Source organism: Gelidibacter algens, assembly GCF_001678675.1.
GTDB lineage: Bacteria > Bacteroidota > Bacteroidia > Flavobacteriales > Flavobacteriaceae > Gelidibacter > Gelidibacter algens.
Genome location: NZ_LZRN01000024.1, coordinates 1 through 57,671 on the forward strand (window position 1 = coordinate 1; position 57,671 = coordinate 57,671).

General features: G+C 38.0%; 38 protein-coding genes, 1 tRNA gene and 1 pseudogene. 19 read left to right on the top strand and 21 right to left on the bottom strand.

What is annotated here, in order from left to right:
- Nucleotides 1–413: 413 nt before the first annotated feature.
- The 10 genes from A9996_RS11755 (at nt 414) to A9996_RS11800 (ending at nt 12,780) form a co-directional block, all read left to right on the top strand.
- Entirely contained in the window at nt 414–641 is a 228-nt protein-coding gene (locus A9996_RS11755; protein ID WP_066435135.1) for a hypothetical protein, read from the top strand.
- On the top strand, nt 622–1,035 hold the full coding sequence (locus A9996_RS11760) for a putative toxin-antitoxin system toxin component, PIN family (RefSeq protein WP_066435029.1): 414 nt from the start codon (nt 622–624) through the stop codon (nt 1,033–1,035). The genes A9996_RS11755 and A9996_RS11760 overlap by 20 nt, the downstream gene beginning before the upstream one ends.
- 72 nt (nt 1,036–1,107) lie before the next feature.
- Nucleotides 1,108–2,262 carry a homogentisate 1,2-dioxygenase gene (locus A9996_RS11765; RefSeq protein ID WP_066435032.1) on the top strand — a complete coding sequence of 385 codons (1,155 nt, stop codon included), beginning with the start codon at nt 1,108–1,110 and terminating at the stop codon, nt 2,260–2,262.
- Nucleotides 2,263–2,420: 158 nt separating this feature from the next.
- Entirely contained in the window at nt 2,421–3,569 is a 1,149-nt protein-coding gene (gene hppD, locus A9996_RS11770; RefSeq protein ID WP_066435035.1) for a 4-hydroxyphenylpyruvate dioxygenase, read from the top strand.
- A gap of 160 nt (nt 3,570–3,729) precedes the next feature.
- Complete coding sequence (locus A9996_RS11775; RefSeq protein ID WP_066435037.1) at nt 3,730–4,506, top strand: DUF3108 domain-containing protein; 777 nt, start codon at nt 3,730–3,732, stop codon at nt 4,504–4,506.
- A 5-nt stretch (nt 4,507–4,511) separates the two neighbouring features.
- Nucleotides 4,512–5,444 carry a tryptophan 2,3-dioxygenase family protein gene (locus A9996_RS11780; RefSeq protein ID WP_066435040.1) on the top strand — a complete coding sequence of 311 codons (933 nt, stop codon included), beginning with the start codon at nt 4,512–4,514 and terminating at the stop codon, nt 5,442–5,444.
- Nucleotides 5,445–5,458: 14 nt separating this feature from the next.
- Nucleotides 5,459–6,742: a peptidoglycan DD-metalloendopeptidase family protein gene (locus A9996_RS11785; protein ID WP_066435042.1), complete on the top strand. Its 1,284-nt coding sequence runs from the start codon at nt 5,459–5,461 to the stop codon at nt 6,740–6,742.
- A 3-nt stretch (nt 6,743–6,745) separates the two neighbouring features.
- Nucleotides 6,746–8,392: a glucose-6-phosphate isomerase gene (gene pgi, locus A9996_RS11790; protein ID WP_066435045.1), complete on the top strand. Its 1,647-nt coding sequence runs from the start codon at nt 6,746–6,748 to the stop codon at nt 8,390–8,392.
- 162 nt (nt 8,393–8,554) lie between these two features.
- The gene (locus A9996_RS11795) at nt 8,555–11,098 is read left to right on the top strand and encodes a TonB-dependent receptor (protein WP_066435048.1); all 2,544 of its coding nucleotides are present in this window, start codon (nt 8,555–8,557) and stop codon (nt 11,096–11,098) included.
- Between the two features lie 44 nt (nt 11,099–11,142).
- Complete coding sequence (locus A9996_RS11800; RefSeq protein ID WP_248912345.1) at nt 11,143–12,780, top strand: choice-of-anchor J domain-containing protein; 1,638 nt, start codon at nt 11,143–11,145, stop codon at nt 12,778–12,780.
- 387 nt (nt 12,781–13,167) lie between these two features.
- On the opposite strand, the gene tsf is transcribed toward A9996_RS11800, so the two are convergent.
- From tsf to rplM, 4 genes are all read right to left on the bottom strand, one after another.
- On the bottom strand, nt 13,168–14,133 hold the full coding sequence (gene tsf, locus A9996_RS11805; protein WP_066435054.1) for a translation elongation factor Ts: 966 nt from the start codon (nt 14,131–14,133) through the stop codon (nt 13,168–13,170).
- Between the two features lie 92 nt (nt 14,134–14,225).
- Nucleotides 14,226–15,068, bottom strand: coding sequence for a 30S ribosomal protein S2 (gene rpsB, locus A9996_RS11810; RefSeq protein ID WP_066435058.1), 843 nt, complete (start codon nt 15,066–15,068; stop codon nt 14,226–14,228).
- 219 nt (nt 15,069–15,287) lie between these two features.
- Nucleotides 15,288–15,674, bottom strand: coding sequence for a 30S ribosomal protein S9 (rpsI, locus tag A9996_RS11815; RefSeq protein ID WP_066435060.1), 387 nt, complete (start codon nt 15,672–15,674; stop codon nt 15,288–15,290).
- Nucleotides 15,675–16,130 carry a 50S ribosomal protein L13 gene (gene rplM / locus A9996_RS11820; RefSeq protein ID WP_066435062.1) on the bottom strand — a complete coding sequence of 152 codons (456 nt, stop codon included), beginning with the start codon at nt 16,128–16,130 and terminating at the stop codon, nt 15,675–15,677.
- A gap of 800 nt (nt 16,131–16,930) precedes the next feature.
- Between rplM and A9996_RS11825 the strand changes: the two genes are divergently transcribed.
- Together A9996_RS11825 and A9996_RS11830 are read left to right on the top strand one after the other, a co-directional pair.
- Nucleotides 16,931–18,112, top strand: coding sequence for a tetratricopeptide repeat protein (locus tag A9996_RS11825; protein WP_066435063.1), 1,182 nt, complete (start codon nt 16,931–16,933; stop codon nt 18,110–18,112).
- 1 nt (nt 18,113) lies between these two features.
- Complete coding sequence (locus tag A9996_RS11830; RefSeq protein ID WP_066435065.1) at nt 18,114–19,703, top strand: toll/interleukin-1 receptor domain-containing protein; 1,590 nt, start codon at nt 18,114–18,116, stop codon at nt 19,701–19,703.
- A 204-nt stretch (nt 19,704–19,907) separates the two neighbouring features.
- Here A9996_RS11830 and A9996_RS11835 read toward each other — a convergent pair whose 3' ends face one another.
- Together A9996_RS11835 and A9996_RS11840 are read right to left on the bottom strand one after the other, a co-directional pair.
- Nucleotides 19,908–20,735: a ferritin-like domain-containing protein gene (locus A9996_RS11835; protein ID WP_066435068.1), complete on the bottom strand. Its 828-nt coding sequence runs from the start codon at nt 20,733–20,735 to the stop codon at nt 19,908–19,910.
- A gap of 29 nt (nt 20,736–20,764) precedes the next feature.
- Nucleotides 20,765–21,511, bottom strand: a complete 747-nt coding sequence (locus A9996_RS11840) for a ferritin-like domain-containing protein (RefSeq protein WP_066435070.1) — start codon at nt 21,509–21,511, stop codon at nt 20,765–20,767.
- A gap of 612 nt (nt 21,512–22,123) precedes the next feature.
- On the opposite strand from A9996_RS11840, the gene A9996_RS11845 reads away from it, so the two are divergent.
- Complete coding sequence (locus A9996_RS11845) at nt 22,124–22,306, top strand: hypothetical protein (RefSeq protein ID WP_146608939.1); 183 nt, start codon at nt 22,124–22,126, stop codon at nt 22,304–22,306.
- Between the two features lie 33 nt (nt 22,307–22,339).
- On the opposite strand, the gene A9996_RS11850 is transcribed toward A9996_RS11845, so the two are convergent.
- From A9996_RS11850 to polA, 3 genes are all read right to left on the bottom strand, one after another.
- Nucleotides 22,340–25,480, bottom strand: a complete 3,141-nt coding sequence (locus A9996_RS11850; protein ID WP_066435080.1) for a DUF3427 domain-containing protein — start codon at nt 25,478–25,480, stop codon at nt 22,340–22,342.
- Nucleotides 25,477–25,863, bottom strand: coding sequence for a (deoxy)nucleoside triphosphate pyrophosphohydrolase (locus tag A9996_RS11855; protein WP_083993940.1), 387 nt, complete (start codon nt 25,861–25,863; stop codon nt 25,477–25,479). Before A9996_RS11855 ends, A9996_RS11850 begins: the two co-directional genes overlap by 4 nt.
- A 226-nt stretch (nt 25,864–26,089) precedes the next feature.
- On the bottom strand, nt 26,090–28,942 hold the full coding sequence (gene polA / locus A9996_RS11860) for a DNA polymerase I (RefSeq protein ID WP_066435082.1): 2,853 nt from the start codon (nt 28,940–28,942) through the stop codon (nt 26,090–26,092).
- Nucleotides 28,943–29,214: 272 nt separating this feature from the next.
- On the opposite strand from polA, the gene A9996_RS11865 reads away from it, so the two are divergent.
- Nucleotides 29,215–30,150, top strand: coding sequence for an isoaspartyl peptidase/L-asparaginase family protein (locus tag A9996_RS11865; protein ID WP_066435085.1), 936 nt, complete (start codon nt 29,215–29,217; stop codon nt 30,148–30,150).
- 173 nt (nt 30,151–30,323) lie between these two features.
- Here the strand turns inward: A9996_RS11865 and A9996_RS11870 are convergent, their stop codons facing one another.
- Complete coding sequence (locus A9996_RS11870; RefSeq protein WP_066435091.1) at nt 30,324–31,181, bottom strand: cyanophycinase; 858 nt, start codon at nt 31,179–31,181, stop codon at nt 30,324–30,326.
- Between the two features lie 209 nt (nt 31,182–31,390).
- Here A9996_RS11870 and cphA point away from each other — a divergent pair, with 209 nt between their 5' ends.
- On the top strand, nt 31,391–34,048 hold the full coding sequence (gene cphA / locus A9996_RS11875; RefSeq protein WP_066435094.1) for a cyanophycin synthetase: 2,658 nt from the start codon (nt 31,391–31,393) through the stop codon (nt 34,046–34,048).
- 68 nt (nt 34,049–34,116) lie between these two features.
- Here cphA and A9996_RS11880 read toward each other — a convergent pair whose 3' ends face one another.
- The gene (locus tag A9996_RS11880) at nt 34,117–34,386 is read right to left on the bottom strand and encodes a hypothetical protein (RefSeq protein WP_066435096.1); all 270 of its coding nucleotides are present in this window, start codon (nt 34,384–34,386) and stop codon (nt 34,117–34,119) included.
- A 170-nt stretch (nt 34,387–34,556) separates the two neighbouring features.
- Here A9996_RS11880 and A9996_RS11885 point away from each other — a divergent pair, with 170 nt between their 5' ends.
- Entirely contained in the window at nt 34,557–35,969 is a 1,413-nt protein-coding gene (locus A9996_RS11885) for an aldehyde dehydrogenase family protein (protein ID WP_066435157.1), read from the top strand.
- Between the two features lie 78 nt (nt 35,970–36,047).
- On the opposite strand, the gene A9996_RS11890 is transcribed toward A9996_RS11885, so the two are convergent.
- From A9996_RS11890 to A9996_RS11930, 8 genes and pseudogenes are all read right to left on the bottom strand, one after another.
- Nucleotides 36,048–37,094 carry a T9SS type A sorting domain-containing protein gene (locus A9996_RS11890; protein ID WP_066435098.1) on the bottom strand — a complete coding sequence of 349 codons (1,047 nt, stop codon included), beginning with the start codon at nt 37,092–37,094 and terminating at the stop codon, nt 36,048–36,050.
- A gap of 100 nt (nt 37,095–37,194) precedes the next feature.
- Nucleotides 37,195–38,208 (bottom strand): T9SS type A sorting domain-containing protein, encoded by a 1,014-nt coding sequence (locus A9996_RS11895; protein ID WP_169817255.1) that lies wholly within the window; start codon nt 38,206–38,208, stop codon nt 37,195–37,197.
- 149 nt (nt 38,209–38,357) lie between these two features.
- Nucleotides 38,358–40,154, bottom strand: a complete 1,797-nt coding sequence (locus A9996_RS11900; protein ID WP_066435102.1) for a T9SS type A sorting domain-containing protein — start codon at nt 40,152–40,154, stop codon at nt 38,358–38,360.
- A 261-nt stretch (nt 40,155–40,415) separates the two neighbouring features.
- Nucleotides 40,416–42,548, bottom strand: coding sequence for a hybrid sensor histidine kinase/response regulator transcription factor (locus tag A9996_RS11905; protein ID WP_066435104.1), 2,133 nt, complete (start codon nt 42,546–42,548; stop codon nt 40,416–40,418).
- Nucleotides 42,466–44,448, bottom strand: a complete 1,983-nt coding sequence (locus A9996_RS11910) for a ligand-binding sensor domain-containing protein (protein WP_066435115.1) — start codon at nt 44,446–44,448, stop codon at nt 42,466–42,468. The genes A9996_RS11905 and A9996_RS11910 overlap by 83 nt, the downstream gene beginning before the upstream one ends.
- A gap of 412 nt (nt 44,449–44,860) precedes the next feature.
- Nucleotides 44,861–47,160 (bottom strand): annotated as a pseudogene (locus A9996_RS11915) (GH92 family glycosyl hydrolase).
- Nucleotides 47,160–48,470 carry a sugar MFS transporter gene (locus A9996_RS11920; RefSeq protein ID WP_066435117.1) on the bottom strand — a complete coding sequence of 437 codons (1,311 nt, stop codon included), beginning with the start codon at nt 48,468–48,470 and terminating at the stop codon, nt 47,160–47,162. Before A9996_RS11920 ends, A9996_RS11915 begins: the two are co-directional and overlap by 1 nt.
- A 182-nt stretch (nt 48,471–48,652) precedes the next feature.
- Complete coding sequence (locus A9996_RS11930; protein WP_066435120.1) at nt 48,653–51,577, bottom strand: GH92 family glycosyl hydrolase; 2,925 nt, start codon at nt 51,575–51,577, stop codon at nt 48,653–48,655.
- A 115-nt stretch (nt 51,578–51,692) separates the two neighbouring features.
- On the opposite strand from A9996_RS11930, the gene A9996_RS11935 reads away from it, so the two are divergent.
- Both A9996_RS11935 and A9996_RS11940 read left to right on the top strand, forming a co-directional pair.
- Nucleotides 51,693–52,928: a metallophosphoesterase gene (locus A9996_RS11935; RefSeq protein ID WP_066435122.1), complete on the top strand. Its 1,236-nt coding sequence runs from the start codon at nt 51,693–51,695 to the stop codon at nt 52,926–52,928.
- A gap of 102 nt (nt 52,929–53,030) precedes the next feature.
- Nucleotides 53,031–53,327: a thioredoxin family protein gene (locus A9996_RS11940; protein WP_066435124.1), complete on the top strand. Its 297-nt coding sequence runs from the start codon at nt 53,031–53,033 to the stop codon at nt 53,325–53,327.
- 55 nt (nt 53,328–53,382) lie between these two features.
- Here A9996_RS11940 and A9996_RS11945 read toward each other — a convergent pair whose 3' ends face one another.
- Together A9996_RS11945 and A9996_RS11950 are read right to left on the bottom strand one after the other, a co-directional pair.
- Nucleotides 53,383–54,054, bottom strand: coding sequence for a polysaccharide deacetylase family protein (locus A9996_RS11945; protein ID WP_066435125.1), 672 nt, complete (start codon nt 54,052–54,054; stop codon nt 53,383–53,385).
- Between the two features lie 6 nt (nt 54,055–54,060).
- Nucleotides 54,061–57,372, bottom strand: a complete 3,312-nt coding sequence (locus tag A9996_RS11950; RefSeq protein WP_066435126.1) for a glycosyltransferase family 117 protein — start codon at nt 57,370–57,372, stop codon at nt 54,061–54,063.
- Between the two features lie 226 nt (nt 57,373–57,598).
- Between A9996_RS11950 and A9996_RS11955 the strand changes: the two genes are divergently transcribed.
- A tRNA-Gln gene (locus A9996_RS11955) sits at nt 57,599–57,671 on the top strand.

Here is a 57,671-nt window from a genome sequence, read left to right on the forward strand (position 1 = left end):
AACTAAATTTTTTTTACGTTTATTTTAGACCTAATCCACTGTTGGTAAGGGTTAGCTGTTTTTTATACCCCACAACATAAGGCCATTGTTGAAAACTACGGTAAAACCGTAATCGAAATTTTTTTACCTTTTTTAACGATGCGTTGAGGGATGTTGAGAGAGCATACATTGATATAATGATCCCAATCTTTTTTCTATATTTGTAACATGACCACACTTTTCTGGACAGGTTTATTGCTGCATCTTCAATTTCTTATCAAAAGGAATCCAGAATAAACACGCATTGTTGTCATTTCTTTTAAAGCAGGAAACCCTAAGGTTGAGCGAGGCTAGTCGCATTAATTTTAGTATCTTTATATTTGGTTTTATGGAAAGGCTAAATATTCGTAAATTCAAACTAAATGGAATTTATTATGAAATCTGTAAATGTCGAAATATCTGATTTTGAATTCAACCAATTGGGTTTGAATAAAACGACGCTGTCATTTTCTGAACTTATGGAAATCATCGGTAAGAAAATAACCAAACAGACGCTGGAAAAAAGTGTTCAATTAGCAAATAAGTATGGCCTTTCTAAAATGACAATGGAAGAAATCGATGACGAAATAAAGGCGCACAAGAATGCAGAGAATAATTCTTGACAGCAACATAATCGTTTCTGCCTTAATTCAAAAGAATTATCCCTATTTAATTGTTGACCATTGCATTGAAGGAAACGCGATACTTTGCCTTTCCAATCCAATCCTTCAAGAATATATTGAAGTTCTTAGACGACCAAAATTTGCTCAGTTTTCTGATTTTAAAACAAATGCAGATTTCCTAATTGCAAGATTGAGCGAAATGTCAGAAATCTATGAACCAACAACCAAATTGCAAATTATCACGGACGAACCAGACAACCGACTTTTGGAGTTAGCGCATATTTCAAATGCAGATTTCATAATAACGGGAAACTCCAATGATTTTAAAATGGAGCACTATGGAAAAACCAAAATAGTAATGCCTAAAGAATATTGGGAAGAATTTAAATTCTAGCACTCTTAAATGATGCGATCTATTGACAAATAGAATGAACTTGTTCTTACTCTTAACTCAAAACTTTAAAATATGCCATTGTATCATAAACTCGGGAACATACCTCCCAAAAGACACACGCAATTCCGCAAGCCGGATGGATCGCTCTACTCAGAACAATTGTTCGGTACCATCGGTTTTGATGGGATGTACACCAATTCGTATCACGAACAACGCCCAACCCAGGTCAAAGAAATTAAGAAACAGTATAACTTGGCGCCTAAAATTGCCAAGGCCAACCATATTCAATCCTATCGCTTCCGCGGATTTGAGGTCACCCCAGAAAATGATTATTTGGAGAGCCGAAAGACCGTGCTTACCAATAGTGACTGCAGCATTATTTTAGCAGCGCCAAAACAGTCAACCAAAGATTATTTCTATAAAAACACCGATGCTGATGAATTGATTTTCGTCCATAAAGGCAGCGGAAAATTGAGAACCCACCTCGGCAATCTCGATTTTAAATATGGCGATTATCTGTTGGTGCCAAGAGGGATCATCTATAAAATGGATTTTGATACCGAAGACAACCGCTTGTTTATTGTAGAATCGCGACGACCAATTTACACCCCAAAACGGTACAGAAACTGGTTTGGACAATTATTGGAACATGCACCCTATTGCGAACGCGATTTGCGGCGCCCAGAAGAATTGGAGACCCATAATGAAACTGGCGACTTTTTGATCAAGGTCAAAAAACAAGATGATATTTTTGAAATGGTCTACGCCTCACATCCGTTTGATGTGGTGGGCTATGACGGGTACAATTACCCGTATGCTTTTTCAATTCACGATTTTGAACCGATCACAGGCCGTATTCATCAACCGCCACCAGTCCATCAAACGTTTGAAACCGATGCTTTTGTGGTGTGCAGTTTTGTACCGCGTTTGTATGATTACCATCCGTTGAGCATTCCAGCACCTTATAACCACAGCAATATTGACAGTGATGAGGTGTTGTATTATGTGGATGGCGATTTTATGAGTCGCAATGATGTGGATGCTGGTCATATCTCCTTGCATCCTGCCGGTATTCCGCATGGACCACATCCGGGAGCAGCTGAGCGCAGTATCGGAAAGACAAAAACGGATGAACTTGCTGTCATGGTAGATACGTTTAAGCCTTTACAAATAACAGAGGAGGCCTTGAAAATAGCCGATGAAGATTATTTTAAATCTTGGCTGTAAAAGCCCACCCAACCCTCCCGAAGGGAGGGCTTCAGAAGCCCTAAATTCCCGAAGGAGACTTTTAGCGAGTTAAAAAATTAAAAAGTTGAACAAAAACTCAAAGATCTTACCCGGTTTGAGTTTCTCCCCTTTGGGGAGATTAAGAGGGGCTTATTAATATGAAATCAGTAGAATACGGACTAGAGAAAATTTTTGAAGGCGCACAAGATTTTTTGCCCCTTCTCGGAACAGACTACGTAGAGTTTTACGTTGGTAACGCCAAACAGGCCGCACACTTTTATAAAACGGCTTTCGGCTTTCAATCTTATGCCTACAAAGGCTTGGAAACTGGATCAAGAGATCAGGTGAGTTATGTGCTCAAACAGGATAAGATTCGTTTGGTATTGACCACGCCTTTAAACAGTAAATCGCCAATTAATGAGCATCTCGTCAAACATGGCGATGGTGTGAAAGTGGTTGCCCTTTGGGTGGACGATGCTAGAAGTGCGTATGAAGAAACTACCAATCGCGGCGCCAAATCATATATGGAACCCAAAGTGGAGACTGACGAGCATGGCGAAGTCGTAACCGCAGGGATTTACACCTATGGCGAAACCGTCCACATGTTTGTAGAGCGTAAAAATTACAAGGGCACATTTATGCCAGGTTTTAAGGAGTGGAAATCTGATTACAATCCGGAGCCTACAGGCTTAAAATTCATTGACCATATGGTTGGCAATGTTGGCTGGGGAGAGATGAACACTTGGGTCAAATGGTACGAAGATGTGATGGGCTTTGTCAACTTTTTGTCTTTTGATGACAAACAAATTCACACCGAATATTCCGCTTTGATGAGTAAGGTGATGAGCAATGGCAACGGCCGCATTAAATTTCCGATCAATGAACCTGCTGAAGGTAAAAAGCGTTCGCAAATTGAAGAATATCTTGATTTTTATGAAAGCCCCGGCGTGCAGCATATTGCAGTAGCCACAGATGATATCATTACTACAGTATCGCAACTGCGATCTCGAGGCATCGAGTTTCTATCCACACCGCCAGAAGAATATTACAGTGCTGTTCCTGGCCGTTTGGAAACTTACAGTCATGAATTACGGGAAGACATTGAAACCCTAAAAAGTTTGGGGATTATGATTGATGCAGATGAGGAGGGCTATCTCTTGCAAATTTTCACAAAACCCTTGGAAGATAGACCAACCTTATTCTTTGAAATTATCCAGCGTATGGGCGCTAAAGGCTTTGGAGCTGGTAACTTTAAAGCGCTTTTTGAATCTATTGAGAGAGAACAAGCATTGAGAGGGACCTTATAACTAAAACGCTAACAAATATTTAACTTTTAAAACTTTTAAAAACTCCGCATTAATTTGACGGAGTTTCTTTGTTTTAATACTTTTGGAACAGTAATTGTAAATCTCGGGGATACGTACAAAAACTTAGTAGAAGAAGTTATAATTACAATTATTCAAAATTATGAAACAAACTAAATTGATCATTGCGCTATTCTTCGTTGTCCTCAGCGTTTCTGCTCAACAAAAAAATGCATTTCAAGAAGGCGAGTGGTTCAAGTTTAAAATGAGCTATAGCGGATTTCTGAAAGCGGGCAATGCTACTTTAGAAGTCAAGGAGTCGCGATTGAATGGCAAAGAAGTTTTTCATGTGATAGGAAAAGGCTGGACCTCTGGAGCGATTAAATGGTTTTTTAAGGTCAAGGACCGTTATGAAAGCTATATTGACAAGCATACCGGAATGCCCTACAAATTTATCAGACAGATTGATGAAGGGGGCCATACCAAAGATATTGAAATTGAATTTGACCATGCGGCTTCCATGGCACATGTCAAAAATAAAAAAGATAAAACAAACGCGTCATTTTCTATTGAAGAAAATGTTCAGGATATGGTCTCAGCGTTTTATTATTTGAGAAACAATTATAAAACAGAAAGTATAAAAGAGGGGGATGTGGTCAGTTTAAATATGTTTTTTGATGAGGAAAATTATAATTTTAGACTTAAGTTTTTAGGAAGGGAAGACCTCAGCACCTCTTTTGGTACCATAAAAACCTTAAAATTCAGACCCTATGTGATGGCAGGGCGGGTTTTTAAGGAAAAAGAAAGTTTGACGTTATGGGTCAGTGCTGACGACAATAAGATACCGTTACGTATTCAAGCCGATTTAGCGGTAGGTTCGTTAAGGGCTGATTTGGAAGCTTTTAAAGGCTTAAAACATTCATTTAAAGTACAATTTTAAAACAAATGCCCCAACCAAAAGATTTCGATCCAATATTAAATGCACTTCAGCATAAATATAATGCTATAGGCCAGAACACACATACCTATCTGGAAGGTCTCCTTTACAGTAAGCCTCTGGAATATTGGGACTATATACAAACGGATGCCTTATTGAACCTTCAAATACAGCGCACAACACTTCCTGATGAAATGGTCTTTATCGGCTATCATCAAATCAATGAATTGCTTTTTAAAATGATTCTTTGGGAAATATCACAAGTTTCAGAAAACACAATGTTAACGGCTGCCTTTTTTGAATCTAAATTGATGCGTATCAGTAGATATTTCGACATGCTGACCACTTCGTTCAATATCATGAGAGAGGGCATGGACGTTGAACAGTATATGAAATTTAGAAGCACTTTAACACCAGCAAGTGGTTTCCAAAGTGCGCAATACAGACGGATTGAATTTGCATCTACTGAACTGATCAATCTTATTGATTATCGCTTCCGTAAAGACATTGATCGCAATACTTCTTATACTCATGCGTTTGAACACTTGTATTGGCAAGCGGCAGGAAAAGATTATCACACCGGTAAAAAATCGATTTTGTTGATTAATTTTGAAAAGCGTTATAAAGATGAGTTTTTGAGATTTATGGAAAGCCACAATACCAAAAACTTGTGGACCAGATTTAAAGAACTTCCTGAGGCAGATCAAATGGATGAAGATTTGGTAAAAGCCATGCGGCATTATGATTATACCGTAAATGTGACCTGGGTAATGGCGCATTACAATGCCGCCAAACATTATATAGAGAGCGGTTCTGGAGACGCTGAAGCGACAGGAGGAAGCGATTGGAAAAAATACATGCATCCAAAATACCAAAGACGCATATTTTTTCCTGAACTTTGGACCGAAAAAGAATTGAAAAACTGGGGAACGGACCTATAAAATTGAAGGAGTTAATGTATCAAAAAACTATAGTAGTAGCATTTTTATTAGGATTGGTGATGTTATCGTGTAAAAACGAAGTCAAGGAAATTGATAAGACACCTTTCCAAGCCTATATAGCACCGGTTGAACTGAGAGAATTCGGATTCAACCTGAATGATTATATTGTAAAACGTGATACGATCAGGTCTGGTGATAGTTTTGGAACCATTTTGCAACGAAATAATTTAGCCTATCCAAAAATTTATCAGATTGCGGAAAGCGCGAAAGATTCTTATGACATCCGTAAACTGCAAATTGGAAAGCCATACACTTTGTTATTTTCAAAAGACAGTTTGCAAACACCACAATGTTTTATCTATCAAGAAAGCAATATTGATTATGTAGTCATCCATTTTGCGGACTCTATAGTTACCTACAAGGAGAAAAAACCAGTCACTATTGTGACCAAGGAAGCCTCTGGAGAGATTGACGGGAGTTTGTCAGTCACTATGGATGCTCAGGGATTACCACAAGCGCTGATTGGGGAAATGGCTGATATTTATGCATGGACCATCAACTTCTGGAAACTTCAAAAAGGCGACAAATTCAAAATCATCTATAAACAACGGTATATCGAAGATTCTATCTATGCGGGCTTGGATGGTATTGAGGCGGCTTATTTTCAGCACAAAGGTGAAGATTTTTACGCCTTTAAATATTCGATAGATTCCACTTCTAAAAAGGCTGACTTTTTTGATGAAAAGGCCAAAAGTCTAAAGCGTGCGTTTTTGAAAGCACCTGTGAATTTTGGTCGTATTTCATCGCGTTATAACCTCAATAGAAGGATCGCCTATTACGGTTATGCCTTAAGACCTCATAAGGGGACTGATTTTGCAGCGCCAATTGGCACTGAGATTTTAGCAACTGCCAACGGAACTGTGGTAGAATCTACCCAAAGAGGTGGTAATGGGAAATATGTTAAAATAAAGCATAGTGATACCTATAGTACGCAATACCTGCATATGAAAGCCCAAAAAGTAAAAAAGGGACAATTTGTAAAACAGGGCGATGTGATTGGATGGGTAGGTATGACCGGAAATACCGGTGGCCCGCATGTATGTTATCGTTTTTGGAAAAATGGACAGCAAGTGGATCCATTTAAGGAAAAACTCCCAACATCAGAGTCCGTTCCAAATCATCTTGTTGTTGATTATAAAGAATTCATAATACCATTGAGAGCCCGTTTGGATAGTATTCCTTATAAATTCCTAAATGAAACGACCATAGAGCAAGGGTACTCAATCACTCAAAAATAAGTCATGGCACTACCAAAAATCAACCCTACGCATACCAAAGCTTGGACAAAACTCCAGAAACATTTTGACAGTATCAAGGACGTGCACATGACGCAATGGTTCTCTGAAAATAAGAATCGTGCAACGGACATGACCATTAAGTGGCGTGACTTTTATGTGGATTATTCCAAGAATAGAATGGACGCCAAAACGATGGATCTGTTGCTGGAGCTTGCTGAAGAAACACAGCTCAAGGCGGCCATTGAAAAACAATTTCAAGGTGATGTCATCAATGAAACAGAGGGCAGAGAAGTGTTACATACCGCTTTGAGAAGTCCGATAACTTCAAAAATAATGGTGGATGGTGAGGATATTATCCCTGAAATCCATGAGGCAAAAGCTAAAATCAAAGCATTTACTGATGACGTTGTGGAAGGCAAAAGAAAAGGATTTACCAATAAAGCCTTTACAGATATTGTAAACATTGGTATTGGTGGTTCTGATTTAGGTCCTGCCATGGTAGTAGAGGCCCTTCAATACTACAAAAATCAGTTGACCACGCATTTTGTGAGCAATGTAGATGGCGATCATGTGAATGAGGTTTTGAAAAAACTAAACCCTGAAACCACACTTTTTGTGATTGTTTCTAAAACGTTTACCACGCAAGAAACCTTGTCCAATGCAAATACCATCAAAGACTGGTTCTTAAAATCGGCTTCAAAAGGAGATATTGCCAAGCATTTTGTAGCAGTTTCTACAAATATTGAGAATGTAAAAGGCTTTGGCATTGATGAAAGCAATATTTTCCCAATGTGGAATTGGGTGGGCGGTCGCTTTTCATTGTGGAGCGCTGTAGGCTTGTCAATAAGTTTAGCCGTAGGCTATGACAATTTTGATAAGTTGCTGGCAGGAGCGCATGAGATGGATGAACATTTCAAAATCGAAGATTTCAAAACAAACATTCCGGTAGTGTTAGCATTGATCGGTATTTGGTACACCAATTTTTTCGAATCTGAAAGTGAAGCGGTTATCGGTTACTCGCAATATCTAAACCAGTTTGCCACCTATTTGCAACAGGCCAATATGGAAAGTAACGGTAAAAGTGTAGACAGAAATGGCGACAAGGTCACTTATCAAACGGGGAATATTGTTTGGGGAGAACCAGGCACCAATTCGCAACACGCCTTTTTTCAGTTGATCCATCAAGGCACTAAACTTATTCCGGCCGATTTTATAGGCTTTGCAAAATCGCTTCATGGCAATAAAGACCATCAAGATAAATTGATGTCTAATTTTATAGCCCAGACGGAAGCGCTTTTAAACGGCAAGTCAAGAGAAGAGGTTATCAGTGAATTTAAAGCCCAAGATACTTCCGAAGCAGCCATTCAACAACTCACGCCTTTCAAAATATTTAAAGGCAACAAACCTACCAATACGTTATTAATTGATCAACTCACGCCTGAAAGTTTGGGCAAACTGGTTGCCCTATATGAGCATAAAATCTTCGTGCAAGGGGTCATCTGGAATGTGTATAGTTATGACCAATTTGGGGTTGAGCTCGGAAAACAGCTCGCAACCAAAATATTAAAAGAATTAAACACTACTGATCAACTAGCAGATCATGATAGTTCTACTCTAAACTTGTTGGCATATTATAAACAGTTGACTTAAAGTTTGTTAAAAACTTTTTTATAGCTTCACCTTTAAAAACGTCATACCCTACTAAATTCGATTATTTTTACTTTGTTAAATTTCTTAACGTTTAAGTAATATTAAATCATAATAATGCTTTAATTTTGCGCAAAATTTAAAATCTAATTTTAAACATTAAAAATGAAAAAAATTACTCAATTCTTAATGATGTCTGTGGCAATGTTATGTGCTACAGCGTCTTTTTCTCAAAGCACATTAAAAGGTAAGGTAATTGGTTCAGATATGAACGCACCACTACCAGGAGCAAATGTCATTGAAAAAGGAACCACCAACGGTACAACCACTGATTTTGATGGTAACTTTACTTTAAAAACAAAAACCAGTTCTGGTGAAATTATCGTAACTTATGTAGGTTACACCTCAATGACAGTGTCTTTTTCTGGTGATAAAGATTTTGGTTCATTAAGCTTGCAAACAAGTGAAGTAGGTTTGCAGGAAGTTCAGATTATTGCTTCTGTAGCAGTGGACAGAAAAACACCCGTAGCAGTATCAACAATTAAATCTTCTGAGATTGAATTGAAATTAGGAACTCAGGAATTTCCAGAGATTTTGAAATCAACACCTGGTGTTTACGCTACAAAAACTGGCGGTGGCTATGGTGATGGTGAAATTAGACTTCGTGGTTTTAACTCTGAAAACGTTGCCGTAATGATCAACGGTGTGCCAGTAAATGACATGGAAAATGGTCGTGTATATTGGAGTAACTGGGCAGGTTTAGGAGATGTAACGAGCTCTATGCAAGTACAAAGAGGATTGGGAGCTTCTAAAGTTGCTGTACCTTCTGTTGGTGGAACCATCAACATTATTTCAAAAACAACAGATGTTGAAGCTGGTGGAAGTATCGATTATACCTTAGGAAATGATAATTACAAGAAATTCGGATTATCGTATTCTACTGGTTTAATGGAAAACGGACTTGCTGCTACTGTTTCTGCCTCTAAAACAGAAGGAGACAATTTTGTAGATGGAACTCCTTTTACGGGTGTCTCATACTTTGTTAACATTTCTAAAGAAATAAATAACAATCATAGATTGTCTTTGACAGCTTTTGGTAACAAGCAAAGACATGGTCAAAGACAAAATAGTCATTTGATTGAAACCTACAGAAAAAGTGAGCGTGGTATAAAATACAATTCTGACTGGGGTTACAAACAAGGGCAATTGACCAACACTGAAGATAACTTCTACCACAAACCACAAATTTCATTGAACCATTATTGGGATCTTAGTGATGCAACATCTATCTCTACTGCGTTATATGCATCCTTTGGATCAGGCGGTGGCGGTGGATTTAGTGGGACCAACAAATTCGGTTTTGATAATGACGAATACAGAATTGGCGAATTAGGAACTATTGATTTTGATAAGATTGTGGCTGAAAATGAAGCTGCTGGCGTAAATGGTTCTGAATCTATCTTAAGAGCTTCTCGAAATGACCATATTTGGTACGGTGCCATTTCAACGCTTAAAACAGACTTGACCGATGACTTAGTATTTTTGGGCGGTATCGATTTAAGAGGTTATAAAGGACTTCACTTTACTGAATTGACTGATTTACTGGGAGGTCAATATTACTTAGATAATTCTAATGAGAATAGTCCTGGTAACAGAGCGCAAGTAGGTGACAAGATATTATATGATAACGACGGTAAAGTTGGTTGGCTTGGTGCGTTTGCCCAAGTAGAATATGATATCCGTGAAGACTTAAATGCCTTTGTATCGGTTTCAGCATCAAATACCTCTTACCAAAGAGTTGACCGTTTTCTATATTTAGATTCTGATCCATTGCAAACATCCGAAACATACAACTTCTTCGGTTATGGTGTAAAAGGTGGCGCTAACTATAGAATTGATGATGTCCATAACGTTTTTGCTAACTTAGGCTATTTTGAAAAGGCACCATATTTCAACTCTGTATTTGCCAACAGAAATAATACAGATGTCAATGGCGATGCTGAAAATCAAAAAATTACAAGTTTTGAGTTAGGTTATGGTTATAGAGGTGATAAATTCAATGCGAATGTAAACGTTTACCATACTACTTGGAAAGATAGAACAGAGTTTGCAAGTTTCCGCGCGCAAGACGGTACTCGTAATTATGCAAATATTTTGGGTGTAAATGCAGTTCACCAAGGTGTTGAAATTGACTTTAGCTTTAAAGCAACAAACAACTTAACCGTAACAGGGATGGCTTCCATAGGAGATTGGAGATGGCAGAATAACGTAGAAAATGTACAAATTTTCGATGAAGAAAATAATCCAGTTGGAGATCCAATCAACATCTTTATTGAAGACTTACACGTTGGTAACGCTGCACAAACAACGTTTGCATTAGGAACCAATTATAAAATTTCTCCTGATACAAGGTTTACCATTGATTATAATTATTTTGATAACTTATATGCAGAGTTCGATCCGAGTGATCGTAATACTGTAAAACCAGATGCTTGGGAAGTGCCCGCTTATGGAATTTTTGATACCGCTTTGCAACACGAACTTCAATTTGGAGAATTTAGAGTAACTTTAACAGGAAGAGTCAACAACGTTTTTGATACTGAGTATATAGCTGACGCTCAAGATGGTTCTAATTCTGACGCATTTACTTCTCGTGTGTTTTATGGTTTTGGAAGAACCTTTAGTGTTGGTGCAAAACTTAAATTTTAAATAAAAAAAATTAGAAAATAGAAAAAGTAATTTATTTATTGGTAATGGTGGTGCTCGTATTTACGGGATGTAATCCGCTAGATGACATTAATGAACAAGTTGACGCTATTCCTGATGCTCCTAATGTTGGTGCTTTTGAATACACATTAACTGCTGATGATTACGCAGCCTTAGAGTTAAATTTCGGAAGTTTTAACTCCGAAGACCAGGCTAAAGAATTAGTTCCAAGTTTATTGACCGACTTGTATCCTTTATATGGACAAGGTTCTTCAGTTTTGGTTAACTACGACTTGTTTGTAGGTGCTGCTGAAGGTGTTAGTGATTATACAAGTGCACAAGTGTATCAATTGTCAAATTCTGACTATGCGGCCGCTGGAAGTGATGCCTTTGGATTCTATCCTAATGTGGATGCTTCAGACAAGTTAGCTGATGTTTTGGACGCTCAAATTGCGACACCAACTGAAGGTAAAGTTGTTTTGGCTAAATACAAACAATACACTGAAAATCCAGTAGTAGGTTTAGCTCCTATTGTAGAGTATAACTTTGCAGGAAGTTTGGAAGGTTGGGCAGTTACTGATCTTCTAGGAACTGATTTAGGTTGGAGTTCACAAGCTGCTTACGCACAAGGTAACGGTTATTCAGGTGGTCAAGTTGCCAATATTGATTGGTTAATATCTCCTGATATTGATTTGACAGGTCAGAGTAACTTGAAATTCCAGATCAAACAGGCTATTAACTTTGCAAAAGATTTGTCATTGTTAAAAATATTAGTATCGACAAATTATGATGGTGATGTGACTACAGCAACTTGGAGTGAGATCAACTTAGCTACTGCACCTGCTGGTAACAGTAACGACATGATTGCTTCTGAAAATTATGATTTTTCAGCTTACGATGGTCAAATGATTAACGTAGCATTTAAATATGAGTCAACTGATGCAGACGCCGCAAGATGGAGAATTGAAAGTATGGCTATCAAAACTTTGGGAGCTACAGGTACAACAGTATCTAAAGGGGAGCATTTAGTCTATACTAGCGGAAACTGGGATATTGCAGAAGACGTTTACTACTTAAGTTCATCTGATTATGATTCTATGGGAACAGGTTCAGGGCAACCAGGAAGGTACAATAACTTCAGCAGCTCTATTGCTCCTGATGCTTTTTTACCAACGTTCTTGAATATAAAATATCCTTACGCTATGGAAGACGATGTCTTATTTGTAATCTATGATTATTTCTCAAGTTCGTCAGGTGCACAAATAAGAGGTAATGAATATACTGTTGTTGATGGTGTATGGACAGCTCATAAATCAGTGCAGTCAACCTCATTGCAATTTGGATATGATAGTGGTACTTGGGTTCCAGATAACACGATAAGATACACTTTACAAGGAACAGATTACACCTATATTGGAACAAATTATGCATCTGTTGATGGTTTTTCTGCTGCTGCTTCCAGCGCAGGAAACTATGGTAATTTTGATAGAAGATCTAGTAACCCTGCATTTTGGAGTGATACCATGTTAGAAACCGTGTTTGCTGATTTGTTGAGCAATGTCATAGCGCCAGGTGCTGCAAATGATCAGAAGTATGTGATCATATTCGATATTTATAATGGTGCCAGTGGTACGGAACAATTCAAGTTCATCAAAACTGATGGTGCTTGGGTTAGAAATGAATAATAATTCATCATATTTTAAGTAATTAAAGCCCAACAAAATAATTTTTGTTGGGCTTTTTTATTTGTATAAAGTTCCAGCCAGGAATATCTGATAGATAAGAAAAAGACAATGTGCACGTCATCTGTATTGTCTAAACGTGTTTAGAGATGCTACTCACGCGATCATGGGCGTTTTCCACCAACAATTTAAGACATATCTCTTTTATAGGACAACCACCAACTCATAAAATAAAAAAAGCCACTACGTCTTTTAAAAAGAGTAGTGGCTTTAGTAGTATAAAATTAGCTTCGTTGAATCTAAAGGTTTCCTACGTTCGCTATAATTTAAAAAGAGATCCCTGCCTTCGCAGGGATTTAAGAGGAGATTCCTGCCTCCGCAGGAATTTGGCTATCCTAAAGATACACGTTTAAAGTCAGTGACTTTAACGTCGCCGTAAGACGCCACATATTTTGCAACATTCAACTTTTCATCTTTGATAAAGGTTTGGTCCAACAAACATTTTTCTTGGTCTAAGGTCGTGTTATCAGAAATAAAACGCTCCATTTTACCAGGAAGGATTCTGTCCCAAATTTGTTCTGGTTTCCCTTCAGCTTTCAATTCTGCTTTTGCATCTGCTTCAGCTTTAGCCAATACTTCCGGCGTCAGTTGAGACATAGAGATGTATTGTGGTACATTTTTTAAGGTTTTGCCCAAACGTACCGCTTCTTCATTGTCCTTTTCAATTACCGCAATTCTTGCGTCTGTTTCTGAGGCCACAAATGCAGGATCAAAATCTTTGTAAGACAATGTTGAAGCTCCCATAGAAGCAATTTGCATCGCCACATCTTTCGCTAATTCATCAGCCTTGTCAACTTTAGCAGAAAAACCAACAATGGCAGCAATCTTGTTAATATGGACGTAAGACCCAACATAAGGTGCTTCCAATCTTTCAAAAGCGTTCAATTCAATTTTTTCACCAATCACACCTGTTTGCTCAACCATTTTCTCAGCAACCGTCATGCCTTCAAAATCAGCCGCTAACAACTCTTCTTTAGAGTTACAGTTAATAGCAATATCACCAATAGCGTTTGCCAAGGCTACAAAGGAGTCATTTTTACCAACAAAGTCAGTTTCACATCCAACAACAATGGCAACACCTACAGTATTGTCAGCGTTTATTTTAGCAACGGCAGCACCTTCAGAAGATTCTCTGTCTGCTCTTTTCTCAGCAACTTTCTGGCCTTTTTTACGCAATACATCAATTGCATTATCAAAATCACCTTCGGCTTCAACCAAAGCTTTTTTACAGTCCATCATTCCGGCACCTGTTGCTTGTCTTAGTTTGTTAACTTCTGCAGCTGTTATTTTTGTCATAATTTCTAAGTGTATTTATTAAAAAAAGTCGTTCGATTAATTTTCAGCAAAGAAAAAAAACAAACGACTTTATGATGTTGTATAATTGTTATTTATTCTTCTTCGTCAGCGTCTACTTTCTTTGTAGCTGCTTTCTTTTCTGTTTTGTCAGACTTCTCAGTTTTCTCAGACTTGTCAGTTTTCTCTACTTTCTCTGCTTTGTCGTCGTTGCTTTCTTTGTCTTCTTTACCTTCTTTTTCAGTTTTGTCTGATTTGCGTTCAGTCAAACCATCAGCAACTGCAGCAGTTACAAGAGATAAAACCTTCTCGATAGATTTTGAAGCATCGTCGTTTGCAGGAATAACGTAGTCTACCTGACGTGGATCAGAATTCGTATCCACCATTGCAAAGATTGGAATGTTTAATTTCTGGGCTTCTCTAATAGCAATGTGTTCACGTTTAATATCCACTACAAATAAAGCACCTGGCAAACGGGTCATGTCAGAAATAGAACCTAAGTTTTTCTCTAACTTGGCTCTCAAACGATCAACTTGTAAACGTTCTTTTTTAGACAATGTCAAGAATGTACCATCTTTTTTCATTCTATCAATAGAAGCCATTTTCTTAACAGCTTTTCTGATAGTAATAAAGTTGGTCAACATTCCGCCTGGCCATCTTTCAGTAATGTAAGGCATTGAAACAGCGCCTGCTTTCTCAGCAACGATGTCTTTAGCCTGTTTTTTTGTAGCTACAAATAAAATCTTCTTTCCAGAAGCTGCAATCTTTTTCAGAGCTTCAGAAGTCTCTTCAATTTTGGCAGCTGTTTTGTAAAGATTGATAATATGAATGCCGTTACGCTCCATATAAATGTAAGGGGCCATGTTTGGATCCCATTTTCTTGTCAAGTGACCAAAGTGTACACCTGCGTCAAGTAATTCTTTTACTTCTACTTTCATTTTGTAATAGTTTACGTTCTGTTGAATTAGCAATGATAAAGTGGTTGCTTTTGCGCGCCTTTACCATTTAGATGCTAAACTAAATCCTCACGGGGTAACGTGATGGACAACATTAACTGGGTTAAATTTTGTGTTGGAGGTATTCCAACAGATTTTAAAAGTTTCAAAAACAACAAGATTGAGATGCCCATTATGAGATCTTCAATCAAGTTGAGGATTTTAACGTTTAGAGAACTGGAATTTCTTACGTGCTTTCTTCTGACCGAATTTCTTACGTTCAACCATTCTTGGGTCTCTTGTCAACAATCCTTCTGGTTTCAGGATCAATCTGTTTTCAGCATCAAGCTCACACATAGCGCGAGATAATGCCAAACGGATTGCTTCTGCTTGACCAGTAATACCACCTCCATATACATTTACTGTAATATCAAAGTTGCCTTCATTGTTAGTCATGACCAAAGGTTGATTTACTTTATACTGCAAGGTTGCAGAAGGAAAATAAATCGGCATGTCTTTTTTATTAATTGTGATGTTCCCTTTTCCTGTGGCAACATACGCACGAGCAACAGCCGTTTTTCTACGGCCAATTTTGTGAATTACTTCCATTTACTTGAATTCGTTTAAGTTGATTGTTTTTGGTTTTTGAGCAGCATGAGTGTGCTCAGCACCTACAACAACGTTTAGGTTACGGAATAAATCTGCACCTAATTTGTTTTTAGGGAGCATTCCTTTTACTGATTTTTCTACTACTCTAGCCGGATCCTTTCCGAATAGCTCTGTAGCAGTTAAACTTTTTTGACCACCTGGATATCCTGTGTGACGAATGTAAGTTTTATCGTTCCACTTGTTTCCTGTTAAGTTGATTTTTTCAGAGTTGATAACAATAACGTTATCTCCGCAATCAACGTGTGGTGTGAAGTTAGGTTTGTGTTTGCCTCTTAAAAGTTTTGCAACTTTAGAAGCTAAACGACCTAGTGTTTGTCCATCGGCGTCAACCAAAACCCACTGCTTATCAACAGTAGCTTTGTTAGCCGATATCGTTTTGTAGCTTAATGTATTCACACTAATTAATTTTTATATACCACGCGGTAAGCGTGACGAGTTAAACATTCCTCTCTTAAAAAGAGTTTGCAAATTTACGATAATCTATGTGATTACCAAATAGTATCTTACGAATTTTGTTCATAAAATTACTGGGTATCAGTTTATTTGGAATTTTGGTTTGGTTTTGATGGGTTTTCCATGGGATAATTGTAAGGTCACTGCTCATAAAGGGTTCTAAATGATGAGGTTGATGATTTTTTGTCAAAAGAGAACTGTGGCGCTATTTGTATTGTGCTTTTCGAGAGTGACTGGAGTCTTTTGCTGAATTTATTAACATAAAAAATTAAGTATATGGAAGGTTTGAGGGGTTTGAATTTGGGTGTCTTGACAGTGGTGGTCATAATTATTTAGGCGCCGGCAGGCAGGTCTTTTTGCTTGTGCCTCACAAAAAGAATTTCCCTCGACGCTTCGGGGGGAAACCCCTAACGAAGGAGATGGCGTGACATGAAAAAATCGGTTTTGCTTCTACTCAATATAAAATACTCAATTGCAATTAATAAATAGCTTCTGAACTATAGATGACTGCTCATCTATCAGCCTCATACATACTCATGTTCCCCAAAACCTTAAAGCCTTTAGTAACGAATTTTCAGTAAACAAATTAGTGGCCCCATATTTAGTGGGTTTTATATTGTCCATTAGTGCATCCAGTTATTCTGTTTTCTTTGATCTTATGATCTGCTTGCCATTATTTTATTACAAACATCTGAATTTTTTAAATCAATTTTTTACTATCTTTAGTTTCTAATCCATTCAAAATGAAACTCTTGAATATATCATTGCAGCAGTTAATCAAGCCCCTTTCAAAATTCCTACTTTTTAATAGCGTTACATTTTTTGCGCTATCTGCCAACGCCCAATTTCAAATTGTAGGGATGCAATTTAATGGGAATTCTGCAGATGCCGTCAATTTAACAATCATTGCCCCAAATGGGACACCCTTTACGGGCATTGTTCCTTATGATCAAAGTAAAGCTTACAATTCAGGAACAACATTCAAAACTCCAGCTAGCACTTCAATCGCCATTCTTTATAAAGGGCAGACGCAAGTCATGGATCCCAATTCTGTGCTAAAAGTAAGTATTGTCAAAAACGGTGTGGTGGCGCAGACGTTGACAGGCCGGGTGAAGCACGTGCTTAAAGATGTCAAGTCAAAACTTGGTTTTTATAAAGCGGGCAACGGCTATACTTGGGCGCATGCTGAAGGCACTGAGTTTTATGTAGAAGCTTTTCAAAAGAGTAAAAAAGCAAAATTCACGACAGAAGAAGGTACAATTGCCATCATGCAAGAAGTTCCTATTAATATCAACGAGGCTGCAAAAAATGAAAAGACACGGGGGAACAGAGGTGAAGGTCGTGAACTCACAACCACCAAAAAAATCTACAGCAGTGCAGGAGAAGAATATATTGCTGGCAACGTTCAGCCTATAAGTTACAGAACCTACGAAGAGGCATTACAGGCTTTTGAACAAGAAATCAATCAAAAGGAGGGACAAGGTAATTTCTATATGGAAGAATTGGCGGACGATTTCACCCTCTTGGGCGAATTATACCTTGATAATGGACAGGCTGATGAGGCTATAGAACCACTTCGTAAAGCGGCTTACTACAATTCTGAAGCCAATCCTGATGATTTAATGGTTCTGGAATCTTATTTATATCTCGCGGAAGCGCTGATAGATTCTTCAAACGAAGAGAATTTTAATGAAGGTGTCAATTTTGCGCAGGAAATGATTCGACCCTTAACTGAAGTGTTAGATGAATATACTGAAGAATATAACTACGCTTTAGAACTTGAAGATTATGATTACGCTTGGGACTTGTGCTATGAACTTGTGGACATCAACGAATATTTAGGCTGGTCTTATGACCTTTTAGACCAAACCTCACAAGCCGATCAGTATTACCAAGCATCAGATGCTTACCATAGCCACCTCTAACATGAAATTTATTACGTTTAAACGTCTCGCTATTTATTTGATCACTTTTTTTGTCCTTCTCGGTCTGTCCTTGACGCTTACCAGTTTTTGGAAACAGTGGGATGCTTCGTTGTATGGAACATTGTACATTGATGCTGATGCTTATGAGAGGAATCTTTCAGATCAAATTGTGGTGGTCAATATTGAAAAGTCCGACCTCGATAGTAAAGATGCTTCCTTAAAACAATTTAGAGATAAGATCATTGCGTTTCTAAATACAGTAAATACCCACCGTGGCAATAATGAAAATCCAAAGGCCATTCTTTTGGATATTTCCTTTTCCAAAGATACCGTTCAACTGCAGGCTCTAAAAGAAGCTGTGCAACAATTAACAAGCAAGAATGAAAAGGTCTATGCGGTCTATAGTCTAAAGGATTATTTTGATAAATTACCGATATTTCAATCCAATGATGCTGGGCAGGCCAGAGTGTTGTATGACAGTGTCTTTACAGGAGGGCGCTTACACTCCGGATTTATAGCTCACGATAATTTGATTACCTATCCCTCTGATATTTATTTGCAAACCGGATTTAGAGACTCTGTCCAAATTGAATCCATCATCAAACGCGTCAGCTTAGATCGACAAGGGTCCAAAATAAACCCAGAATTTGAACAATTGGTCTCGCCCTTGGGTCCTATAGAAGCGATGCAGAAGCAAACCTACAACTTTGAGATTCCTGAAGGGAATTCTATGGAGGGTAGTTTTAGCCCTAAGCTGAATATCGATGATAAATTTATTTTATTGGGCGATCTCAAAAATGATTACCAAGAAGATATTGAAACCCCTCGAACCTATTTTATGGCCTGGGCACTCAATGAGAAACTGGTGGATCAAAAAATGGTGAAACAACCCATGAACAATCTGGCAATTATTATTGGACAGACCTTGTTCTTTAGTTTCTTTACTGTCCTTGTTTTTTCATTGCTGTTCAAATATATTACGCCGTTAAAAACCAAACCCAAAACATTGGCAGTGCTCGCCTTTGTCATAAGTCTGATCTTTTTTGTGCTGTATGGCATGCTCATTTATACATTTGATAGGATCATTCCCATTGGCTTAACCTTATTAGGGATGTTGATTGCGGTATTATTGACATGGCGTTTTGCCTATAAATTTCTGGTAACGGGCGTAGCAGAAGGTGCTGAAAAATACGATGTGTTTATCAGCTATTCCCATGGCAACAGTGCATGGGTCAAACAAAATGTATATGAACCCTTAAAAACCTTCAAAAAAGAAAATGGCGAAAGCCTCGACATTTTTTTTGATGAAAAAAGCATTGGTGTGGGTGAAGCGTTTACCTCCAAATACATGTGGGGCATTGTGGACTCCAAAGTGTTCATCCCGGTAATTTCTGAAGAATACTATGGAAAAAACCACTGCAAGAACGAAATGGATCTGGCCTATAAACGTTCCGTTGAAAAACTGCTAAAAATTTTACCGATTGCCTTCTCCTATAATTGTGTGCCACAAATCTACACGCACATCAATTTCCTGGATATTACGGTAAATCCTAAATTTATGGAAGCTATTAAGGAGAGTTTATTGAAATAGGAGGGGATGGTTAGGCCTGGAGACTTTTCCGCAATCATTTATAAGAGTCTAGTAATTAATACTTTTTATTGGAGTAAGGATATAAGATAACCCCATTTTTTTAATCCCTAAGTGTCTTATTGTAAATGACTTAAAGGTTTCTATTCCAATGTGTTCCAAAAAAAAACCGCCATTAAAAGGCGGTTTTTGTACAAAAAATATTTTTTAACTTACAATAAAGACATCGCCTATGGCAAGTACCTCGTCCATAGTTAATGGTTCGTCAAATGCTTCTGTAAGCGCATCGTCTCCGCCAAAATTACCAAACATTCCTGCTAAGTTAACGCCACCCTGAACTTTATTTGATTCTGGTGTCGCGCCTCCATAAATACCTGCAAAAGCTGCTGGTAATGTATTTTCAGATTGCGTTATCCATCCTTTTTCATCACGCATCCGTCTCACCTGAGCCGCATGTCTTGCCTCTACGGAATGAATTTGCAAAGCATACTGCAATAAGGTATTGTCATTGGCTAAAGCACCTGCTTGTCCTTTATAAGCTCTCACCCCTGTGTCTTCAAATCCTTGTGCTAAGGCTAGGAAAGTTGGATAATCGTTAAATGGATCTAGGTTTAAGCCTCCTGGAGCTCCAGAAAAATCGAACATTGGTTCTGCTATAGCATCAGCTCCCAAAGCTGTTTCTAAAAACGCGACGTGTACATCTTCGTGTTTTGATATGGTAGCAAAAACAGTCTTGTCAGCATCCGGGATTAAACCCATTGCGTCCAAACCTTGTCTATAATAACTGCGCTCTAAATATTCAAGAGTAAGGGCAAAATTAAGAACGTCTGTATTGCTGGCCATACCTAATCCACCGAACATTCTACTGTTGGCGGCTTTCGATTTTGAGCTCGTAGCGGCCAATCCAAACGGAATGGATGCCAAGGCAACACTAGTACCTAGTTTTTTAAATTGATCAAAAGAGGCTCTTCTTGTACCTGCTTTGTTTAAGAGGTCCTTATCGGAGAGCATATCTAAAATTTTTATGAAATTCATAATTGTATATTTTTAAGTTAATAAATTGATTAGGCAGTAGGCAAGTTATTCGCCGTAAATGGGGTCACAACAAATCCTGTTGCTCCTACTTCAGCCAAAACCTCTGCTGGTTCTGCAGCTTTATCGAAAGCTTTATCTGTTCCTGATATTCCTACTAAGATATCATCTCCTGCAAAATCTTGAGATCCTGGATTTAACAAGTCCCTAATAACGGAAGCGTGACGTGCTTCCACAGAAACTATTTTGCCAGCCAATAATAGATACGCCATACCAGCAGCATCACTGACGTCAATCAATTTTCCAGCGCCATTATAAGCTTTTACACCTGTGTCTTCTAAAACTTTTGACGTCCCCAGAACCGAAGCTCTGCTACCAAAGTCTACGCTTGAGAAATCAAACTCCAATGGTGGTACAATATCATTTGGTGCTACTGCGGTGATGGCAGTTTTAAAAAACTCTCTGTGTATCACCTCATGGTTATAAAGATCTTCAAGGATTCTTTTTTCATTTGCTGGTGCACCAGCCCAATATGCGCCATCCAATACTTTAGCATAGAAGGCTGCTTCTAATTGCTCTAAAGCATAAGCATAATTTAAAATTCCTAGGTTTCCCGATCCAAGATCAAAAATTTCTGGATCTACAAATCCATCGTCATCATTGTTACATGCCATCATTAAGCCAGAACCTATAACAACCATGCCACTCAATTTCAAAAATTGACGACGTTTGTTAAAACCGTTCTGCTCATCTTGCTCTTTTAAAAGTTCGTTTTTCATATTTAAAGTATTTAAGTTAATAAAATATGCTCTTGCTGTGTTTAGAAGTACTTACGGAAAAAAAGTGAAGATGGTTTTAAAAAAAATTAAAGTGAATTCAATTTGAGACCAACATCACTAAAAAAGTGACTAAAACACAAGGCTAAATGTAAGACGTTGATAATGAAAATCTTAGTCGGTATACGATTTGTTTTAACGTTGATGCGCAATAGCCTTTTAAATTATTTGCAGTAAATGAGCTTTAAAAACCAAGCCGACATTTAAAAGCAGCGACAATTATAATTGTTTTCAATTCTGGTTTTTGTCCCTTTTTTTGAGGTGCTTCAAATGATGGGGCATCTGTATGAAATCGCAAAAATTATACATTTGAAACCGCATGTTGGTTTTCAAACAACTTGTTTTTTTGAGGATTTCCAGTCAAACTAGTTGTGGGAGTCTGTCAGCAATATTTTTAAGGAAGAACTGCCATCCCTAAGGAGAAAAGTAGCGGATTAACCATAAATGGAGGAGAAATTTTATAGTCACATTTTCAAACTATCGTTATCCTGTAAATACTTTAAAGCCGTACATAAGGGGAAATTAAGGTCCTCAAGAAGCTTGAAAACTGTGCTTGTGCCAAAAGGAAGATTAAGTCAAGTCTTTTTTATTTATAACTATGAAGGCAACTCCTTTAGGGTTTTCAAAAATCATTTGGATTTGATCAACTTCTTTCAGAGTAAGGCTGAGTGTGATTTTACGTTTGGTACGGATGAGGAGCTCGATGGGTTTTTGGCTAACGTGAAAATTGCAGGATAAATTCGTACTCATACCAGAGTATTAAATCAAAAGTTACCCAACAGATAGTTTAGCAGCGTCTTTCCAAAGATAATGAGGCATAGGCTCATTAAGTGCCCAATTTATGCTCATTGGTTTAGAGCCATAATGATCTTTTAATTCTCCTTCACCAACAAATACATATCCCAAGGTGTTTCCAAATTCATTTTTAGCTTTTTCGCGAACAAAAAGAAGAATTCGTTTATCTTGCTTTTTATGGTTAACATAAGATAAACCTTTTCCAGTATCAGGACGTGCCGAGTTTTGCGTTTGCCAATGAAATAACAAGTCATTTACGGCATAGTCATCATACATAGTTGTGGGTGAAAAGTCTTCCTCTGATTTAATGAGATTTATAAATAACAGCTCGGTATTTAAGTCTTTGTTCTCAGCGGCTCCTTCTCTGTTTGACGATCTTTTTTCAAAACTACTAATTCTGAAAGCAGCTAGAATTTGGTCTCTAGTATAGCGACTATGTAATTTTAAAGGTTGTTCGTATGGTAGGTCAATAGCTAGTTCTTTAAAGTCTATTTTTTCGATTAACAACTCTAATACTTCTCTAATTTCTTTAACTAGTATGAGATTGTTTCCAATTTGATTTATACTTTTTTCTAATGAATCAAAGCCTCCTTCATTTTGCCACACATCATAATGTAACATCAAAAGCATGGTTTTTTCATTTTCATTAAATTGAGAAATATCGATGTTGAAATTCTGCTTGGCAATTTTTAAAATGAAACTAAAATAACTTAAAGAATTGGTGGAGAGCCATTTTTTTGCAATTGCAGATACAATTGCTTTTTCGTTTTTAGAATCAAAATCATCTATTTTTCCTGCAAGTTGACACAAACGTTTCCAGCTTTCTCTTTTATAAATGGACTCTAATGGAATATTATAGAATTTACTAAAATTTCCAATGGTTAAGGGCAATGTGGTGTCATGTTGAAACTGCTGAATTCTTTGAATGAGCTTATTTTTATTTAAAGAGGTAGCAGAAGTAATATTATTGAGAATGGTTTCTTTTGCTCTTTTTTCTAGAATTATAGAACATCCTAATGGTAGATGTGGAAAGTTATCTTCCAACTCTTTAACAACTGTTGTATTAGTTTTTCCTATAAGTGCTCTAAATTTACTTTCAAAATTATATTCAGAATGCGAATTTCCAACAAAATCTAAAACAGTTAAACAATCTTTGTCTTCATACAATCGTAACCCTCTTCCTAATTGTTGTAAAAATATAGTCAGACTTTCGGTCGGTCTTAAAAAGAGTAAGGTATCAATTTGTGGGATGTCGATTCCTTCATTAAAAATATCAACAACGAATAGGTAATTGATTTCTTTTTTTTCTAATTTCTGACGGATTTGAGCGCGATCTTTACTGTTGTCAGTTGTTAAGTAGTCTGCTTTTAATTCTGCCAGTGTGAATTTTTCGGCCATATACTTAGCATGTTCCATAGAAACACAGTATCCTAAAGCTCTAACATCATTAATATCTCTAGTGTATTTTTCTAAAGCGTCAATAATTTCTCTAACTCTTCTATCATTTTCCGTATAAATATTGGTTAATTCACTAGCTACATATCTTCCTCTTACCCATTTTACGAGAGATAAATCAATACTATCAGTAATTCCGAAGTATTGGAAAGGACAAAGCAGTTTTCTATTCATTGCTTCTGGCAATCTGATTTCTGCCGCGATTTTGTTATTAAAATCCTCTAAGATATCTCCACCATCCATTCTTTCTGGCGTTGCAGTAAGACCAAGAAGTACTTTTGGTTTAAAATAATTGATTATTTGTCTGTAGCTTTTTGCTTTTTGGTGATGGCATTCATCAATAATTATATAATCATAGTAATCAGGTGATAAATTCACACTTTGAAGTTGATTATTTACGGATTGAACGGAAGCAAAAACCACTTCAAAATTATCAGGAACCATTCCGTCAACCCATAGCTCTCCGATATTATTGTCGCGTAAAACACCTTGAAAAGTGGAAAGAGATTGCTGTATTATTTCTTTTCTATGTGCTAGAAATAGCAGTTTTGAAGACTTGTTATTTTGTTTGAAACGTTTATAATCAAATGCTGAAATAACCGTTTTTCCTGTTCCTGTTGCTGCAACTATAAGATTTCTGTATCTGTTATGAACTGTTCTTTCTACTTCCAGTTTTTCTAATACCTCATTTTGATAAGGAAATGGTTTTATATCGAAAAAAGCAGTATTGTTTTCATAAGCCTTACCAATTTTACTTTGCTTTAAAGCATCGATTAATTTTTCTTTATGAATAGATTCATCAAATAATTCGAAATCATCACTTTGCCAATAAGCATCAAATGTTTTCTGGAATTTACTAATAATATGGCTGACCTCTTTAGTTGTAACTTTTAAATTCCATTCTAAACCATCCGTTAATGCAGATCTAGAAAAGTTTGACGAGCCTATATAAGCCGTGTGAAATCCAGTGTTCCTATAAAACAAATAGGCCTTAGCGTGAAGTCTTTCATTACTCGTATTATAAGAAATTTTCACTTCCGTATTTTCAAGACATGCTAACAATTGGATGGCTTTGTAATCTGAAGCACCCATATAAGTGGTGGTTATTACTTTTAGTTTGCCACCACGTTCTGTAAACTCTTTTAATTCTTTTTCGAGAATTATTATTCCTTTAAATTTTATAAAAGAAACTAATAAGTTAATTTGATTTGAAGAGAGGATTTCTTTTTTGAGTTCACTTTCTAATGAGAGCCCACTATTTCCTCCAGTAAATAATTCGCTATGAGTAAGTCTTGTATAAGGTGTGATTTCTTTAAGATGCAAGTCTAAATTTGAAAAGTGAGCATCAGTTTTAGAAAACACAGCACTCAATATTTCGCCTTCCACAGTTATTAAATCGTCATTAAAATCTTGTTTATTAAGTTCTTCTTTTAAAAGTCTAATGACTTTGTTTGCGATTTCAATTTGCTGCGCTACTTTGTTTTTACCGGAGATGGTTTCAAAGGCGTATTTCAAGGTGCGCGATAAATGTTTGGAAAGAAAACTTGAAGCCTCTTCTTTGTCAATTGCCTTTTTTTTAACGAAGAATTTATCTTTATTGAGTTCTTTTAGTTTTTCGGAAATAAGTTGTGTTACTAACTCCTCATAAATACCTTGGTTCATAATGCAGTAAATTCTTTTAAAATAGGCAGGTCAGCTTCCGCCCAATTCAATTTGTATAATTCATTCTTATCCAATAAGACATGGGCAGAATGCTCTTTTAATTTTAACTCGCCAGAAATATATTCAGCAATAAAAGGTATCAAATTAATTCTGAAATCAGAATATTGATGATTTACTGAGGTAAGTTTTTGCTTTATTTTAATGTGAATGTTTAATTCTTCTAGTATTTCACGTTTTACACAGTCAATCTCAGACTCTCCCATTTCAATTTTACCACCTGGAAATTCCCATTTCAAAGGAAGTTTCATTGTCTCACTTCTTTGAACTGCCAAGATTTTATTTTCAAAGTAAATAATTGCACACGTGACAGAAATGGTCTTCAATGTTGTTTATATTATTTTATAGATACAATGTACTTCTTCAAACTTCTCAATTTCATCACTATGTTGCGTTAGGGATAGCCCCGAAGCGTCGGGGGGAAAGCCCACAGCGAGGCACGAGCGAGGACTTGTAACGGATAGCCCGACCCTTTTCGGGTAACCTGCCTGCCGGCAGGCAGGCGCCCAAATTCCAAATCTTAATCTTCTAACACTCCAATTTATTCTATCCTCAATGCGCCTCCAGCCAATCCGCTCCAACCCCCAAATCCACATCCAAAGGTACGGTCAGCGTATACGCACTTTCCATTTCTGTCTTTACCATTTTTTTGATGTCCTCCAATTCTGGTTTGTACACATCAAACACCAACTCATCATGCACCTGAAGCAGCATTTTGGTTTTGAATTGTCCGTCCTCCAGCTTTTTGTGGATGTTGATCATGGCCACTTTAATAATATCGGCCGCACTCCCTTGGATTGGGGCGTTGACGGCATTACGCTCAGCGGCACCTCTAACCACAGCGTTTCGGGAGTTGATGTCTTTTAAATAACGACGACGCCCTAAAACGGTTTGCACATAACCGTGCTCTCTGGCAAAATCCACTTGTTCCGCAATATAATCGCGCAGTTTAGGATAGGTGGCGTAATAGGTGTCAATTAATTCTTTGGCTTCACTTCGGGATAAATCGGTTTGATTGCTCAACCCAAATGCCGAGACGCCATAAATAATTCCGAAATTGACCGTTTTGGCATTGCTACGTTGCTCTCGGGTGACTTCTTCAAGCGGCACTCCAAACACTTTTGAGGCGGTTGAAGCGTGAATATCCTCACCATTCTTAAAGGCGTTGATCATGTTTTCTTCTTCGCTTAATGCGGCGATAATCCGGAGTTCGATTTGTGAATAATCGGCCGCCAATAAGGTGTAATTGTCGTCTCTTGGGATAAAAGCCTTTCGCACTTGACGGCCACGTTCTGTACGAATGGGAATGTTTTGGAGATTAGGGTTATTGCTGCTCAATCGACCGGTAGCAGCAACGGTTTGCATATAATCAGTATGGACACGGCCCGTTGAAGGTTCCACCTGATTTGGTAAGGCATCTACATAGGTGCTTTTCAGTTTGGCGAGCCCGCGGTACTCCAAAATATGCTGAATGATGTCATGGTCTTTTGCCAAGTAGGACAAAATATCTTCACCCGTGGCATATTGGCCCGTTTTGGTCTTTTTGGGTTTGGCCACCAATTTGAGTTTGTCAAAGAGAATTTCTCCCAACTGTTTTGGGGAGGCAATGTTGAATTCTTCGCCCGCTTCCTTATAAATATTGGCTTCTAAGGTCTTGATGTCATTGTCTAACTTTTCAGAAAGCGAATTCAGGAATTGTTCATCCAAATTAATGCCTTCCAATTCCATGTCAGCAAGTACGCGCAGCAACGGAATTTCAATCTCATCAAATAACTTTTGGGTATTGGCTTCTCCCAATTCCTTTTCAAAATGTTCTTTGAGTTGTAGGGTGATGTCAGCATCTTCAACGGCATATTCGGTCTGCTTATCTAAAGGCACATCGCGCATGGACAATTGGTTTTTGCCTTTTTTGCCAATCAATGTTTCTATAGAAATGGGGGTGTAATTCAGATAGGTTTCGGCCAGCACCTCCATATTATGGCGCATATCTGCATTGATCAGGTAATGTGCCAACATGGTGTCAAACAATTTACCCTTAACCTGAATGTTGTATTTATGAAGGACTTTGATGTCATATTTTAAGTTCTGACCTACTTTTTCAATCGTCTCACTTTCAAAAAACGGGCGCAGTTGCTCTATTAGTTCTTGTGCCTCATTTTTATCTTCTGGAAACGGGAGATAAAAGCCTTTGCCGACTTCCCATGAAAATGCAATGCCAACCAGTTCAGCAATGATGGGGTCTAGGCCAGTCGTTTCAGTGTCAAAACATACGCTGGATTGTTTCATCAAGTTTTGAAGGAACAGTTTTGTGGCCATGCCACTTGCGACACTTTGATAAAAATGAGAGGATGATGCTGAGGTGTGACGTGTAAATTCTGAAACCGTGGCGTTTTGGTCACTAGCTGCCGTGGCGTCTCCTCCAAACAATGAAAACTGACCTGAACCCGCTGAATTACTAGCTGTGTTGGACGCCACTGAAGCCGTTGTTGCAGCCGCAGGTGTTGTACCGTTGCTGGCTTCTGGGGCGAAAGTTTTTAGAAAATTATCGGTGAGGCGCCTAAATTCCAATTCCTGAAAAATATTTTTGACGGCTTCAATATCAGGCTCAGACATTTCAAAGTCCTTTTCGCAAAACGTGACCGGCACATCCAACATGATGGTGGCTAAGGTTTTGGAAAGCAAACCGAGTTCTTTATTGGCTTCAATATTTTCTTTCATCTTGCCTTTCAGCTCATGGGTATTTGCCAAAAGGTTTTCCATGCTGCCGTATTGTTTGATAAACTTTTTGGCTGTTTTTTCGCCTACGCCAGGCAACCCGGGAATGTTATCTGAAGAATCGCCCATCATGCCTAAAAAATCGATGACCTGTAGTGGCGTTTCGACCTCAAACCTTTTCTGAACTTCAGCAATGCCCCAAGTTTCATAACCGCCACCAAAAGATTTAGGTCGGTACATAAATGTATTTTCAGTTACCAATTGGGCAAAATCCTTATCGGGCGTCACCATATAGGTTTTATAACCTTGGGCTTCTGCCTGTCTTGAAAGCGTGCCGATCACATCATCAGCCTCAAAACCTTCTTTGACCATGATGGGGATTTGCATCGCTTCAAGGATCTTACAGATGTGCGGAATTGCGGTTCGGATGCCCTCAGGGGTTTCATCTCTATTGGCTTTGTAGGCTTCATACATTTCTACCCTATCAGCACTGCCGCCCTTATCAAAGCATACGGCCAAATGGTCAGGGCGTTCTCTTTTGATCACATCCAGTAACGAGTTCATAAACCCCATAATGGCTGAGGTATCTTCTCCTTTTGAATTGATTCTTGGGTTCTTTATAAAAGCGTAATACCCTCTGAAAATGAGGGCGTAGGCATCCACTAGAAATAGGCGTTTTTGTTCGGACATTGTTCGTTTTTTTGAAGTCTATAAAACTACGAAAAACTTATCAGACCTTTCAGAATTTTAAAACCCGAAAGCTTTCTATGTCGTGTTTTTTTGAAGTCAGTTTTAGAGAATGTTATTACAGATTTTACAAGGTCTAGAGTCCTGTATCCGTGCCAATCTGTGAAATCTGTGTCTGAAAATGGATTATGACGTATTATGTCTTCGCTCTGACGCCATAAATAAAAAATGTAGCCGTATTTTTGAAGCTTGACGATCTACAATAGAACATATAAATGAAGAATAAAAAATATAGTATTGCCATTCATGGCGGCGCAGGTACTCTGGTAAAAGGATTGATGACTCAAGAACTGGAGGCCAGCTATAAAGCAGCTTTAGAAACTGCGCTGACCGCAGGTTATAAAATTTTAGAGAATGGCGGAACTGCGATGGATGCCGTTGAAACAGCAGTAAGACTGTTGGAAGATACACCTTTGTTCAACGCTGGGAAAGGTTCCGTTTTTACCAATGAAGGTACCCACGAAATGGACGCTGCCATTATGGACGGGAAAACCCTGAAGGCGGGAGCCGTGACTTTAGTGACAGGAATCAAAAATCCGGTGGCTTTGGCACGAGACGTTATGGACAAAAGTTACCATGTGTTTTTGGCGGGAGACGGCGCCATGGCGTTTGCAAAAAGTAACGGACACGAGATTTTAAATCCTGAATATTTTTACGATGAGGTGCGTTACCAACAGTGGCAAGGCATTAAGGATACGGAAGGGTTTCAGTTAGACCATAGTGTCAAAAAAGAAGGCAAGTTTGGGACTGTGGGTGCCGTGGCTTGTGATCAAAATGGCAACACCGCAGCAGCCACATCAACCGGCGGGATGACCAATAAAAAATGGGGTCGCGTTGGCGATAGTCCCATGATTGGTGCAGGAACCTATGCCAATGACAACACCTGTGCGATAAGTTGTACCGGCAGTGGCGAATACTTTATCAGGGGAGTGGTAGCTTATGATGTGTCTTGTTTGATGGAATTTAAGGGACTTTCAGTAGCAGAGGCAGCCAATGAAGTCATTTATAAACGAATTCTCAAAATTGGTGGTGATGGCGGCTTGATTGCTGTTGATGCTCAAGGGAATATTGCCATGCCTTTTAATACGGAAGGGATGTATCGGGCTTTTAGGACTTCGGATGGAGAGGGAGAGATTTCTATCTATAAGTAGCCTATAGTATTAAGCACAACGAATTGAGAAAAAAGTATGGGGAAAGTTCGATTAAGAGTAAGCGCTTGAGAAGCTTGGCGTTTAGCTGTGTGTTGTATAGATGAAACTCTTTACAAAAGTATTCTCAGCGCATCTCCGTGAAACCTCTGCGTATCTCTGTGCAACAACAACTTTTAAACAAAAGGCGCCTCAATAGGGAGCACTTTCACTTCCCGTGTTTCAATATCAAATCGGTCGCCATTAGCCAAAATGTGCACAATCAGGTTGGTCATAGTCATTGGGGTGCCTTCTCTCAATACTTTTTCATTATTATGCCCAATATGTTGAGGATCAAAAACAATCGCCATTCCAGAACCAATCACTTTAATGTCCTTTCCGTTTTTGATTATTAGTCCGGTGTCTTCGGCCAAACCAATACCCAACAGCTTTGGGAATTTTGCCACAGCCTCGCTCTGACGACCAAAGCGTCCCCTTTGTATAAAATGGGTGTCAATAATCAACTCTGGTATCAACTCCAATCCTTGCGACATTTGAACGGCGCCTTTAATAAATGCCTCCTTACTGCTTCCGCCAGAAATCATTTCTTTGGCCATCGCCATCGCTCCAGCACTGGTACCCGCAATAACAAAAGCTTCATGTTGATATTTTTCCGTGAGAAGTTTATGAAATTCAGAACCATAGATCTTGGCGCTAATTTTCCGTTGGTCGCCACCAGAAAACATCACACAATCAGCTTGCTTCAGCGCCTCTAAAAACTCAGGCTTATCAGCATGCTTTCTTTTTTTAATGTGGAGCACTTTAACATTGTTGCAGCCTAACGTTTTAAACGCCTGTATATAGTTGTCTCCCACTTCTTCTGGAATGCTTGACGCTGCCGGAAGGACTAAAATATTAGCCTTGGTGCCGCCACTTTCTTTTACTACATGTGATAAGATCCCATCTGAAATAAAATCCATTTTATAAGATGGTTTAGCTACCAAACCCTTGTCTTCATTTCCACCGATGGGAATCAATATTCCTTTTACTGTCATTATCAATACGTATGATTATCAATTTGCAAAATTAAACTTATTTAATAAAAATTAATTCTATATTTATGAAATGTCGAAAAAAGGGAAATTTAGAAACCTCTAAAAGTCCAATTGGATCAGTGGTACCGAATGAAGCGAAGGTCAGACAGTTTAGCCTATTGTGAGCCCTACATCCATTGAGACAGTTTAATCATCAAACCAAAGATTTTATGAAAATACGCGAGATTAATGCAATGAGAGGTCCTAATTATTGGTCGGTACGCCGTCATAAATTGATAGTTATGGTATTGGATCTTGAAGAAATGGAAGAACGGCCATCTGATAAAATTGAAGGTTTTAAAGACCGTCTCGAAGCATTATTTCCAACAATGTATGAACACCGCTGCTCAGTTGGAACTGCGGGAGGATTTTTTGAACGTGTGGAAGAAGGCACCTGGATGGGGCACATTGTTGAGCATATTGCTTTAGAAATTCAAACCTTGGCAGGCATGGATGTTGGTTTTGGGCGCACGCGTGGTTATGGTGAAAAAGGCGTTTATAATGTGGTTTTTGCCTATATGGAAGAATCTGTTGGCAGATATGCCGCACAATTAGCCGTAGAGATTTGTGAAGCGCTCATTATAGGAAAAACATATGATTTGACTGACGCAATCCAAAAAATGCGTGAGCTTCGTGAAGTAGAACGTTTGGGCCCAAGTACTGGATCTATTGTGGAAGAAGCGGCGTCTAGAGGGATTCCTTGGATTCGTCTAAACAAATATTCCTTGTGCCAATTGGGTTATGGCGCCAATCAAAAACGTATTCAGGCCACGGTTACCAGTGAAACGAGTAGTATAGGTGTAGAATTGGCATGTGATAAGGAAGATACGAAATACCTTTTGGAGCAAGCCGAAGTTCAAACGCCACGTGGCACAATTATTAGAAAAGAAAGTAGCCTTGAAGAAGCTTGCCAGTACGTGGGTTTTCCCTTGGTTGTCAAACCGGTTGATGGCAATCATGGGCGCGGTATTACGGTCAATATATTAAATTATACTGACGCTTTGGTGGCGTTTAATAGCGCCAAGGAAAGTTCTAAAAGTGGGGCGATCATCATCGAAAAACACGTTGTTGGTCACGATTATCGTATACTGGTTATCAATAATGTGATGGTGGCGGCAGCCAAACGAACTCCCGCAAATGTGGTGGGCAATGGAAATTCTACCATACAAGAACTTATCAATGAGGTCAATAAAGATCCTCGTCGCGGTTATGGTCATGAAAATGTACTGACTCAAATTACAGTAAATGAGTTGACCCTAGGTATCATTAAGGCGAGTGGCTATACATTGGATTCCGTTCTAATTGAAAATGAGCGTCTCTTGTTGAAGGATACCGCTAATTTGAGCACTGGAGGTACTGCTGAAGATGTAACGGATATGGTGCATCCCGCAAATGTGTTTATGGCAGAGCGGATTTCTAAAATTATTGATTTGGATATTTGTGGTATTGATGTGATGACCACAGATATAAGCAAACCTCTTGAAGAAACTGGAGGTGCAGTTTTAGAAGTTAATGCAGGCCCTGGGTTCAGAATGCATTTAGCGCCTACCTCAGGACTGCCCCGCAATGTGGCTGCACATGTCATAGATAAATTATTCCCTAGTGGTGCGACTAGCAGAATTCCGATAGTGGCTGTAACGGGGACCAATGGCAAAACGACCACCACACGGCTTATTGCCCACATGGCAAAAATGAAAGGTCTGAAAGTAGGATATACCACTAGTGACGGCGTGTACATTCAAAATAGATTGCTGATGAAAGGCGATTGTACAGGACCTGCAAGTGCCGAGTTTGTATTGAAAGACCCGACCATCAATTTTGCCGTTCTGGAAAGCGCAAGAGGCGGACTCTTGAGAGCTGGATTGGGCTACCATAATTGTGATATTGGCATCGTAACCAATGTGGCTTCAGATCATTTGGGTCTCAAAGGGATCCATACCATCGAGCAATTGGCCAAAGTTAAAGGCGTCATTCCTGAAACCGTGGCACCCGATGGTTATGCTATTTTAAATGCAGATGATGATTTGGTCTATGAGATGCGACGCAGTTTAAAATGTAACGTGGCGCTTTTCTCGATGGATGAAAATAATCCACGGATCAGAGCCATGCAAAAATTGGGAGGCCTTACCGCAGTTTATGAGCACGGTTTCATTACGGTGTGCAGGGGCGAATGGAAAATGCGGATTATTAAAGCCGTCAACGTGCCGTTAACCTTTGGCGGACGGGCAAGTTTTATGATCCAAAACGTGTTGCCTGCAGTCCTGACAGCATACATCCAAAAGTTTACCATCGATGAGATGAAAGTGTCTTTGGAGACGTTTATTCCGTCTCCGGCACAAACACCTGGGCGATTAAATCTGTTCCAATTTAAAGATTTCCAAGTGTTGTTGGATTATGCTCACAACCCGGCAGGAATGCGTGCATTGCAAAAATTTATTGAAAACATTGATGCGAGTATCAAAGTGGGAATTATCGCAGGAGTAGGGGATAGACGTGAGCAAGACACCAATGAGATAGGCAGTATTGCTGCAGATATGTTTGATGAAATCATCATCCGCCAAGATAAAAATCTAAGGGGACGGACAGAATTTGAACTTATTAATATGCTGGAAGCAGGTATAAAAATGAGGGATCCCCATAAAAAAACAACCATCATTCCCAATGAAAAAGAGGCAGCCACATTCGCTATAAAAAACGCCCAAAAAGATGCCTTGATTGTGATTTGTAGTGATGTTGTTCCTGATGTTTTGCAACTTGTGCAACAGTTGAAGGAGGAAGAAGCCAATAGACTCTATGAATTTTCAACCCGGGACATTCCAAATAAGTAAAAAAAAAGAGACACTTCTTTTCAAAAGTGTCTCTTTGATTATATGGTATGAACCTTTGGAATTTCCTACTAACAGTTTATAACTTCTTTCACTCTAATTTGAAGACTTTTTCTGTAAGCTTTGATGCTGATCAATTCAATGCTTTTTTTATAGCTCAAATGGGTCACATCAGTTTTTGAATAGGTGCCAACCGCAATTTGGTTTTCTGTTTCTTGCGCCACTTTGAAAGCTTCAACAGTAATAACATCAGTTTGTTTTGGTGTATTCTGAGGCGCATCCTGACCAAAAGTTAAGATTGGAAAGGCGATAAATGATAGTATGATCAGTATATTTTTCATAGTTCAGGGAGGGATTCGGATTAATTATTAGTTAAAGAAACGAAACAAGCGTTTTCAAAAAGAATATATTAGACAAATAACATCGATAAACGGATAAGGTGAATTCCTTCTCAAAAAATACCGATGAACTACATAAAAGTGGGCTCAGCCCAATAAATACAAATGGCAAAATGGAAGAATTAGAAGACAATCCGTTTTACGGAATTTTCAATCGGCAAAAAGCGAACCAGTTAAACATAGGCAACACCACTTATAAAGAACGCCTCAAAAAACTGGAGGCTCTTAAAAACGCTTTGGAAGTTGATTACAAACAAAAGCTGCGGGAAGCCCTATATGCCGATTTTAAAAAGCCTTTTTTGGAGACAGATCTGACTGAAATTTATCCGGTGCTGACCGAAATAAAATTTGCCAAAAGCAATTTAAAATCGTGGATGAAGGATCAGAAGGTCGATACGCCGTTGGCATTACTCGGCGCTTCCTCCTATATTAAACATGAACCTAAAGGCGTGTGTTTGATTATCTCTCCATGGAACTTTCCGATCAACTTGACTTTTGGGCCCTTGGTGTCTGCCATTGCCGCCGGGAATACGGTAATTTTAAAACCTTCTGAAATGACCCCGAATGCCTCAAAAGTGATGTCAGAAATTATAACGGCTTTGTTTAACGAAGATGAAGTGGCACTTGTTGAAGGCCAAGTTGAGGTTGCTGAAAACCTCTTGAAGTTGCCTTTTAACCATATCTTTTTTACAGGTTCGCCGCAAGTGGGCAAAATAGTTATGAAAGCTGCCTCAAAACATTTGAGTTCTGTAACCTTAGAACTGGGCGGGAAGTCACCCACCATTATTGATGCCTCTGCCAACTTAGAAAAAGCGGTTGAAAAGATCATTTTTGGTAAGTTTACCAATGCGGGCCAAACCTGTATTGCTCCTGATTATGTGCTATTACATTCTAGTTTAAAGGAAAAATTCACCACGCTTTTCAAATCGAAAATTGCGGAGTTCTATTCAGATCAAGCAGAACAGTCAGAATCCTATTGCCGTATTGTCAACCAAAAACATTTTGAACGTTTGACTTCTTATATCGAAGAAGCGAAACATAACGGCAGCAACATTGCTTCGGGAGGCGCCTTTAATGCCAGTGATAATTATATTGAACCTACCTTGGTGTTTGAAGCTCCAGAAGATTCAAAATTGATGCAAGACGAAATTTTTGGGCCTATTCTTCCGGTGAAGCTCTATTCAAACCTACAAGAACCAGTGGATTATATCAATTCAAAAGAAAAACCTTTAGCACTTTATATTTATAGTAAAAACAAAAAGCATATCAACTATATCATGGACAATACCAGGGCAGGAAGTGGTTGCGTGAACCATAATCTGCTCCAATTTTTAAACCATAATCTGCCTTTTGGTGGCAGTAATAATAGTGGTATTGGAAAATCTCATGGATTTTTTGGATTTGAAGCATTTTCAAATAGACGTGCATTTATGAAGCAACACACTATTGGCGCAACAGATTTGTTAAGGCCACCTTATACCAATTTTAAGCAGAAATTGATTGATTTGACTTTGAAGTGGTTTTAAAAGGTCGAGCGCAATCAAGTTAGCATTGAATTTTAACTAACTTGAAATAATCTCCGCAGCACTCGACCTGATTTTTAATTATTTTTTAATCATTTGTTTTGATACAAATCCTTTAGGTGTATATATTTTTAGGATGTATACTCCTTCGGAAAGCTTACTCACATTTATTTCATTGGTGTTATATACTGTTTTTATTTGGTGTCCCAGAATATCATACATTTCAATTTTTTCGTAAGGAAAAGCGGATGAAATATTTATGGTTTCTATGGCTGGGTTGGGATATATTTTTATATCGTTTTGTGATTTGTCTGAGATGCCCAAAGCAGAATCAACACTAATGTTAAATGATTTGAAAAGAGGGTAATAGGCATTGGAGGAAAGCCTGTACATTCGCAGTTTATAAGTGCTGCCTGACGTTAAGTTTTGGAACAATCCATTTGTAATGGAGCAACCTATTTGTAAGCCGTTGCAAGCGTCATAGAGCGCAAAATTATTTATTGAAAAACCACTACTAATTTTTATATCCCCATTGATGGGCATGGTAAAATCGTACCAGACATCGGCATGGGTTTTAGGCGTGCTTCCTTCACATCCTACTTCATTGTTAATGTGGGCGCCTCCAATTTCAAAATTCACAGTAGTACTGTTGGTAGATACAGTAATGGTTTGGGCTGTACTACAATCGTCATTGGTTACTTCTTGAAACCCTTGTATGGTAAATGATTGATTTGCTGGATCTGATGCATTTGATGCAGTTCTAAAAAGACGCAGTAAATAAACGCTATTGGTCGTCAAATTTGGAAGCAATCCTCTTAAGTTAATGCATAAAATTTCATTTCCGCCACAAGCATCATATAAGGCAAAATTATTTATTCCATTACCACTATCAATATTTACATTGCCATTGTAAGGCATGGTAAATTTATACCATACATCTGCATAATTTGATGTTGAATTGCAAATGAGTTGATTACTTATCACAGCGGTATTAATATCAAAAGGCACGGTTATAATACTGTTGGAAATAGATAATACTTGTGCGTTTGCACAATCGTCATTTGCGGGTTGCGCAAATGATGCAAGGGGCATTAAAAGAATTGCGTGTAATAAATAGCATTTTTTCATGGCTAAATGTTTTTAATGGTGAGACATATGTTATAAAAATTTTATTGATTATCTGGACATATAATTTCCTTAAAGCAGTTTTTGGATTTTGACCTTTGTTTCATTTTTTGACTATTCTTTTTAATACAAATCCTTCAGGAGTGTATACTTTCAGGAAGTAAACTCCAGCAGAAAACTTCTCAACATTAACTACATTATTGTGATATGCTGTTGTTATTTGTTGTCCCAAAATATCATATATTTCAATTTTATCAAGAGGAAAAGCTGATGCAATATTTATGGTCTCTGTGGCTGGATTGGGATATATTTTTATGTCGTTCAGTAATTCATCTGAGATGCCTAAAGTGGGATCAATACTAATTCTAAATAATTCGTTAGGTATTTCATCGGAATAAGAAGAAGACCTGAACACTCGAAGTTTATATGTGCTGCCTGCTGTCAAATTTTGATATATACCACCCATTTCCACATTACAATATATAGGTGTGTCATTACAGGTATCATAGAGAGCAAAACTGTTGTCGCCACCAGAACCGATGAGTATATCTCCATCTATTGGCATAGTAAAAGCGTACCAGATGTCGATGATGTCTGCAAAAAGTCCTGAACAATATTCTTCGTAGTTCAGAAATGCACCTGCAATTACAAAAAATACGGGAGTGGAGTTGGTGGTCACCGTAATAGTTTCGGCTGTATCGCAGGTATCATTAATCGCTCTTTGAAAAGCCCGTATGGTAAATTGTGGATTACCGGTTAGAAAATTTTGCAATCTAAGAACGCGCAGTAGATAAACCGTATTTGCAGTTAAATTTGGAAACCACCCACCTTCAGCTGGACATATCATAGTTCCTCCACAAGCATCAAATAAATTGTAAAAATTTAAATTGGAGTATGTACTATTAATAATTATACTGCCATCAAAAGGCAGCTCGAATTGATACCATACATCGGCAGATGCATAGGTTGAAGAAGAACTGCAATAGATTTGGTTATCTTCTATATTAACTGAAGACAGGTTAAAATTTACGGTTACGTTGTCGTCGGTAGAAATAGTCAGAACTTCTGCGTTTGAGCAATCATCATTTGCGGGTTGTGCGAAGGATGTAAGGGTCATAAGAAGAATTGCGATTGATACATAAATTTTTTTCATGGCTTAATTTTTTTTTAAAATTGTTAAACATACATTTGATAGAATGAATACGTTTTTTGATGGTCTGCACATGTCACTTCTTTGAAGCGGAAGTTTACCTATGAACCTTTACTTTATTTTTTGATCATTTTTTTGGGTACCGATCCGTTTGGGGTATGTATTTTTATGAAGTAAACTCCAGCTTTTAATTTGCCAACATTAACTAAATTGGTGTTATATACTGTTATTATTTGTTGTCCCAAAATATCAAACATCTCTATTTTGTCCAAAGGGAAAACGGATGAAACATGGACTGTTTCTGTGGCTGGATTGGGATATAGTTTTACCACGTTCTGTGATTCATCTGAGACACCTAATTCAGATTCCAAAATAATACTGAACGAATTAATTCCTATCTCTGTTAAGTTTTCCAAGGTTCTAAATAGGCGAAGTTTAAAGTTACTGCCAGATGCTAAATTGGAAATTCTCGAAGTGTCATTAAAGCAAGCTATTTCTATGCCATCACATGCGTCATATAAAGCAAAATAGTTTCCGCTGAAAAAACCATCAATAGTGATTGCTCCATCTTCAGGCATTGTAAAATTGTACCAGATATCAGCATAATCTTGATTGGAATTTCCTTCACAACCTAATTGATTGGCAATGGAAGCACCACGAATTTCAAAATTTACCATCAATTCTGTTGTGGATACTGAAATGGGTCCTGCATTGCTACACGCATCGTTTGCTGGATGTTCAAAAGCTTGAATGGTAAATGACTTAAAAAGCGTATTTGCAGCATTGCCAGAAGTTCTGAACACCCGAAGTTTGTAATTGTTGCCTGATGTCAAATTTGAGAACAGCCCAAATTGAATGAAACAATCTATTTGTGTGCTGTTACAAGTGTCATATAGGGCAAAATTGTTCACGCCTAAACCGCCATCAATGTGTAGATTCCCATTTACTGGCATTGTAAAATCGTACCAAATATCAGCATAATTTTGAGCTGTACTACTTCCGCAACCGACCTCATTGTTGATGTTGGCACCTGCAATTTCAAAATCTATTGTTGTGCTATTAGTGGTTACAGCAATGGGCTGAGCGTTTTCGCAATTGTCATTGGTCACTTCTTGAAACGCTTGTATAGTAAAAGATTTAAAAAGGTTAGAGGCGGTATTGGTGGAAGTTCTGAACACACGAAGTTTATAAGTGCTGCCTGATGTTAAGTTTGTAAAAAGCCCACTTTGGATAAAACAACCCATTTGAGTGCCGTTACACATATCATAAAGGGCAAAGTTGTTTGTGGCCAATCCACCGCTGATGTATATATTCCCATCGACTGGCATGGTAAAGTCATACCAAATATCACTATAATTTTTGGGTGTACTGCTTCCGCAACCTGCTTCATAGTTGATGTGAGCTCCTGCAATTTCAAAATTTACGGTAGTGCTATTGGTTGTGACTGCAATGGTTTGGGCCGTATTACAATCGTCATTGGTTACTTCTTGAAACGCTTGTATGGAAAATAATTGATTGTTTGGATTTGTTGCATAGGTTGAAGTTCTATAAACCCGAAGCGTGTAAACTGTATTGGCCGTCAAATTTTGAAGCAGTCCACTATTGTTGATGCACATTATTTGGTTGCCGCCACAGGCATCATATAATGCAAAGTTGTTCCAACCTGTAAAACCATCAACATATACATTGCCATTAAACGGCATTGTAAATTGATACCATACATCTGCAAAATTTGTTGTTGTTGCACAAATGGTTTGATTGGTTAATGCAGCTGTGACAATATCAAAATTTACGGTAGATGCTACATTAGTTACAGTTATAACTTCAGCGCCTGTGCAATCATCGTTTTTGGGTTGAGCAAATGATGCAAGGGTAATTAAAAGAATTGCGAATAGAACATAATATTTTTTCATGTCTAAATGTTTTAAAAAGGTTAAATAATGTGTTAAAGCACTTGAGGGATTCGTAGATTATCAGGACATAATTTATGTAAAGCTGTCAGTAGTCTTGATGCTTTATAAAGGTGAAGTTTTCATTGTAAAACGATTTGGGTTAATAGCTCTACAAATCTAAATTAGCTATTAAAAAACGGCGTGGACTATTTATGCAAATACAGGGAGTATTTCGTCATACTAATAAAATCAAGGGTTTTGAGAGTTTTTTTAGGATAACTTCTAATCTCGATAGTCAGTAGGAGTCATCGCATAAGCTTCCTTAAATGCTTTACTGAACCAATTTGGGTCATTAAAACCTGTGGCATAGGCAATCTCTGAAACAGAAAGATGGGTAGTTTTTAAAAGCTCTTTTGATTTTTCCAAACGCACTTTTCTAATGAACAAAGAGGTGCTCAAATCTGAAATGGCTTTCAGTTTTCGGTAAAGTTGGGAATCGCTCATGGTTAACGCTTTTGCAAGTTCGTTGGAATTAAATTCGGAATCTTCAATCTGTTCCTGTATAACCTCGATGGCATGGTTTAAGAATGCAACATTTTTATCTGGTGCTTTTTGTTGGGTTTTTTCTGAAAGCTTTTCAAAAGTGTAGGAGCTTTGTAATTGTTGACGTTTACGAATCAACGTTTGCATTTGTATGAGTAATTCTTCCTTTTGAAAAGGTTTGGTCAAAAAGGCATCTGCACCACTTGAAATTCCTTCCAATCGATCTTCTTGCATGGCTTTTGAGGTCAGCATTATTATTGGAATGTGATTTGTTTTTGTAGCGCTCTGTAATTTTTGAGTAAGCTCAAAACCGTCCATCACAGGCATCATCACATCCGTAATGATAATATCTGGAATGTTTTCTTCGGCCTTTTTAAAACCTTCTTGTCCATCTTTTGCAAAAGACACTTTGTAGTGTGGTTGCAAACAGGAAGCAATATAGCGTGCCATGTCTTTATTGTCTTCAACAATAAGTACGGAATTTGTGTCTTCCGGAATGATTAGTTCATCTAATTCAGGGACGTAAGTTTGGCCAATAGTATGATGAAAAGGTTCAAATTCTATGCGTTTTGACTCACCAGTATTGGTAATTGGAAGATATATCGTAAACGTTGTCCCTTGGTTTACTTTTGATGCTACGTTGATGTTTCCTCTTAATAAAAGTACAAGTTCTTTGGTCAATGCTAACCCAATACCTGTACCTTGGGATATTTTAGAGGTGCTATTTTCAATTTGATAAAAGCGATCAAAGATGTAAGGTATATGGTCTTTAGCAATACCTAATCCTTCATCTTTTATTTTTACAATGGCTTCTTCATTTTGTCTTTCAACCGTTATTGTGACCATAGAATTTTCAGAGGAAAACTTGATGGCATTTGAGATGAGGTTGGTTACTATCTGTCGTATTTTTTCGGCGTCGAAATCCATGATAATTATATCTGGATTGGATTCAAATTTTAAAGCGATGTTTTTATCTTCAGCGATGCTCATAAAACTATCAACACTATGTTCTATATACGAAGCAATGTCATTTTGAACCAATTTCAAGCTTAATTTTCCCTGCTCTAATTTCGTCAAGTCGAGCATCTGATTCACCAAATTTAATAGATTATTACTATTTTGTTCGATGGTTTCGAGTGATGTGCTGACCTCGTCTTTATTAGAAAAACGCGATTTTAAATTGCCTAAATAACCTAAAATAATGGTCAAAGGCGTTCTAAATTCGTGGGTGATATTGGTGATAAAACGCGATTTCAGTTCGTCTAAATCTTGAAGACGTTTGGAATTTTGATACGCAATTTGGCGTTGTAAACTGATACGATAAAAAGCAAACACTACAGATAGAAACGTCAATAGATAAATTGAATAAGCCAAATTACTAGTGTACCAGGGGGGGGTCACTTCTATGATTAGTTCTAATGGTGGTTTCTGCCAAAGTTTATCTCTCGTTTTGCCTTGTATTTGTAGCGTGTATGTCCCTTTTGATAATCCAATGAGCTGCAAGTCTTGACCAGTGTTTAAGTCGTTCCAACTACTGTTTCCGGGAAGCAATTTATATACAAAAGAATTGTTTTTATTGCCCCTAAAATCCATTTCTGAAAACGTAAGATTTACGGGAAAATCATCGTGATTGAGTGTTATTGTTTTTACAGTCGTTATATTTTCAGAAATGATATTTGGATTTAATAATGGATTAATGGGCTCATTTTTAACTTTTAAAGTTGTGAATTTTAGAGATCCTTCTTTATCTAATTTTTCAACTTCCTCTGGATTAAAATAGTTGCAACCATCAACTCCACCAAAGTAAAGTGTATTGTTTGAAGCGTCTATAAAACTGGGCACCCAAATTAAATTCAGAACTTTGCAATCCATCTTTTACAGTATAGTTTGTAAAAACTTCATGTTCTGGATTAAAGCGAAAAAGACCGCCATTGGTCGATAACCATAAATTGTTTTGCTGATCTTCAAGAATGCTATATACAAAAGTGTTGCTTAAACCTTCATCCATGCCATAACGTTTGAATTTTTTATTTCCAAGATATTTGTTCAACCCATCTTGCGTAGCGACCCATAGTGTTCCTTTTGAGTCGTGAAATGTTTGTAAAATGCTGCTACTACTTAAGGTTTCTTCATTTTGAGTATCACTTAAGAAATTCTCAAAAATAGGTTGGGAATAATTGGCATTGAATTTTAGAGTGTTCAGTCCATTGTTAGTTGTGATCCAATATGTTTCGTTTTTGTCCTGAGTGATATTAAAAGCAATATCGGCGCTAATACTGTGAGGATTGGGAGAGCTAACATAACGTTCAAAAGTGAAATTATCATTTTTCAAATTGCCTGTGAATCTGTTAATGCCACCTCCATAAGTGGTCACCCAAACGCTATTGTGGTGGTCTAAATAAAGACCTCTTGTTTTATCATTACTCAATGATGTGGCGTCATTTGGGTCATGATACATGGATTTAATTTTAGGTTTTTTTGGATTGAAATCAGATAAGGAAATAACAGAAACACCTCTTGTAGTGGTAATCCACAAGTTGTTTTTATCATCAACAATAAGATATCTGATAACGTTATAAGCAAGTTGATTCTGACTGCTCTCTTGAGTAATTACCGTAACATTTCCATTAGTATCAATGCAATTTAGACCATTTATTGTACCTAAAAACAGGTAGTCTTTAGTTTTTAAAATTGAGAATACATGATCATTAAAAAGCGCAATTTTTGATTTGTTATTGATAAGATTAAAAACTGGTTTTTCCTTAGAGATCGCATCGAGTTTGTTGGTGCCAATCCAGATAAAATCAGGTTCTACCAAAATATCATTCACTCTATTTGATGTGATAACTGTATCGTCTTTTTGGTCGCCAAAATAGCTCGAAATAGTGCTAAAAGTTCCGCTTTGATAATTAAAATCAGAAAGTTCATAGTAGCCATTGTCAGTTCCTACATATAGAATGTTGTTTTTTTCTTTTATGACTTCGATGAATAAATTAGAGGGGCTGGAATCATCGGTATTTTTTACGCGACACTTTTTTGTAGTTTTAGTTTTTTGGTCATATGTATAAAGTCCCATGGCAGTTCCCAACCAAATGTAATTTTTCGTTATTATGAATTTATTGATACTCCCAAATTGGCTATTAAGTGGGACTTCTTCAACTTTTAGATTAGCATCATTGTTTGTGTATTTGAATTTGAACAATTTGCCATCAATTGTAGAAACATAAAGAGCATCATTTTGTTTGTCATAAAGGATGGATGTGAGTTGGAGATTCCGTTTTTTAAAATAGGTAATGATTTGATGTTTTACGGCTTTTGATGTCGATGAAATCACAGCAATTTCTCCATTTAAAAAAGTAGTAAAAACCCTGTTTTTGTTGTCTTCAGCAAAACCAGTACAATAACCATTATTGAGGCCAATTTTGTAAAAAGAGTCCGTTTTATTGTTGTAATATGAAATGCCGTGGGTAGCAGTTCCAATCCATAATTTACTATCCGAACTTTGGAAAATTTTATTGATGTAATTTTCATGAAGGCTTAAAGTGTCTTTCTTGTTATTTTTGTAAACGGTAAAAACATTCCCATCAAATCTATTGAGACCATCTTGTGTACCAATCCAAAGAAAACCTTTGTCGTCTTTGGTAAACGTTCTGATAGTTTCTTGAGACAAACCATTGTCAAGACCAAAATGAAAATGTGTGACGTTTTGAGATAATAGGAGAGCATTATTCAAAAGCAAAAAAACATAAATGAGGAGCACATTTTTTTTCAAGATCACAGCTTTTTTGAGACACACTAAAAGCAAGAAAAGTTGCTGATAACACCTTTAATGTGTAATAAAGGTAATTACTTTTAATATGATGCTGGTCTTATAATGTATGGATTAACCGTGTTTCTGTATGGTTGGTTTTTTCTGTTAGAAATCAAGTCGGAATTTGAAAGTATATTGGAATTTGAATGATTTTGAAGAGTTTTGTGTTTGACTATCCTTTACTAAAATAATCTGCCTGTAAATTTTCATTCTTCCCATTGTGACATATGGTTATACTAAAAAATTCATGAATGGCAGAGTTGTTAGTTAAGTTCTTTTTATTCACAGCAATATTATAACACATTTGAAAATCTTGTTTGTCGTTACCTTAAATCCATTGGAAATCAGGAGAGTTTCTTATTTTAACTATTCTTTAATTATTATGTGATGAACTCATTTCAAAAATCAGTTCACCACCTTTCATTATATCATGATGGGAAATTGAGGTGCTTTCTAATGTTTTGCCATAAATGGTCACTCTTTTCACATATACATTTTTTTCGCTCTGATTTTTTGCAGTTATGGTCAACGTTTTTCCATTATCCAAATGGATTTTGGCTTCCTTTATCAACGGACTTCCCAAAGCATAATCTGAGGAACCTGGAGTTACGGGATAAAACCCGAGACTGCTAAAAATATACCATGCACTCATTTGGCCAGCATCATCATTACCACACAAACCTTCAACGGTTGGCCCATACATTGTGCTCATAATCATTCGCACACGCGCCTGGGTTTTATAGGCATCATTCGTCCAATTGTACATATAGGGCACGTGATGCGAAGGTTCGTTGCCATGAACATAATTACCAATCAAACCATCTCTTGTGATGTCTTCATTTTTTTCGATGTATTTATCCTCTAACTTCATAGTGAACAGGGAATCTAAGTGCCGACTAAAACGGTCTTTTCCACCCATTAGCTCGATAAGGTGGTCAATATTTTGAGGGACATAAAAACCGTAATTCCAAGCATTTCCTTCTATAAATCCTTGTCCGTGCGTGTCCAAGGGATCAAATTCTTTTTTGAAGTTGCCATCAGAAAGTTTAGGTCGCATAAAGCCGATGGTAGCGTCAAAAACATTTTCATAATAGGTGGACCGATTCATGTATTCCTTTTCTGCGGTAGTATGACCAAGTTGTTTCGCCATTTGTGCAATACACCAGTCGTCATAGGCATATTCCAAAGTTTTTGATACTGAAGAGCCGTTTTTGTCTTCAGGAATATATCCGAATTCTTTATAGAGACCAATGCCATCAAAATAATCCACATTCGATGTATTTATAGAGGCTTGCAAAGCATGTTCCTTGTCAAAATCGCCCACACCTTTTGCCATGGCATCGGCAATAACAGAAGTGGCATGATACCCAATCATGCACCAGTTTTCATTGGCGTAATGGCTCCAAATGGGTAACATATTGTGTACACTTTGGTTGTGATGTGCCAACATGGATTTTATCATATCATTGTTGCGTTGCGGTTGTGTAATATTGAACAATGGATGCAACGCACGATAGGTGTCCCAAAGTGAAAAATGGTGTAATTGGTAAAGCCATCTGATGTATGGATATTTTGGTCGAGACCACGGTATTGTCCATCAACATCTTGGTAAATAATTGGTGAAAGGTTGGTATGGTACAAAGCAGTGTAGAATGTAATTTTATCTTCGGGCATCATGGTTTTGACCTCAATTTTGGAGAGTTCTTTGTTCCATTTGGCTTTGGTTTCTGCTTTGGTTTTCTCAAAATCCCAATGAGGAATTTCGGCTTCCAAATTTTTTAAAGCACCTTCTGTACTGACGGATGACAAAGCGAATTTTATTTTAATCTGTTCTCCTTCAGAAGTATCAAAATCAAAATAGGCACGAAGGTCCTTTCCTGCCATTTCAGGGAAATTCTCACTTTCATCAAACCTTCTATAAAAGCCATTATATTTAATGTCATCATACTTTTTATGCCCATAACCTTTGAAAGGTTTTGAAAACGTCATTGCAAAAAACACTGTTCTTGTGCGTGCCCAACCTGTGGTTTGCCGATAACCAGTTATTAACGAGTCATTTTCAACTCTAATAAAAGTCCAAACATTTTTATTGTCATAATGGTAAACGTTATAGACCATGTCTAGAATAATGTGTGCATTGTCCGATTTTGGAAAGGTATATTGATGAAACCCAACGCGATCACTTGCGGTTAATTCCGCTTTGATGTCATAACTGTCCAAATTGACTTTGTAATACCCTGGAGAGGCTTCTTCTTGATCATGTGAAAACTCAGAGTAGAATCCTTTTTCATCTTCATCGGTTTTTAGAGGCTCTAAAACTAAGTCGCCAGTTGTTGGCATCACTAAAAAATCGCCCAAATCAGAATGTCCCGTACCGCTAAAATTGGTATGTGCAAAACCAATAATTGTGGAGTCTTTATGTTGGTAGCCTGCACAATATTCATAAGTTTCTCTGTTGTAGCTGCCATCAGCTTTAAACATCACCTGAAAATTCGTCTGCGGACTCAATTGCACCATACCAAAAGGTGCCGTAGCTCCCGGAAACGTATGTCCCATTTTGCTGGTACCAATCATCGGATTGACGTATTGGGTATAATCAAGTTCAGAATTTTGAGAATGACCTATTATACTGCTGACTAAAAAAATGGCGGATAATAGGTGTGCTTTTTTCATTATATAGTGACTTGTTTTTTGCTATTTCTAAATCCGAAGTAGAGAATATAGGTATAACACACTATAACAAAAAACAATGCCGATTTAAATCCGATCTCATCGGATAGAAATCCAAATAACGGCGGAATAATAGCACCCCCAACAATAGCAGTACACAACATACCTGACGCCTTTGGTTTCAGTGTACCAATGCCATCAATGGCCAAGGTAAAGATGGTTGGGAACATAATGGAATTGAACAAGCCTACCGCCAAAATACTCCACATACTTACCAAACCTGTGGTGCCTATGGAAATCAGGATCAAGAGGATGGCAATGGCTGCAAACATGCCCAGTACTTTTCCTGGCTTGATGATCTTGGTCAGATAGGCGCCAGCAAATCTTCCTATCATTGCTCCGGACCAATAGAATGTTACAAACACGCCGACAATGGCTTTGCTGTCACTTTCCGTAATGCCCGTGCTTAAAATGCCTTCAACAATAGCTTTCATAAAATCATTTTGTTTGATGACTTCTACCATGTTCATTTCTAAAAAGTAATTGACCAGATAACTTCCAATGGCCACTTCAGCACCTACATAAAAGAAGATACCCAAAATGCCCATCACGAGATTCTTATGTTTTAGCGCATCTCTATAAGATCCAACCACGTTGTCATTGATCAATTTTGGAAGTTTTGCAAAAAAGAAAATGCCCGCAATGATAAAGATGAAAATGGCCAAGCCAACAAAGGGTTTTTGAACGGCCGAAGCTTCCGTTGCTAGATAGAACCCTTTTTCGGAATCAGTTAAAATAGCAATTTCATCAGTGGTTTTAATTTTATCACTTAAAATGAATAATGCTCCAATGATTGGCGCAATGGCCGTTCCTAAAGAGTTGAACGCTTGGGAAAGGTTTAGACGGCTTGAGGCGCCTTCTTCAGTTCCTAAAACAGCCACGTACGGATTGGCGGCTACTTGTAAAATGGTAATCCCTCCAGCCAATATAAAATAAGCCACCATAAAAATACTAAATTCCCGATACGATGCTGCAGGATAAAACAGTAAGCAACCCAATGCCATGGTGCATAACCCTAAAATGATCCCTTTTTTGTACCCTATTTTAGAAAGAATAAAACTGGCAGGTATCGACAATATAAAATAAGCTCCAAAAAAAGCGAACTGAACCATACCTGCCTGAAAATATGTCAAGGTAAATAACTCCTTAAGCCTTGGAATCAGCGAGTCTACCAACACCGTTATAAACCCCCAAAGGAAAAATAATATGGTCAATAAGATGAAAGACGATCGGTAGGATTTTTGTTGGTTCATAGATTTGGTTTCTGTGGTTTCTGTGGGGTTTTAGTGGTTTTTGTTGTTCTTGAATCTGTGGTTTCAAACTTTAAGCATCCGTAATTGGTCTTACAACTTCCGTCTTCGGTCATCTGTCCAAAAATCTCGTTGTTAACTGACAACGGACAACTGACAACTGAACTCGGAACACTGGCCACCACTCACTCAATACTAATCTCATCCACAAAAATAAAGCTTCTTCCATCTTCTGGGTAGCCCAAATGCCATGTAGGAAGTTTGCCCATTTTTTTTGCTATAAGCTTAATGTACTTTGCGTTTTTGTCTTTTAAATCGAACGTAATAGTTCTAATTTTAGTTTCATCCGATCGTTTGGCAGCATTCAAGCTTTGTTTTCCGATGAATTGGAAATTTTGATTATCGGTTGAGACGTAACAAAATACTTCTGTAGGATAAAAGATCCAAGAACGTTGGTCCTGAAGAAAGTTCAGGCTAACAGATTGAATGGGTTGCTCTTCACCCAAATCAACAATAGCCACCACATCTTGATCTTGATAGCCTTGCCATGAGCCCGTTCTATAATCTTTGGTGCCCTTCATGCCGTCGATGAGCGCGTTTGTGCCACCGGCGCTATATTGGTTGGTATAGTTGGTGTTGAGGGTAATGGTCCTGTTAGGATCAATCTTGTAAAAAGTAGTGGCGAGAGTCGCACTTTTCTCGCCATCTTTTTCTGAATAGACTTTTAAGGTTGCAGGTTCAGAAATTATAAAAGGAGTTTCATATTTGACAAAAACGGAATCATTCAGAGTGTAAAAAATATCGGTCTCTTTTTGGGCATTTCCTAAAGTCACTTCAGTGTCAACTTTAAAGGCCAGATCACCTTTTGCAATAAATGGAACAGGCACTATTTTAAAGTTATCGATAGATGTGGTTGGCACGTCATCATCATCAGTTCCCCAATCAGAAGGAGAATCAGTCATATAGAACTCTAAAATCCCACCTGATAAAATATCGTTTGAAGTAATATAAGTCTTGTCCAATCTACTGCCATTAAGTTCAGCATAATCGATGTATTTGTTTTCATCAGAAAGATCAAAGGCTTTAATGGTAAAGTTTTTGCCGTTTTCAAGATTGATGGTCGCTTTCTCAAATAAGGGCGTTCCGATAATATAGTCGTTGGAGCCTGGCGTTACCGGATAAAATCCCATTGCTGAGAAAATGTACCACGCGCTCATTTGACCGCAGTCTTCATTTCCCGCAATTCCATCAGGCTCATTTTTATAGAGCTCTGTCAAAATTTGATGGACTTTCTCCTGGGTTTTATAGGGTTTATTGACAAAATTATAAAGATAGGCCATATGGTGGCTCGGTTCATTGCCATGGGCATATTGACCGATGAGTCCGGTAATATCTACTTGGTCACGTCCGGAAGTCTTGCTAGTGGCGGTAAATAAGGTATCCAACTGTGCTTCCAAAACTTCTTTGCCTCCTAAGATGTCTATAAACCCAGAAACATCCTGAGGCACGTAAAAACTATACTGCCACGCATTGGCCTCTGTATAATTGAAATTGACTTCAAACGGATCGAACGGTGAGAACCACGTGTTTTTAAATCGGCCTCTCATAAATTTCGTTTCAGGATCAAAAACGTTCTTATAGTTTTGGGCACGTTTTAGGTAGGTTTCGTAGTCGTCATCTTTATCCAAGGCATAAGCCATTTTTGCAAGGGTCCAATCATCATAGGCATATTCCAGTGTTTTGGAAACTGATTCACTTTCTTCCTCCACAGGAATAAACCCAAACGCTTTATATGATTTCAGTCCCAAATGGTCTTGATTGGCAGAATGTTTCATCGCTTTAAAAGCCTTTTCAGCATCAAAGCCTTTGATGCCCTTTAAATAGGCATCGGCAATTACAGGAACCGCATGGTAACCAATCATGGTGCCGGTATAATTTGCGCTCAAATCCCACATGGGCAAGATGCCACCTTCGTCATATTTTGCGATCAGCGTATTGATAAAATCGCTCGTGCGCTTCCGTTCAATAATACTATATAAAGGATGCGCCGCACGATAGGTGTCCCAAAGCGAAAACACGGTGTAATACTTGAACTCTTTAGTCGAATGGATTTTTAGGTCCATGCCTCTATAGCGTCCGTCCACATCTTGATAGAGGTTAGGGGCAATCATGGTATGGTACAACGCCGTGTAAAACGTGATCTTGCGGTCTTGGTTATCACTTTCAATGACAATTTTTTCCAGCTGCTTTTCCCAGACATTTTGAGCGTTTGCTTTTATTTGGTCAAAGGTTTGATCGCCAATTTCTGTTTGTAGATTTTTCTTGGCTCCTTCTTCATCAACAGCGCTAATGCCAATTTTTACATATACAGGTTCATTTTTAGGATTATCAAATTGGAAGACCGCTTTTTTATGGGTCAGTTTTTGTTTTGAAGCGATTAAATCTACAGACAGTGGATGCGAGAACTTGATATAGTAAAACAATTTTTGATTGGTAGCCCAAGCTTTAGAATGGCGATAGCCCGTGATTTCAGTTCTGGAAATCTGCTTGATTTTTGAGGCCATTAGTTGATCTCGATGTACTAGGTCTAATACAATAATTTGGTTTTTAGAGGTAGGAAATTGGTATTTATGGATGCCACTGCGCTCAGACACCGTTAATTCAACATCAATGTCGGTATCTTCTAAATGGACTTTATAATACCCAGGTTCAGCTTTTTCAGTGTCATGTGAAAATTTTGAGCGGTAGCCTTTTTTGCCATTACTCCCGTTATTAAAAACCACTTCATTGGTTGGCATGAGCAGTACATCGCCATAATCAGTAATGCCAGTGCCGCTAAGATGCGTGTGCGTAAATCCGTAAATATGGGTATCCGTATAATGATAGCCAGAAGCGCCATCCCAACCCTCAAGTCGTGTATCAGGACTCAATTGCATCATCCCAAAAGGCATGGTCGCTCCCGGATACGTGTGCCCGTGACCCCCTGTGCCAATAAACGGATTGACCAATGACACTAATGAGGTGTCCTTTTTAGCTGGCGTTGTTTCAGGATGATCAGCGCATCCTATACATAGAAATAGCACCGAAATAGCTAGTAAAAATGACTTCATTTGTGAACCGGTTGGTATTGGGGTGGAAATATACTAAATCTTAAGGGATGGTTAATTATTAAGGCAACATTTTAATAACAGTTTAATTCATTTATCTTTGATAAAAACTGCTCTTATGTTGAGATGGCTCTTGTTTACCATATTTTATATTCTGATTACGTTATATGGGTTTCAGGCCATTAGGACACTTACAAAAAGCATCTGGATATACTATATATTTATTGCCATTGCGGTAATTATAGCCGGCAATCTCATCCTTCAATTTGCCATGGGTGCTGGAGGTCGCGTGCTGTCGCCATCAAAGAGTTATGCCTTCGGATTTATTTTGGCTTTTATGTTGTTCAATATTGTTTTGCTTGTGTTCCTGTTGGGCGAGGATACGGTACGATTTTTTACAGGCCTCTACTCTAAATTTTTCACAGCTCAAGAAGCCTTCCATTTACCATCAAGACGAAAGTTTGTTAGCGGGATTGCTTTGGGAGTGGCGGCTATTCCTTTTGTGTCCTTACTTTATGGTATGTATCAGGGTAAGTATAATTTTAGGGTGATCAAACACACCTTGCATTTTGACGATTTGCCTGAGGCTTTTGATGGGTATCGCATTACCCACATCAGCGATATCCATAGCGGAAGTTTTACTAACCGTCCAGAAATTGAGCACGCCGTTGCGATGGTTAAGGAGCAACAGTCAGATGTGATTATGTTTACCGGAGATCTTGTCAATAATAAGAGTACAGAATTAGTGCCATGGAAGGATTTGTTTGCGGAATTGAAAGCAGATGATGGCGTCTTTTCAGTATTGGGAAATCATGATTATGGCGATTATGTGGATTGGGATTCTTCCGCGGAGAAACAACAGAATTTGGAAGAATTAAAACAACTCCAAAAAGAAATGGGCTATGACCTTTTGCTCAATGAAAACAGATTTATTGAGCGCAACGGGCATCGTTTAGCATTGTTGGGCGTCGAAAATTGGGGAAAAGGGGGCTTTAAAAAAGCAGGCGATTTAAAGAAAGCTGCAGAAGGCGTTGAGCCTGACGATTTTAAAATATTGATGAGCCATGACCCAAGCCATTGGGAAGAGGTGGTGATTAATGATGATTACCACTACCATTTAACCTTGAGCGGGCATACCCACGGCATGCAGTTTGGGATTGAAATTCCGGGATGGATCAAATGGAGCCCAATAAAATACCGTTACAAACACTGGGCAGGCGTTTATAAAGAAATGGGCCAGTATATTAATGTCAACAGAGGCTTTGGCTATTTGGGCTATCCTGGTCGGGTTGGGATTTGGCCAGAAATTACAGTAATTGAGCTAAAAAGAGGGTCTAAAAACATCACGGCATAGCCTTAGGATTGAGCGTCAGTAAGCTATTTATGCATGCTTTAGGTTAATAAAAAAAAAATAAGTAGGTTTGTATTAACACATTTGATTTAAACATTAAAATGTATGTCAAAATTCGGGGAACTTATAGATGTCAATATTCCAGTTTTATTGGATTTTTTTACGGAATGGAACGAACAATCTACTGCAATGCATCCTGTGCTAAGAGATGTAGCTGCCGCACTTGGAGACAAGGCAAAAGTAATCAAAATAGATGTTGATAAAAATAAGGATTTGGCAGAAGCACTTCGCATCAAAGGTTTGCCTACGCTTATCATCTACAAAAGTGGTGAGATGAAATGGCGCCATAGTGGGGAGCAGGACGCTAATACCCTTATCAATATCCTTCAAGAATATATCTAATGAGTGCCTAAGAGGTAGGAATCAAAACTATTTCAAAGAGATTTTATCAAAGTTTCTAGATGATACTTTTAAAGACATACCCTTTTTTGCTAAAATGCTCCAATGTTTTGGTTAAGGCATACTTCATAAGTTGAGCAGCTTTTACGCTATCATGAAAGACTATAATACTTCCTGGTCCTGCATTAGAAATGACATTTTGTGCACATCCTTCTTCAGACAGGGAATCTTTCCAATCAAAAGGTAAAACATCCCACATAATAATTTTGTACCCTAAGTCTATCAAGCACTTGCCTTGTTTGGGCCTGATCTGGCCGTATGGTGGACGGAATAGCTTTGGTGATTTGGATATAGAATTTGGAATTTGAAGGTTTAAATTTTCAATTTGGCGGTTGATGAGTTCCTGCGTTTTTAACACCTGTTCCACATAAATAGCACTGTTGGTTTGCCAACCCTTAGGATGATCAAAGCTATGATTGCCAACAGCATGGCCGCTTTTTAAAATGTCCTGAACTGTCTGAGGATGTTTTTCAATGTTGTTGCCAATACAGAAAAAGGTGGCCTTTGCATGGTAAGATTCTAAGAGGTCAAGAGTCCAGTGGGTTATTTCTGGCGTTGGTCCATCATCAAATGTCAAGTAGATTATTTTTTGATCTTCAGGCATATTCCAAACGTATTTTGGGAATATGCCTTTGATCAATTGAGGTGTTTTTACAGGAATGAGGTTCACGAAAAATCAGTCAATTTGTAACAGTGTGTCAATGGTATCTATAGTCAAATCACGTTCCTCTCTAGGGGCGCGTTGTCTTGGCTCTTCGCCCATAAAGTGCTTGAACAACTGTAGATAATTATTAAACTTCTCCGTCTCTTTCATTGCAAATTCCTTGTCGTTGTAAAAAACGAGAATGTCTACTAAGCTTCTGTAGCGCTCAATATCCGTAACAATTTCATCTAAATAGCGGGTCTGGTTTTCTATAGACAGCTGGCTGTAATACGTCAAACTTTCTTGGTATTTTTTACTGACATCCTGATAAAGTGTTCTGCCTTTTTCGATTTTGCCAATTTCATAATAAGCACTAATATAGGGCTCCAATAGGGTGTAGAAGCCAAAGAAATCTACAGGCATTTGTGTCATGGCCAAATCTGCTATCTTTTCAGCTTTTTCAGGTTGGTCTTCATTAATCAACTGCTCTATTAGGCGCGCTAAGTTACCTCTATAAGTGATTGAATTTTTACGGGTTTCAACATCGTGATAAATGTTAGGACTCCCACTGTTGCCCCAATTCCATGCCATCACTTGGTCATACATGGCATCTGTATCTACACGGCCCATATCAAATGGGTTGGCTTTGTCAACAGGAGTTCTTATAGGCACAAGTTTATAACAAAGACCATCCAATTGAAGGTAATCCTTCATCCAGATATAATCATCATCACCAAAACTTCCTCCCGTAAAATAGATAGGACGTTCCCAATTATTATTGGCAATGATATCTAACATGAGCAACCGGTTCTTGTAAAGGGCGCCGCCAGTAATTTTGATGACAATATCATCGACAATTTGATCGGCGTTTTTTTCTTTTACAATCCCATGTTTTAAGACGTTAGCTTTGTCCACAGGGATTCTTACCATTTGAGTAGGATAGTAGTTAGCATTTAGCATATTTGATGGGTAGCCACTGATATCCCTGCCTTCTTGCTGTAAGGCATATTTGAGTTTTGTACGCGGATTATCACTGCTCACAAAATCCATGAAATCCTTAATGTCCAAAGTGTCTTTCGTGATCTCTTTTTCCACAATATAATCTCTTGTACCGTATCGGAACTGATCATGCGTCAATTGTGATGGGATAGGATCACTGGTGTAAGCTTTACGTTTCATTTGATCAATATACCAGTCGGTCTGAAAAAGACTGGTGTTGATCACTCTCACATCCCTGCGGATGCCTTCAATTTCTTGGGCATACCACAATGGGAAGGTGTCATTATCTCCAATGGTGAATAAAATGGCATTAGGTGCACAAGATTCCAGATATTTTATGGCCATAGCATGTGCCGTTTTTTTGCCAGAGCGATCATGGTCATCCCAATTGTTAGCGGCCAAGATGCCGGGAACTAAAATTAAACAAACCAACGTAATGGCATGTGGTAGATATTTAGACGCTGTGTATTTTCTGAGGGCGTCAAAAATAGCATACACCCCGAAACCTATCCATAAGGCAAACACATAGAAAGAACCGACTACTGAATAATCACGTTCCCGTGGCTCAAATGGGCGCACGTTCGTATAAAATTGAATGGCGAGACCTGTCATCAGGAAAAACACCAACAAGGTCCAAAATAATTTTTTATCCCTTCCAATTAAAAATAGAAAGCCGATGATTCCTAAAATGAGGGGCAGAAAATAATACGTATTCCGCGCTTTGTTATTTTTTACATCACTCGGTAAATTGTCTTGGGACATATTAAGGTGCCATGCATCAAAAGGGTTGATCCCACTGATCCAGTTGCCATTTAAATCGTCATACTTGCCTTGGATATCATTTTGGCGCCCTACAAAATTCCACATGAAATAGCGCCAGTACATATATCCAAATTGGTATTCAAACATGTAGCCAATGTTTTGAACCAATGATGGTTTTTCAATGGTTAAATATTGACCAAATTGTTTTAAGAATTTATTGTAATCACTGTAGTCGACATTACCTTCCCTCACGTTTTGTTTGAAATCAGCCACCATGTCCCTGATCTGGGCTTCCATCTGATATTCTGGTTTGATGTTAAAATCTAACAAACCGGTAAACATCATATAATTTTCAGCGTTTTCGGGGCTCCACATTCTAGGTAAAATGGACGCATGCTCAGCGTTGTAGTTTTGTTTGGCGTTTTTATAATCGTTGACAATAATGTACTTTCCTGCTGCTTTGTCCTTTTCATAATTGGGCTTATCATCAACATAAGGTTCATTTTCATCGAGTCCTGTATACTGTTCTGTAAATAAAGGGCCGTAAAACAAATGTGTTTCAGGATATTGCTCCAAGTTATAATATGCTAGTAATTCGCGTGCATTTGATGGGTCATTTTCATTGATGACCACTTTGGCATTTGCTCTTATTGGCAGCATCAACCAACATGAAAATCCGATAAAAATAAACAGTAAACACAACACTAAGGTATTAGCAACATATTTATGGTGTTTTCGGGTATATTTCAATCCAAAGTAGAAGGCGGCAACCACAATAATAAAGGCGATGATGGTGCCGGAATTGAAGGGCATCCCAAGGCTGTTCACAAAAAATATCTCAGAGGCACTGAAAATTTTCAACGCATTTGGAAGCAACAATTTAAAGATAAATAATAAGATGGCTGCCGAAACCACGTTGGCCACTATGAAATTTGTAACCGTGATGGTTTTGTAATTCTTAAAGTAGTAGATCAGCCCGATAGCAGGAATGGTCAAAAGACCCATAAAATGCACACCAAATGATAATCCAATAACAAAGGCAATGAGAATTAGCCAACGGTTTCCTCGCGGCTTGTCCATATCCTGTTCCCAACGTAAAGCTAACCAAAACATAGCAGCCATAATTAAGGTGGCCATGGCATAAACTTCCGTTTCAACGGCATTGAACCAAAAGGAATCCGTAAATGTAAATGCCAAACTTCCTACAAGACCGCTGCCAAGAATCGCTATTTTTTTTGAGGTTGTAAATTCCTCATCTGTTTTAACAAGTTTTTTGAGGAGCAGAGTAATGGTCCAAAACATAAATAAAATTGTAAAGGCGCTGGCGGCACCGCTCATCATATTCAACATGGCACCAATTTGGGAAGGCTCTAGGGCGAACATGGAGAAGAACGCACCTAACATTTGAAATAGTGGTGCTCCTGGTGGGTGTCCTACCTGAAGTTTTGCGGAAGTCAATATATATTCTCCTGCATCCCAAAAACTAACGGTTGGTTCAATGGTAAGCGCATAAACGATAAATGCAATGGCAAAGGCGAACCAACCTAAAATGGTATTCCATTTTTTAAAGTTGAAATGATTCATAGATTTTTTGTTGAATTAGAGTGGCGAATTTAAGAATAATTATATAAGAGGGGAAAGTTTTTAAGTAAACGTTAAGTGTTTCTGGATTGTTTTTTGTTTGATTGCTGATCTTTCATGCTGAAAAAGAAGCATGAGGAAAGTTAGGTTGTTTTAATTTGAGTTTTTTCTATCAAAATAGTTGCGCAAATAAAATTTTGTTTTAAATTTGCACTCTCGTTTGAGATATTGGCCTATGGTGTAATTGGTAACACGTTTGTTTTTGGTGCAAAAGAGTCTAGGTTCGAGACCTAGTGGGCCAA

What these genes read in the sequence shown, in the direction of transcription:
- A9996_RS11755 (WP_066435135.1), top strand. Translation starts at nt 414, where the DNA reads ATGAAATCTGTAAATGTCGAAATATCTGATTTTGAATTCAACCAATTG.
- A9996_RS11760 (WP_066435029.1), top strand. Translation starts at nt 622, where the DNA reads ATGCAGAGAATAATTCTTGACAGCAACATAATCGTTTCTGCCTTAATT.
- A9996_RS11765 (WP_066435032.1), top strand. Translation starts at nt 1,108, where the DNA reads ATGCCATTGTATCATAAACTCGGGAACATACCTCCCAAAAGACACACG.
- hppD (WP_066435035.1), top strand. Translation starts at nt 2,421, where the DNA reads ATGAAATCAGTAGAATACGGACTAGAGAAAATTTTTGAAGGCGCACAA.
- A9996_RS11775 (WP_066435037.1), top strand. Translation starts at nt 3,730, where the DNA reads ATGAAACAAACTAAATTGATCATTGCGCTATTCTTCGTTGTCCTCAGC.
- A9996_RS11780 (WP_066435040.1), top strand. Translation starts at nt 4,512, where the DNA reads ATGCCCCAACCAAAAGATTTCGATCCAATATTAAATGCACTTCAGCAT.
- A9996_RS11785 (WP_066435042.1), top strand. Translation starts at nt 5,459, where the DNA reads ATGTATCAAAAAACTATAGTAGTAGCATTTTTATTAGGATTGGTGATG.
- pgi (WP_066435045.1), top strand. Translation starts at nt 6,746, where the DNA reads ATGGCACTACCAAAAATCAACCCTACGCATACCAAAGCTTGGACAAAA.
- A9996_RS11795 (WP_066435048.1), top strand. Translation starts at nt 8,555, where the DNA reads ATGAAAAAAATTACTCAATTCTTAATGATGTCTGTGGCAATGTTATGT.
- A9996_RS11800 (WP_248912345.1), top strand. Translation starts at nt 11,143, where the DNA reads ATGGTGGTGCTCGTATTTACGGGATGTAATCCGCTAGATGACATTAAT.
- tsf (WP_066435054.1), bottom strand. Translation starts at nt 14,133, where the DNA reads ATGACAAAAATAACAGCTGCAGAAGTTAACAAACTAAGACAAGCAACA.
- rpsB (WP_066435058.1), bottom strand. Translation starts at nt 15,068, where the DNA reads ATGAAAGTAGAAGTAAAAGAATTACTTGACGCAGGTGTACACTTTGGT.
- rpsI (WP_066435060.1), bottom strand. Translation starts at nt 15,674, where the DNA reads ATGGAAGTAATTCACAAAATTGGCCGTAGAAAAACGGCTGTTGCTCGT.
- A9996_RS11825 (WP_066435063.1), top strand. Translation starts at nt 16,931, where the DNA reads ATGAAACTCTTGAATATATCATTGCAGCAGTTAATCAAGCCCCTTTCA.
- A9996_RS11830 (WP_066435065.1), top strand. Translation starts at nt 18,114, where the DNA reads ATGAAATTTATTACGTTTAAACGTCTCGCTATTTATTTGATCACTTTT.
- A9996_RS11835 (WP_066435068.1), bottom strand. Translation starts at nt 20,735, where the DNA reads ATGAATTTCATAAAAATTTTAGATATGCTCTCCGATAAGGACCTCTTA.
- A9996_RS11840 (WP_066435070.1), bottom strand. Translation starts at nt 21,511, where the DNA reads ATGAAAAACGAACTTTTAAAAGAGCAAGATGAGCAGAACGGTTTTAAC.
- A9996_RS11850 (WP_066435080.1), bottom strand. Translation starts at nt 25,480, where the DNA reads ATGAACCAAGGTATTTATGAGGAGTTAGTAACACAACTTATTTCCGAA.
- polA (WP_066435082.1), bottom strand. Translation starts at nt 28,942, where the DNA reads ATGTCCGAACAAAAACGCCTATTTCTAGTGGATGCCTACGCCCTCATT.
- A9996_RS11865 (WP_066435085.1), top strand. Translation starts at nt 29,215, where the DNA reads ATGAAGAATAAAAAATATAGTATTGCCATTCATGGCGGCGCAGGTACT.
- A9996_RS11870 (WP_066435091.1), bottom strand. Translation starts at nt 31,181, where the DNA reads ATGACAGTAAAAGGAATATTGATTCCCATCGGTGGAAATGAAGACAAG.
- cphA (WP_066435094.1), top strand. Translation starts at nt 31,391, where the DNA reads ATGAAAATACGCGAGATTAATGCAATGAGAGGTCCTAATTATTGGTCG.
- A9996_RS11880 (WP_066435096.1), bottom strand. Translation starts at nt 34,386, where the DNA reads ATGAAAAATATACTGATCATACTATCATTTATCGCCTTTCCAATCTTA.
- A9996_RS11885 (WP_066435157.1), top strand. Translation starts at nt 34,557, where the DNA reads ATGGAAGAATTAGAAGACAATCCGTTTTACGGAATTTTCAATCGGCAA.
- A9996_RS11890 (WP_066435098.1), bottom strand. Translation starts at nt 37,094, where the DNA reads ATGAAAAAATGCTATTTATTACACGCAATTCTTTTAATGCCCCTTGCA.
- A9996_RS11895 (WP_169817255.1), bottom strand. Translation starts at nt 38,208, where the DNA reads ATGACCCTTACATCCTTCGCACAACCCGCAAATGATGATTGCTCAAAC.
- A9996_RS11900 (WP_066435102.1), bottom strand. Translation starts at nt 40,154, where the DNA reads ATGAAAAAATATTATGTTCTATTCGCAATTCTTTTAATTACCCTTGCA.
- A9996_RS11905 (WP_066435104.1), bottom strand. Translation starts at nt 42,548, where the DNA reads ATGGATTGCAAAGTTCTGAATTTAATTTGGGTGCCCAGTTTTATAGAC.
- A9996_RS11920 (WP_066435117.1), bottom strand. Translation starts at nt 48,470, where the DNA reads ATGAACCAACAAAAATCCTACCGATCGTCTTTCATCTTATTGACCATA.
- A9996_RS11930 (WP_066435120.1), bottom strand. Translation starts at nt 51,577, where the DNA reads ATGAAGTCATTTTTACTAGCTATTTCGGTGCTATTTCTATGTATAGGA.
- A9996_RS11935 (WP_066435122.1), top strand. Translation starts at nt 51,693, where the DNA reads ATGTTGAGATGGCTCTTGTTTACCATATTTTATATTCTGATTACGTTA.
- A9996_RS11940 (WP_066435124.1), top strand. Translation starts at nt 53,031, where the DNA reads ATGTCAAAATTCGGGGAACTTATAGATGTCAATATTCCAGTTTTATTG.
- A9996_RS11950 (WP_066435126.1), bottom strand. Translation starts at nt 57,372, where the DNA reads ATGAATCATTTCAACTTTAAAAAATGGAATACCATTTTAGGTTGGTTC.